This window comes from Glaesserella australis (assembly GCF_003260095.1).
Taxonomy (GTDB): domain Bacteria; phylum Pseudomonadota; class Gammaproteobacteria; order Enterobacterales; family Pasteurellaceae; genus Glaesserella; species Glaesserella australis.
Map to the genome: position 1 here is coordinate 1 of NZ_PTPX01000022.1, position 44333 is coordinate 44333.

Below are 44333 nucleotides of genomic sequence, written 5' to 3' on the forward strand. Positions count from 1 at the left end.
ATTTCAAAAAGTAGGCTTAAAGCCTTGTACTATAAGGCTTTAAGCTACTTTTTAGCAACAATTTTGTCTATTATGCCATTCTTTAACTAACAAATGTAGAAGGATACTGCCTTCTACATTTTTAGTTTATTAGGCAACCCCATACTGTTCACGATAGGCTTTCATCTTCGGTAAATACGGAGCGTATTGGGCTGATTTTTCGATAAACTGTAATAAGTCATCAAAATCAACTATCGAAAAAACTTGGCAACCATAATCACGCTCTACTTCTTGAATCGCTGAAAGTTCGCCTTTGCCTTTTTCTTTGCGGTTTAGGGCGATCATCACCCCTACGAGCGTTGCATTATTGGCATTGATAAGTTCCATTGATTCACGAATTGCCGTACCTGCAGTAATCACATCATCGACTAACAAAATTTTACCCTTCAATGGGCTACCAATAAGATTTCCGCCCTCACCGTGATCTTTCGCTTCTTTACGGTTAAAACAGCAAGGTTTATCAAGATCAAATTGGTTTGCCAATGCCACAGCTACGGTTGTGGCAATCGGGATCCCTTTGTAAGCGGGCCCGAAAAGGACATCATACTCAATTTGGCTTGCCTGAATTGCTTTAGCGTAATATTCACCTAATTTGGCTAAATCTTTCCCCGTGTTAAACAAGCCTGCGTTAAAGAAATAAGGGCTTTGTCGCCCTGATTTTAGGGTAAATTCGCCGAACTTCAGCACATTTCGGCTTAACGCAAATTCAATAAAGTCGTGTTTGTATTGTTGCATTTTATCTTCCTCTTATTCAGGTGTAATCCACTCCACCGTCCAACTGCCCGTTCCTTCTGGTACAAGCACATCGGTTAAATACGGCAGAATTTTTTTCATTTGGCTTTCCAACTGCCATGGCGGATTAATCACAATCATACCGCTTGCAGTCATTCCTCGTTGGTCACTGTCAGGGCGAACCGCCAATTCAATTTGTAAAATTTTACGAATCCCTGTTTCCACCAACCCACGCACAATGCGTTTGGTATGTTGGCGAAGCACGACAGGATACCAAATCGCATACACGCCTGTGGCAAAACGTTTATAGCCCTCTTCAATGGCTTTTACCACTAGCTCATAATCTTCTTTCAGCTCATAAGGCGGGTCGATCAGCACTAATCCCCGTTTCTCTTTTGGCGGTAACGCTGCTTTAAGTTGTTGAAAGCCGTTTTCTCGTTTGGTAACGACATTCGGCGTTTTAGCAAATTCATTGCGTAACAACGGAAAGTCGTTCGGATGCAGTTCTGTCAACAAGGCTCTATCTTGTGGACGTAACTGTTGCACCGCAAGCAATGGCGAACCAGCATAAAAACGCAATTTGCCTTTGTTGATTTTTTTGATTTCATCTAAATACAAGGCAACTTCTTCAGGTAAATCTTCTCGCTCCCAAAGGCGAGCTACGCCTTCAAGATATTCCCCTGTTTTTTCCGCTTCACTACTTTGTAAACTATAACGCCCAACGCCCGAATGGGTATCAAGGTAGAAAAAACCTTTCTCCTTCTGCTTTAAGGCGTGCAAAATTAAGGTTAAAACGATATGTTTTAAAACATCGGCGTGGTTGCCGGCGTGAAAACTGTGACGATAACTCAGCATTTTTGTTCTCTTTCTTGTAAAATGGCATCATTTTAGCTTATTTGAGCTGTTTAAACTATGCAGAAAAACTTAAAGATCGAAAAAGGTTGGCTGGTCGATACCAAAAAAGTAGTATCACCCCACTTTAGCCCTCGCCCAAATGAAGATGATATTTCACTGTTAGTGATTCATTACATCAGTCTTCCGCCCGAAGAGTTCGGCGGTGATTTCATTGACCGCTTTTTTGAAGGCACGCTTGATCCAACGCTTCACCCCTATTTTGACGAAATCAAAGATCTACGGGTTTCGGCACACTGCCTTATCAACCGACAAGGACAAATCACTCAATATGTGAATTTTAATGATATGGCGTGGCACGCTGGAGTATCGTGTTTTGCTGGTCGAGAAAAATGCAATGAATTTTCGATAGGTATTGAGCTAGAAGGCAGCAATAATCAGCCTTTTACCGACGCACAATACCAAACCCTTGCAACGCTCACTCAAACGATTATGCAACACTACCCTCAAATCACCCCAGAGCGTATTGCAGGACATAACCAAATTGCTCCCGAGCGAAAAATTGACCCGGGGCAGTATTTTGATTGGGCGTATTATCGTTCTTTACTCTAATTTCAAACCACAAGCGGTCAGATCCAACGAGAAATTTACAAAATATTCCGCTGATCTCACCGCTTGCCTTTTAGAGTAGCCCTAACACTTTACGCCCATTGATACTGGCAATATTCGCCATTTCTTCAAGATTGGTAAAGCGACAACCTGCCGAGAGCAAACTCAATTCCTGCCACATATCGCCTTCGCAAAGGGGAACCATGTAGTCACAAATATTATCCGTACCAATGGCAACCGTAATGCCTTCAGGGATCATCTCATCGGCTGGCGTTAACGCATTATGGAATGGCAACACTTCATCTTTACGTGGACTATCAATCCATGCCATTGGACAAGCGATCATCATCATTTCCACCGATTTCATCTTTTTGTAGAGCATCTGGCGATACTCTCTTGGGTGTGCGCCAATCGAAATACCGTGAATTGCCACCACTCTCCCCTGCATACCATGTTCAAGGGTTTTGTCGCATAACTGCTCGGTTTCTTTCTCTTTTTGGCTGTTGAATTGGTCAACGTGAACGTGCAGCATTTTTCCTTGTGATTTTGCCGTACTCATCAAAATATCCATCGCCTCCAAGCCTTTGCCATAATCTAATTCGTCACGGTATGGCAAGCCACCAATCATATCCACCATTTCTGAACCAATATCAAACCATTTACGTGCATTCGGCTCAATCACACCTTTTAACGTTTGGTTAGCGAATTTCAAAATAATATCGTTTTTGTACACTTCACGGGCTTTATGTGCCGCCAAAATCGCTCTATCTTCACACACTTGGTCAATATCAACGAAAGTCCCAAATGCTGTTACCCCTTGTGAAATCATCAATTCAATCGCTTGGCTAAAACGACGGTAGTAATCTTCAACGGTCGAATTACGCTTTACTTCATCTACTAAGTCCCATTTTTGTTGCAAATTAGCATTTTGATAAATTTTGATTTTTTCTGGTGTCATTGTAAATGCACGGTCAGCGTGGGCATGAGAATTGACCCAACCACCTTTTTTAATCACTTCATCACGAATATGGCTTTTTAATGTACGAATTAACTGGCTCATTGCTTATCCTCTTTACTCAAATTTTGGGCAAAAAAAAAGATCTCTATAAAAAGAGATCTTTTTTTGAAAATAAAAAAATAGCTAAACCTCGTTTAACAGAAAGGTTTAGCTTAAAAAAAAATGTGTTGGATAATGTTTGGTATGTTTGCATTTCTAGTTCCTTTTTGGCACTAGGTGTGTAGTATAGATTTTTCTCACACAAAATGCAAACGTTTGCCCTGTTCAAGCGGTCGGATTTTTCAATAATTTTTCAATAACACGACTCACTGCAAAAAAGCCAAAGGTCGCCGTTACCATGGTTACCGCACCAAAACCATTGGCACAATTCATGGTTGCCGAGACTTCACAGCTCTCACTCATTTTAGGGAAAATCAGTGGCTGAGTAGAAAACACACAATCAATCCCGAATTTACGCTTCGGATTTTGGCTGAAGTTATACTCTTTACGCAATAAACTTCTCACCTTTGAAGCCAGCGGATCTTGAATAGTCTTGCTTAAATCCGTAATCTGAATTTGAGTTGGATCCGTCTGCCCTCCTGCACCACCTGTGGTGATTATTTTGATTTTATGACGTTTACAAAAAGCGATTAACGCCGCTTTAACTTTCACACTGTCAATCGCATCAATCACATAATCATAATCTCGTAGCAAATAGTCACTCAAATTATCTTGAGTGAGAAAATCATCGATGATCGTGACTTCACATTCAGGATTGATTTTGGCGATACGCTCTTGCATCACTTCCGTTTTCAGTTTGCCAATTTCCCCTGACATCGCATGAATTTGACGGTTGATATTAGTGACACAAATATCGTCCATATCAATCAACGTTAATTTCCCAATCCCCGAACGAGCCAAGGCTTCCACTGCCCAAGATCCAACACCGCCAATGCCAATCACACAAATATGTGACTGACGCAATTTGGCTAATCCTTCAGGCGTATAAAGGCGACCAATCCCACCAAAACGTTGCTCGTAGTTGTCTGTTCTTGTCATGTTTTATTTTAGTAACCTATTTAATTTGTTTTATTCACCTTTAATCAGCCTATCAAAGTCACTTTCAAAAGTTCGATCTTGAATAACCTACCGCAATAATTGCCGATAAGTTATAGTGCTTCGTATTGTAATTTTTACCGTCATCGGCAGTTATCCAAAAATTTTGGATAACTGAATTTTCGTTTAATTCGCTATCATTAAAGACTTTTTTAAGATGATAGCTAATTGTTCTGACATCAATATCATACAACTGAGCCATCATTTTTTGGCTTAGCCACACATTTTCATCAGCATAAATTGCATTAACCTGACTTTCACCTGTCGCCGTCATAAAGGTCAGATATTCTGCTACAGAAGAAATAATTTCTGATTTTGTCATTGCACCCTCATTTATGTTTGCAAAATTTTCAGCAAATCTAACCGCTTGTATGAAAGCTGTTGAGTTGATCACCACAGTTTTTCGACGAGTGTCACAAAAATAGCGTTAACTCAATCCATTTTTGATATTCTCAAGCGCTTCCCAACGCTCAAACGCCTGCTCCAATGCCACTTCTGTCTCTGCGAGTTTTTGTAGCTGTGCTTGCGTGTAGCTTGGGTCTTTGCTGAAAAAGTCGGCACTATTCACTTCCGTTTGCAACGCTTCAATGTCCGCTTCAAGCTGTTCCATTTTTTCAGGTAGGGCTTCGAGTTCTCTTTGGTCTTTATAAGAAAGTTTTGTTTTTTTCGTCGGCTCTGATTTTGTTACAAGCGGTGCTTTATCTGCTTCTTTTTGCAAATTTTTAACAGGTTCAGACCGCTTGTTTGCTTCGAGTGTTGCAAAATAATTCGCCTGTTGCTGTTTGGCATCATGGTAGCCTCCGATGTATTTATTCACCACGCCTTCACCCTCAAAGATGTAACATTCGGTGGCGGTATTGTCGATAAATTGGCGATCGTGGCTGACGATAATCAATGTGCCTTGATAATCGGTGAGCATTTCTTCAAGTAGCTCAAGGGTTTCAACATCAAGGTCGTTGGTCGGTTCGTCTAGAATCAGCAAATTGTTCGGTTTGAGCAACAATTTTGCCAGCAATAGACGATTGCGTTCCCCGCCCGACAAGGCTTTAACGGGGGTCATCGCCCGTTTGGGTGGGAACAAGAAATCTTGCAAATAGCCGAGAACGTGGCGTTTCACGCCATTGACTTCAATATCTTGCTTGCCGTCCGCCACGTTATCCATTACCGTTTTTTCAGGATCGAGTTCTGCACGATATTGGTCGAAGTACGCCACTTCCAGCTTCGTACCGCAACGCACCGAGCCTGCAGTCGGCTGAATTTCGCCGAGTAACAACTTAATTAAGGTCGTTTTGCCGATCCCGTTTGCTCCAATAAAGGCAATTTTATCGCCACGCAAAATGGTGGTACTGAAATTTTTCAGTAAGGTTTTGCCTGCCACTTCGTAGCTTGCGTTTTCCACTTCAAACACAATTTTGCCCGAACGAGCGGTCTGATCGAGCTGAATTTTTACCGTACCTTGCACTTCTCGGCGAGCTTTTCGCTCTTCTCGCAACGCTTTTAACGCCCGAACACGCCCCTCATTTCGCGTACGGCGAGCCTTGATCCCTTGTCGTATCCAAACTTCTTCTTGAGCCAGTTTTTTGTCGAACAGCTCATTTTGCAAGGCTTCGACACGCAGATCTTCCGCTTTGGTTTCCAAATAAACGTCATAGTTACTTGGGTAAGAAACCAGTTTACCTCGATCCAAATCGACAATGCGAGTTGCCATTTTGCGAATAAAGGCACGGTCGTGGGAGATAAAAATAATGCTGCCTTTGAAATCGAGCAACAAATTTTCCAGCCACGCAATTGTATCCACGTCCAAATGGTTGGTCGGTTCGTCCAACAGCAACACATCAGGATCTGCCACCAACGCTCGAGCCAACGCCGCACGGCGAACCCAACCGCCCGACAGTTCACACAGCCGTTTTTCAGGGTCAAGTTCCAACAATTTAAGCGTATCTTGAATGCGATTTTCAAACTGCCAGCCGTTAGCGTGTTCCAATTGAGCCTGAACCTGAGCCAGTTGCGACATTAACGTTTCGCTGTAATCGGTCAGCATTTGTTGCGAAATGTGGTGATATTGCTTTAAAAGATCGGCTAAATGGGCGATTCCTTCTGCCACATAATCGAACACCGTATCTTCAATATGACGTGGTGGATCTTGCTCCAAACGGGTCACGACAATATCTTTTTCAAAGATCAGCTTGCCATCGTCAAGTTGCACTTCACCAGCCAGCACTTTCATCAAGGTGGATTTGCCCGCCCCGTTGCGACCGACTAAGCAGACACGTTCGCCCTGTTCGATATGTAATTCTGTGTGATCAAGTAATGGATGATCGCCAAAGCCTAAATAGGCGTTAGAAAGGTTGATTAAAGCCATAAGTTATTTATTGAAATGAAAATTTTGCAAATTTTAGCAGTTTTCTGACCGCTTGTAAGCGGTTAGATTTGAGCAAATATTTTCAAAAAAGCAAAACAGCATAAGCCTACGCCTATGCTGTAGAAATTAACAGAACGTCACCATCTGGTGATCTGAAAATAATGAATAAAGCGCTGATAAAGGTTTCCCATTGGGTAAAATCAGCTCGGGGCTGATTTCATATAATGGCACAATCACAAATTCACGGTTGTGCATATCATAATGGGGAACGGTTAGGCGTTCTGTTTGGATCTGTTCGTTAGCATAGAGAAGAATATCAAGGTCAAGGGTGCGTTCGCCCCAACGGCGCAAGCGAACTCGCCCCTGTTCGTTCTCAATCTGTTGGAGCTTATCTAGCAAGTCGATAGCGGTCAGATCCGTCTCGAATTTTGCAACGGCATTGACATAATCAGGCTGATCTTGCGGCCCAAGCGGTTTACTGCCATAGAAAGAACTCACTTGCAGATTTTTTGCAAAAGTTTGTAAGGAAGCGACCGCTTGTTTGAGCTGAGCAAGGGGATTATCAAGGTTTGAACCTAATGCTACATAAACCGTTACCATTACTCTTCCCCTTTAACGACTTTCTTTTTACGGTTGAATTTACGACGTGGGCGGCGTTTTTTCTTCGGCTCTTCGTCACGAAATGTCGGTAAACTTTTCACGTTTTTGAGCATTGTTTCACGCTGGGCTTCATTGCTGAATTGATATTCGTGCCACCACGCACTTAACTCAACCAAATCTCCGCCCTCAATTTCAGCACGCATTACTAACAAGTCAAAACCTGCTCTAAATTTAATATGCTCAAGGGTTTGTTGCGGACGCTTGCCCGTGCGTTTTGGAAACTGAAATTGCAACGCCCAAATATCTCGAATTACGGTGGTATAACGGCGATGTAATGCGACCGCTTTGACGCTATCCGCCAAAATTTCGTTTGCCGCCAACATCATTGCATCGTGGCTATTTAAGCCGCCTTCATTTTTCAGCTCGTCAATTTTTTCTCGCAACGGATACCAAAATAGTGCCGCAAATAAAAAGGCAGGATTGACACGCAGATCATCTCGAATACGTTCATCGGTCGAGTTCAAGGCTTTGGCGATCATTCGTTCAGTATTCGAGTCGCCGAACTCCGTAAAGAACGGGCTTAACACAGGGAAAAGCTGTTCAAACAAGCCATATTTACGCAACAACTCGTACGTTTTGTAGCCGTAGCCTGATTGCAACAGTTTGAGCGACTCGTCAAATAGACGTGCTGCAGGAATATGTTTAAGCAACGGAGCCATTTTGCGAATAGGTTCATCGCTGGCTTTATCCAAAAACATATCCAATTTTGCCATAAAGCGAATGGCTCGCAACATTCGTACAGGATCTTCTTGATAGCGTGTGGTCGGATCGCCGATCAACGCCAATTTGCCCGATTTCAGATCATCAATACCATTAAAGAAATCATAAATAAGGTTGTGGCTTACATCATAGTAAAAGGCATTGACGCTAAAATCACGGCGTTCTGCATCTTCCCTTAGCGTGCCATAAACGTTATCTCGCAATAACATTCCAGCATCGCTGGTTTTCGACATTTTCTCAGTCGCATTGCTATGATGATCTGCTCGGAATGTGGCAACTTCGTAAATTTCACGACCAAAGATGATATGAGCCAAACGGAAACGGCGACCGATTAAACGACATTGACGACCAAATACTTTTTGAATTTCTTCAGGGCGAGCGTTGGTGGCAATATCAAAATCTTTGGCTTTCTGCCCCAACAATAAATCACGAATGCAACCGCCGACCATATAGGCTTCGTAGCCATTTTTTTGCAGTTTATTGATGATCGCAATCGCATTGCTCGGGAAATCTTTCGGCGAAATGCCATAATGCCCTGCAGGTTGGGTAAATTTTTTATGCAGAATATGAGACGGCACGGCTTGCTGTTTAGGATTGCTTTTTTTCTTAGCGGTGCGAGTAGGTTCTGCCAATACAGGCTCTGACCGTTTTGTATAAACGGCTCTTGACGCTTGTTCTGTATCTACAAGCGGTAGGTTGTTATCCTTTTTTTTACGACCAAAAAAAGATTTGATGTACTTTAAAATAAATCACCTCAATGCTGATTAAACATTGTGGACACACGCAGTGTGTCCCTACCATTTATGTTGCTCTTGTAGGGACATACTGCGTGTGTCCGTCTATATAGAAACACAAATGCTGTGGTTAAAATCAACCGCCCATTTGCTTTTCACGTAACTCTGCAAGGGTTTTGCAATCTACGCAAAGTTCTGCCGTTGGGCGTGCTTCTAAACGTTTTAAACCGATTTCGATGCCACAAGTATCACAATAGCCATAATCGCCCTCATCTAATTTGATTAAGGTTTGCTCAATACGTTTAAGCAATTTACGCTCACGATCACGGTTGCGAAGCTCAAGGCTGAACTCTTCTTCTTGCGTTGCACGGTCAGCAGGATCAGCGAAGTTCGTCACTTCATCTTGCATTTGGCTTTTAGTACGCTCCGCTTCTTCCATAATTTGAGCGTGCCACGCTTTTAAAATTTTACGAAAATGCTCTATTTGAGCTTCATTCATATATTCTTCATCTTTACCTAGCTGGTAAGGAGAAACGCCCGCAAGGGCTAATAAACTTAAAGAAGTGGATTTTGCCACTGTCATATTTCACTCCTGTTTTGGAATTTTTCTTCCCTAGTTTTACCGCACTACTTAGGGGTCATTTTAAAAGGGCGTATAAATAGCAGAACTCTTCACATTTAGCAAATTAATTTTGCAAAATTTTTTATATCTTTTCTAAGAAGAGAAAATTTTTGTTCCTTTACCAAGAAATTTTTCTACAACCATTTACGCAAACGTTTGCTTTAATGTTATACTTGAACTAATTTTTTCGTTTAAGGGGTTTCACCGTGACAACACAACTTAGTTATAAAGACGCTGGCGTTGATATTCACGCAGGTAATGAATTAGTTGAACGCATTAAAGGCGATGTTAAACGCACTCGCCGTCCTGAAGTGATTGGTGGATTGGGGGGCTTTGGGGCGTTGTGTGCTTTGCCAACCAAATATAAAGAGCCGATTTTGGTGTCAGGAACAGACGGCGTTGGCACAAAATTGCGTTTGGCGATCGACTTAAATCAGCACGATACGATTGGGATCGATTTAGTGGCAATGTGCGTGAACGATTTGGTGGTACAAGGGGCGGAGCCGTTATTCTTTTTGGATTACTATGCAACAGGCAAGCTTGATGTTGATGTGGCAAGCTCAGTGATCAAAGGCATTGCTAACGGTTGTGAGCAGTCTGGCTGTGCGTTGGTCGGTGGTGAAACTGCGGAAATGCCGGGAATGTATCACGCAGGCGATTACGATTTAGCAGGTTTCTGCGTTGGTGTAGTGGAAAAATCAGAGATTATTGACGGCTCAAAAGTGCAAGTGGGCGATACGTTGATTGCCTTAGGTTCAAGCGGTCCGCACTCAAACGGTTATTCATTAATCCGTAAAGTGTTGGAAGTAAGTGGAGCTAAGCCAAGCGATGAATTGGCAGGCAAGCCTTTAAGTGAACATTTCCTTGCCCCAACAAAAATCTATGTGAAATCAGTGTTGGAGCTTATCAAACACGCTGATGTTCACGCCATTGCTCACCTAACGGGCGGCGGTTTCTGGGAAAATATCCCACGTGTGTTGCCTGCCGATGTGAAAGCGGTGATTAACGAAGCAAGTTGGGAATGGTTACCGTCATTTAAATGGTTACAAGAAAAAGGCAATATCAGCCGTTATGAAATGTATCGCACCTTTAACTGCGGTGTGGGAATGGTGATTGCTTTACCTGAAAGCGATGTGGAAACGGCATTGAACGTATTGCGTAATGCAGGGGAAAATGCTTGGGTGATCGGCAAAATTGAAGCACTAGGCAATGGTACTGAACAGGTTGAGATTGTGTAGTGCTGTAGGGGCGAACCGATGTGTTCGCCCATTAACATTAACGTGGTAAAGATCAATGAAAAACATCATTGTGATGATTTCGGGCAATGGCTCAAATTTACAGGCAATTATTGACGCCGTTGAAGCTGGGAAAATCAACGGCAGAATTTGTGCGGTGATTTCCAACAAAGCGACCGCTTACGGTTTGGAACGAGCCAAACAAGCGGGGATTTCCACCTTTGTTTTTACTAAAAAATCCTTTGACAGCAATCTTGCGATGGACAATGCCATTGCCGAACAGATTGAGCAATTAAACGCAGATTTGATTGTGCTTGCCGGCTATATGAAAATCCTTACCCCTGAATTTACTGCTCGTTTTGCGGGGAAAATTTTAAATATCCATCCATCATTATTGCCAAAATACGCAGGCTTAAATCCACATCAACGAGCAATAGTGGCAGGCGATACCGAACACGGCACGACCATTCATTTTGTTAATGAAGAAGTCGATGGCGGGGCGATTGTGTTGCAAGCGAAAGTGCCGATTTATCCTGATGATGAATTAGATGATATAGTTGAACGGGTGTATGAACAAGAACATCGTTACTATCCCCTTGTGGTGCAATGGTTCTGTGCTGATCGACTAAAACTGATTGATGGAAAAGCCTATTTAGATCGTCAATTATTGTCACCACAAGGTTATGCGATTGAATGAGTGCAAAATTTGATCAATTGAAACAACTTTTCATTTCTTAAGAAATTTTTAAGATTTCTATGTTTTAATGCATTCATTGAAAATCAATAACGCCTAAATTAACAGACAATCACTCGGAGAACCTATGAAAAAATTAATGGCTGTGGCGGCATTACTCACTCTTTCTACTTCTGCATTTGCAGGCTATCAAAATAACAACACACAAGGCGGTTATACTGGCGGTAATGTAAAATCTGTGACCACTGTCGCTCAAGCTAAAAAAGCTTACGATAATACCCCAGCGTCAATTTCGGGCTATATTATCAAACAAGTTGATGAAGATACTTTCATTTTCAAAGATAGCACGGGTCAAATTCAAATTGATGTGGACGATGATGCGTGGGCAGGTTTAAATGTGAATGCAAAAACCAAAGTACGTATTCACGGTGAAGTCGATAAAGATGATGGCAGAACCCAAATTGATGTACGCCGTATCAGTAAATAGGAGAATAAATAAATGAAAAAATACCTTGTGTTATCAACCCTTTTAGCTTCTGTTGCTTTAGTTGGTTGTGGTAATAATCAAACAAATAATCAACAAGTTTTCGGTGCAAATGTCCCTGCAACTACAATCACTGTAAAACAAGCTCTTTCAGCTCGTGATAATAGCTATGTGACAGTTGAGGGCAACATTGTTAGCCAAGTGGATGAAGATGAATATATCCTTGCAGATGCAAGCGGTCAGATCCGTGTCGAAATTGACAACCATATTTGGCAAGGACAAAACGTTAGTAAAAATGACAAAGTGCGTATTTATGGCGAAATTGATAGTGAGTGGAACAAAACTGAACTACAAGCTAGAGAATTAACTATTATCAAATAATATCCGTTGAAAAGTCTCGTTAACACGAGACTTTTATCATTAAAAAAACTAATCCGAAATGGAAATTTATATCGCCCTTCCTCTCTTTGAAAATATGATCTAAATCACATTTTTTCCCTTGTACTCTCGGTATGATCTCGCTGCCAATTCAATTAATTACCAAATAATAAGGAGAAGATGATGAGTAACACCCGTATTGAAGTTGATTTATTAGGCGAACGTGAAGTATCAAATGATGTTTACTGGGGAATCCACACCTTACGCGCCATTGAAAATTTTAATATCTCTAAAAATACCATTTCTGATGTGCCTGAATTTGTGCGTGGTATGGTAATGGTAAAAAAAGCCACTGCCCTTGCTAACGGCGAATTAGGGGCAATCCCGAAAAAAGTGGCGAAAGCGATTGTGCAAGCCTGCGATGAAATTTTGGTCAATGGTCGCTGTATGGATCAGTTCCCGTCCGATGTGTATCAAGGGGGAGCGGGTACTTCCGTCAATATGAATACGAATGAAGTGGTGGCAAACCTTGCCCTTGAATTGCTTGGGCATAAAAAAGGCGAATACCACATCATCAACCCAATGGATCACGTTAATGCTAGCCAATCCACCAATGACGCTTACCCAACGGGCTTCCGTATCGCCGTTTACAACAGCATTATGCAACTTATTAGCAAGGTGCTTTACTTGCAACACGGTTTTGAGAACAAAGCGAACGAATTTGCCAACATCTTAAAAATGGGGCGTACTCAGTTGCAAGATGCAGTGCCGATGACTGTCGGACAAGAGTTCAAAGCGTTCTCTGTGCTGTTAGATGAAGAAGTCAGAAACCTAAAACGTACCGCCGAGTTATTGCTTGAAGTAAACTTAGGGGCAACGGCGATTGGTACAGGGTTGAATACGCCAGAGGGTTATGCACCGCTTGCAGTGAAATATCTCTCAGAAGTCACCCAACTACCGTGCGTCTTGTCTGAACACTTAATCGAAGCGACATCCGACTGCGGCGCTTATGTAATGGTTCACGGAGCGTTAAAACGTACTGCAGTGAAACTCTCAAAAATCTGTAACGACTTACGCTTGCTTTCATCAGGCCCAAGAGCCGGTTTGAATGAAATCAATTTGCCAGAATTACAAGCAGGCTCGTCCATTATGCCAGCGAAAGTGAATCCTGTTGTGCCAGAAGTGGTGAACCAAGTTTGCTTTAAAGTGATCGGCAACGATACTTGTATCACCTTTGCCGCTGAAGCAGGTCAGTTACAGTTAAACGTAATGGAGCCAGTGATTGGTCAGGCAATGTTTGAAAGTATTGAAATTCTTGCCAATGCGTGTGTGAACCTGCGTGATAAATGTATTGACGGCATTACTGTCAATAAAGAAATCTGCGAGAGTTATGTGTTCAATTCTATCGGTATCGTCACCTATCTCAATCCATTTATCGGACACCACGAGGGCGACATTGTCGGTAAAATTTGTGCAACCACAGGCAGAAGTGTACGTGAAGTGGTGCTAGAACGTGGCTTGCTGACGGAAGAACAGTTAGACGATATTTTATCCGTTGAAAACTTGATGAACCCAAAATATAAAGCAAAACGTTTCACGGATGATGAATAATCCCCTTGAAATTTGATGATAACGCCCTATTTAGTAGGGCGTTATTTTTTATTTTTGAAAATCCCCATACTGCTTTTTAATGTAGGGACACACGTAGTGTGTCCCTACGTTAAGTTAAGGGGGATTTAGATTTCAACACATCAAAAGGAACCCTATGAGTACAAACCAAGAAACTCGTGGCTTTCAGTCGGAAGTCAAACAACTACTGCAATTAATGATCCACTCACTCTATTCCAACAAAGAGATCTTCCTGCGTGAGTTAATTTCCAATGCGTCAGACGCTGCCGACAAATTGCGTTTCAAAGCCTTATCTCAGCCTGATCTGTATGAGGGAGACGGCGAATTGCGTGTGCGTATTAGCGTGGACGAAACTTTAGGCACAATTACGATCAGCGATAACGGTATCGGTATGAGCCGTGAGCAAGTGATCGATCATCTCGGCACCATTGCCAAATCAGGTACCAAAGAGTTTTTAAGCTCGCTCGGTTCAGACCAAGCGAAAGACAGCCAGCTTATCGGACAGTTCGGCGTGGGCTTCTATTCATCTTTTATCGTTGCCGATAAAGTCACTGTTCGCACCCGTGCCGCAGGCTTAGACGCAACACAAGGCGTATTGTGGGAGTCCGCAGGCGAGGGCGATTACACCGTTGCCGATATTGAAAAAGCAGGACGAGGCACGGACATCGTTTTACATCTGCGTGATGATGAAAAAGAATTTTTAAACGAATGGCGTTTGCGTGAGATTATCAGCAAATACTCTGACCATATCGGCTTAAGCGTTGAAATTCAAACCAAAGAGTACGATGATGAGGGCAAAGAAAGCGGTACGAAATGGGAAAAAATTAACAAAGCCCAAGCCCTTTGGACACGCTCTAAAAATGAGATTTCCGATGACGAATACAAAGAGTTCTACAAACACATCAGCCACGACTTCACAGATCCACTGATTTGGTCTCACAACAAAGTTGAGGGCAAACAGGAATACACTAGCCTACTTTATGTACCAAGCAAAGCCCCTTGGGACTTGTTCAACCGTGAGCAAAAACACGGCTTGAAGCTCTATGTACAACGAGTTTTCATTATGGACGATGCCGAAGTCTTTATGCCAAACTATCTCCGCTTTATGCGTGGATTATTGGACACCAACGACTTGCCACTGAACGTTAGCCGTGAAATTTTACAAGAGAACAAAGTGACCCAATCACTCCGCTCTGCTCTTACCAAACGTGCGTTACAAATGCTCGAAAAACTGGCGAAAGAGAATGTGGAACAGTATCAACAGTTCTGGAAAGCGTTCGGATTAGTGCTAAAAGAGGGTGTGGGCGAAGATTTTGCTAACAAAAACCAAGTGGCAGGCTTATTGCGTTTTGCGTCCACCCACAGCGACAGCAGCGAACAAGCGGTCAGTTTGGCGGATTATATTGCAAGAATGAAAGAAGGACAGAAAGCGATCTATTTCGTGACTGCCGACAGCTATCAAGCGGCGAAAAACAGCCCACACTTAGAGCTGTTCAACAAAAAAGGCATTGAAGTGTTGCTCCTTTCAGACCGTATTGATGAATGGCTTATCAGCCACTTGACCGAATTTGACGGCAAACAATTACAAAGCATCACCAAATCCGACTTAGATTTGGGCGACCTTGCCGACAAAGCGGAAGAAGAAACCCAAAAAGCTCAAGAAGCCGAATTTGCCAGCTTCTTAGAACGAGCTAAAGGTTATTTAGGCGAACGTGTCAAAAAAGTGGTCTTAACCCACCGCTTGACCGACACCCCAGCGGTTGTTTCAACAGATAGCGATGAAATGAGTACCCAAATGGCAAAACTGTTCGCCGCAATGGGTCAGCAAGCCCCTGAAGTGAAATACACCTTTGAGCTCAACCCTGATCACCCAATGATCAAACGTGTCGCCGATATCGCCGATGAAACGGAATTTAACGACTGGATCGAATTATTGCTTGAACAAGCGTTACTCGCTGAACGTGGCACACTCGAAAACCCAACGGCGTTTATCAAACGAATGAATAAGTTGTTGGCTAATTAATTACCATCAATAAAAAATGCCTTTGTTATGAATAAGCAAAGGCATTTTTGTTTCATATTAACTTATATGTATAAGAAAATTATTTTTATTTGGTTGCAGTCGCACCAACCGCCCCCTTCCAATTATTTTCTTGCTTGGTTGAATCTTCATGTTTTGCTTCACCTAAAAGAATCTCACCATTTTTTCCATACAAACCACCATCAAATTGCCCTGCTTTAACAAGTTTTCCATTCTCTCTAGTATATAACTGAGTAAAAATTGAACCGTTTTCACCAACTGACTGTGGTGTATTTGTGGTTAAATGCCAACCTGAACGATCTGATTGCCCTGCAATCTCAATCGAAATAGATTTACTTGCATTTCTATAATTCGCTGAAACATCTGCTTCAAGAGCTTGTTGCGGTGCTGAATCAAGAGCATAGTACATTTTACCACGGTAAGTCATGTCTACATTTGGAACACTTCTGGCTTCTTCTCTCGCTTCTCGCAATGCCATATATTTATATTCAGCAACATTCTCTTCAGGGTGATATTGGCTTGGTTTTGTTTTGCTTAATGCAGCATAACCATAATATCCCACTAACTGCCCATCAGAATCTCTCAGAGTGTGTATCTGTTGAGCATTTAAATGAGCGTCGCTAAGCCCTGCAAGTTTTAATTCCGTTCCATCAAGGTTAATACTCATCCAAGCATTTGCATCATAATGTCCGCCATTTTTCGAGAAACGACCAAAAATTTCGCTGTCACTTAGTTTTTGAGAAACAGGCTCTGCCGTTTTATCCGGATTTGATAAAAGATGCTTAGCTTGTTTATCTTCTGTTAGCTTTTTCTCTGATTTAGCTTGTTCTGCTTCAGATTTTTTATACACTTCGGTAGGTTGTGTTTTAATTGAGCGATTATTACCCGCTTGTGGTTGAAGCGTTTCAGACTTTTTAGTTTCTGTCTTTACTTCAGTTTTCGTACTTGTCTGATGATGAGTCCCCTTCGATCCACCACCACATGCAACTAAAACTAAACTTGACAGTAGCGTTAAGCTCAATTTTTTTACTTTGTTCATTTTGTCTCCTTATAAAAGTTAGTTAGCCCGCAACATCTAAATCAGGTGACACATCACCTAAATTATAGGCTTCTAATTTAATTGGACTATTCGGTTCAAAATTAAAAATTGTCACCGTGCCTTGTGTCGCAGATAATAAATGGCTTTATGAAAATAAAACGAAACTATAATAAACAGCCTTCATAGCATTACGATGAACAGCAGCTAAAATAGTTTCGTCCTTTTCTCGCCTATTTTGTGAGCGTTTTCCTTTGGCAAAAAATGTTCAATTCTTCACCAATCTTGAGAAAACCAGCCCTACCTGCCCAAGCGTAATAAAGTTCTGGATGTTCGTCAATCAATTCCTGGCTTTTTTGGTCTGACCACTTTCCCATATTGAGTGATTTCCTTTTTATCTTTAAGTGGATCTTAGGGATTAACAATTTCAAAGAGTTATACTAAGCTATCTAAAACTAGGACTACTTTTCATGCTATCAAGCAAAAATACGGTATTCCGAATGCACCTAAGTATTGTGATCATTTCAATATTTGTAAATTTTTATGTTAAAGTAACCGCTTGATAAATTTTAGTTAGACACACTATGCAACTTGCTACTCACTCATTTACTGAAAAAGAACTGCTCGCCAAAGCACAGTGGCTAGCAGGCTTTACTCTTGGGGAAATCGCTGAACAGCTCCATATCTCTGTTCCGCCCGATTTACGCCGAGATAAAGGCTGGGTTGGAATGTTGATTGAAACGGCGTTGGGGGCAAAAGCAGGTAGCAAAGCGGAGCAGGATTTCGCTCACTTGGGGATTGAGCTAAAAACCATTCCCGTTAGTGAACAAGGCTTACCGTTGGAAACCACGTTTGTCAGTCTCGCCCCTTTAACCGATAATCACGGCATTGTGTGGCAAACATCCCATGTTAAGCATAAATTGCAACGGGTGCTTTGGATTCCTGTTGAAGGTAAGCGCTCAATTCCACTTGAAAAAAGACATATTGGACAACCAATTTTATGGTCACCCTCTATTAAACAAGAGCAGCAACTACAACAAGACTGGGAAGAATTAATGGAATTGATTGTACTCGGGCGGTTAAATGAAATTAATGCCAGTTTAGGCGAAGCACTTCATCTGCGCCCTAAAGGGCGAAATAATCGCTCGTTGGCAGGAGCAATTAATCAATATGGAGAAAAAATTCAGTCTCTTCCCCTTGGATTTTACTTACGTAAACAATTTACTGCCGAGATTTTACAAAATTTTTTACATTCTCCCCTTTAATTTTTTCATTGCTCTCTATATGATGTGCAACTTTTAATTCGGCAAATTTTGTCATTTTTTCGTCTTATTTATCAAGGAATATGTCTATGTTTGAGTGGATTGCTAGCCCCGAAGCGTGGGTTGCTCTCTTTACCTTAGCAGCATTAGAAATCGTGCTAGGTATTGATAACATTATCTTCATTAGTATTTTAGTTTCTCGCTTACCTGAAAAACAGCGTCAATCGGCTCGTTTAATCGGTTTAGCTCTCGCTATGGGAACACGTATTCTTCTCTTGCTTTCTTTAGCATGGATGATGCGTTTGGTCGATCCACTCTTTTCAATTATGGATAAACCAATTTCAGGGCGTGATTTAATTCTTTTCTTCGGGGGCTTGTTCCTTGTAGTGAAAAGCTCAATGGAATTAATCGAAGCAGTAAAAGGTGAACCACACGATACAGAAAGCTCATCAGGTAAAAAAGCTAACTATTTCATGATCTTAATTCAAATTGCCGTATTAGATATTGTCTTCTCTCTCGACTCAGTAATTACAGCGGTGGGTATGGCTGATGATATTCCTGTGATGGTGATTGCAATTATGATCGCAGTTGGTGTGATGATGTTTGCTGCAAAACCAATCGGCGATTTCGTGGATCATAACCCAACCATTAAGAACTTAGCGCTTGCCTTCTTAATTCTTATCGGTATTGCATTAATGGGCGAAGGTTTCAACATTCATATTCCAAAATCAGCGATTTATACCGCAATGGGCTTCTCCGTCATTGTTGAATTTATCAACATTAAAATGCGGAAAAACCAAGCAAAACATCAAATTAAATCGCAAGAATAATGTAAAATAAGCCCTCACATTGAGGGCTTTTTAATTTAAGGATACTTATGTTACTTATCGATCTCGCCGGCAACGAACTGACTCAAGAAGAGCAAGAATTGCTTGAACACCCGTTGGTTTCAGGGCTAATTTTGTTTAGCCGTAATTTTCACGACAAATCCCAACTGCACGCCTTGATAAAATCCATTCGCCAACGAGTGAAAAAGCCGTTGCTTATTACGGTCGACCAAGAGGGCGGTCGTGTGCAACGTTTCCGAGACGGTTTTACCAAACTGCCTGCAATGCAATCTTTTTTGCAATTAGACCGCTTGTCACTGGCGAAAGAAGCTGGTTGGCTAATGGCTGCGGAAATGTTTGCGTTGGATATTGATTTAAGTTTTGCTCCCGTGTTGGATTTAGGGCATTGTAGCAAAGCGATTGGCGACCGTTCATTTGGTGAGAAAGTAGAAACCATGTTGCCAGTCGCAGAAGCCTTTATTGACGGAATGAAAGAAGTCGGAATGGCAACTACAGGCAAGCATTTTCCTGGTCACGGGCAAGTGATCGCCGACTCTCACCTTGAAACGCCTTTTGATGATCGCCCCAAAGAGCAAATTTTCAACCACGATATTCAGCCGTTTAAGCAGTTGATTGCCAAAGGAAAATTGTCTGCGATTATGCCTGCTCACGTTATCTACACTCAATGTGACAGCCAACCTGCCAGCGGTTCAAGCTACTGGCTGAAAACCATTTTACGCCAACAGTTGCAATTTAACGGCGTGATTTTTTCGGACGATTTAGGCATGAAAGGCGCAGGTTTTATGGGCAACTATGTGGAACGTAGCGAAAAAGCGTTGCAAGCAGGTTGTGATTTGTTGCTCCTTTGCAATGAACCTAACGGCGTAGTGCAAGTGTTAGATAATCTCAAATATCAGCCGACACAAGCTCAAAAAGAACGCCATTTGAGCCTGATGAAACGCCGTACGATCAGTTGGTCAGAACTGGAAGCCAGCCCACGTTGGCAACAGGCTCACCAACAGCTTGCTAGCCTACAAGATCAATGGTTGGAATGGAAAGCTCAAAATGCCTAAACTCACTTGCCACCATTTTGAGCAACAACGTTGCACATCTTGCCAATGGCTAAATAAAAGCTACGCTGAACAGCTTGTGGAAAAAACAGAAGATCTCAAGCGGTTAGTTTCGCCCTATTTTTTGCAAACGACAGAATTTCTGCCAGCGGTAACATCGCCTTTGGCACAGTTTCGCAATAAAGCCAAAATGGTAGTAACGGGAAGCGTTGAGCGTCCGATTTTAGGCATTTTAAACGATGACGGCACAGGCACGGATTTGAGCGACTGTCCACTCTATCCCAACACTTTTTCGGCACTGTTCCCAATACTCAAAACCTTTATCGGACGAGCTGGGCTTGTACCTTACAACGTGGCGAAAAAACGGGGTGAGCTGAAATACATTCTGATTACCCAAAGCCAATACAACCAATCGCTGATGATCCGCTTTGTGCTAAAAAGTGAAGCGAAACGACCGCTTGTAGAACGTGAATTGCCAGCGTTACTGGCTCAACTGCCTGAAAAATCGGTGGTCAGTCTCAACATTCAGCCCCAACATTCCGCCATTTTAGAGGGAGAACAAGAGATCTTTTTAACGGAACAGCAGGTGTTGGAAGAGCATTTCAACGGCATTCCGCTGTTTATCCGCCCGCAAGGTTTTTTCCAAACCAATCCGCTTGTGGCAAGCAAATTGTACCAAACGGCACAACAATGGATTGCGGATCTACCGATTGATCACCTTTGGGATCTGTTCTGTGGTGTGGGCGGATTTGGTTTGCATTGTGCAACAGCCTTAAGATCTCAGCGTCCAAATGTGGCTCTGACAGGTATCGAAATTTCCGCATCTGCTATTGCCAGTGCGACTAAATCAGCCCAGCATCTCGGCTTAACTAATGTTAAATTTGCTTCCCTTGACTCTGCTCAATTTGCCCTAAATGAACAAGGGCAAACGCCTGATTTCGTGATCGTCAATCCACCAAGACGAGGCATTGGCAAACCTTTAGCCGACTTTATCAACCAGCTAGGTTCGTCCTATCTGATTTATTCCAGCTGTAACGCTGAAACAATGGCAAAAGATTTTGCTAGTTTGACGAATTATCAATTAGTGAAAGTCCAACTTTTCGATATGTTTCCACATACAACACATTACGAAACGCTGACTTTTTTATCTAAGAAGTAATATAAAGAAAAAACCCTATAAGCCACGCTCATAGGGTTTCTTTTAAATATCTATATCACTATGGATTAGCCCATACCGTATTTTTTTAATTTTTTACGTAATGTACCGCGGTTAATACCAAGCATTGTTGCTGCACGTGTTTGATTACCGCGAGTATATTGCATTACCATATCTAACATTGGATGCTCAATTTCTGAAAGAACCAACTCATATAATTCTGTTGGATCTTCGCCACCTAATTGATGTAAGTAATTTCTTACTGCTTGTTTCACGTTGTCACGAAGTGGCTTCGTCACTTGTTGAGATTGTGCATTCAACATTGATACTGTTAATGGGTTTTGTGTAGCTTGTTGTTCTAACATTGTATTTTTATCCAACTTATTAGGATTCTAAATGAATCAATTTTACAAAATCTTCTAATGCATTTAATTGCTCTTTCGTTGAATCAAAGGCATTAAAAGTGCGTCTAAAATTTGAATTTGGCTTTAATTGTTCGACATACCAGCCAACATGTTTACGAGCAATACGATAACCCTTTTCTTCACCATAAAAATGATGAAGGTTTTCAATATGTTCTAACATAAATTGGCATTTTTGATTTAATGATAATGTCGAAACGAGCTCTCCTTTCTCGAAAAACTTTCCGATTTCCGAAAATAGCCATGGGCGCCCCAAACTGCCTCGACCAATCATCACAGCATCTGCTTGTGTGTAATCAAGAACTTGTTTTGCTTTTTCAGCAGAGACTATATCACCATTGGCAATAATAGGAATCGAAACAACCTCTTTTACTGCTTTAATACTGTCATATTCGGCATCACCATCAAATAAGCAACTTCGAGTACGACCATGTATTGTTAACGCTGAAATGCCTGCCTGTTCGGCAATTTGGGCAATTTCTAGGCAATTTCGATTCTCAGGATCCCAACCCGTTCTAATTTTTAAAGTCACAGGCACATCTACAGCATTCACAACAGCATCTAAAATGCGAGCAACTAAATCAGGTTCACGCAAAAGTGCAGAGCCTGCCATTTTTTTGTTTACTTTTTTAGCTGGGCAACCCATATTAATATCAATAATATCTGCCCCATACTCTACATTTATCTTTGCTGCAATTGCCATTTCTGTGGGATCAGATCCCGCAATTTGCACAGCATTTATACCAATATCATCATGATGCGCTAAGCGTAAACGTGATTTTTCGGTATGCCATACATCAGGATTTGTGGACATCATCTCCGAAAAAGTTAAACCCGCACCTAACTGACTACATAATCGTCGAAAAGGCTGATCTGTAATACCAGCCATCGGTGCAAGGAAAATACGATTTTTAATTTCATATTGACCTATCCGCATCGATTTATCCTTTGATTATATTTAGAGCAAATTTAACAAGAGTGAATCCCAAACAAAAAGTACGGTATAAACCGTACTTTTATCCTATACTAAAAGAGTAGGCTCTCTCAGTAAGGGGGCGTATCATACGCATTTTTTCACAATTTTGGAAGCCTAATTATTCGACAAAAATCAAAATTTACTCAACTTGTCAAAATTTATAGCATTGACGAACGATTCTTGTGAAGTAATTTTACCACCGTATTCTCAAAACTTGTCTCAATTTGTTCTCCAACACGTTGAGAAAGCTTTTTCTTTTGGCGATATTTTACTTCAATCACATTTTTTTCTTTCACCGCATTCAAAATCAAATCATCACTGGTAGATAGCTCATCCACTAAATTAAGCTCAATTGCTTGCTGACCAAACCAGTGCTCACCTGTTGATACTTTATCTATATCAAGGCCAGGACGATGAGTAGCAACAAACTGTTTGAACAGTTGATGTGTCTCTTCCAACTCCTGTTTGAATTTTTCTTTCCCTTTTTCTGTATTCTCACCAACTAATGTTACCGTACGTTTGTACTCACCTGCTGTCATTACATCTACATCAATATCGTGTTTTTTCAGCAAACGATGAATATTAGGCACTTGAGCAACCACGCCAATAGAGCCAATCACCGCAAAAGGTGCAGAGACAATCTTATTCGCCACACAAGCCATCATATAACCACCACTTGCAGCGACCTTGTCTACCGCTACAGTTAATGGAATTTTTCGATCTTTTAAACGTTGAAGCTGAGAAGCGGCTAAACCATAACCATGTACAACACCACCAGGACTTTCTAGCTTAACTAAAACTTCATCTTGCTCAGGATTAGCGAGAGAGATAATTGCGTCAATCTCTTTACGTAAACTAGAGACATTGCTAGCTTGGATATCACCATGAAAATTTACTACGAACAGACGTGATTTTTTACCTTCATCGGTTGGTTCTCCACCTTCTTTTAAGCGCTTTTTCTCCGCTTTAGCCTTCTCTTTTAGCGTTTTTTTCTCTCGTTTTTCTTGGTGTTTCTGCTCTTCTTCACTTAAAAAGAAAATATTCAGTTCTTTTTGCTGATCTTGATATTTCTCCGACAAATTAGTGATCGTAATTGCCCCATTTTCTGTCTGTTTTCGAGCATCTAAAATCAACATAACCACCACTGCTACAATGCCAAATACGGTAAGTAATTCCAATAAAAAAATACCATAATTAAGTAGTACTTCTTTCCACATAACTTTTCCTTATTTCTAATAAGCTGTTTCAACAGGCAACCCAGCTTTTACCCAGCCTTCAAAGCCACCTTTTACACTATAAACTCGCTCAAATCCCTGTTCAACTAAAAACTGAGCGGTATTACGACTACTTACGCCGTGATAACAACTCACAATCACAGGTTCATCAAAATCATATTCATCTAAAAACTTACCATAACTTTGATTCGTCAAATGAAATGCGCCTTGTGGTCGACTATAACTGAAGCGCATCATATCTCGAATATCAACTAACACAGCCCCTTCATTTTGCATCATTTCCCACGCTTGTTGTGGAGTGATCTCTATAAATGTTTCTTCCATTTAATTTATTACCTCTGTTAAAGAATTGAATGAATATAGTCATTAAATACTTGAATGTAAAGCTATCACTTAAATCAGCAGTATTGAAAAAAATCGAATTTTCTATATAATTAAGAACTATTATCAAATACACTTAATTGTTTTTTATTTCTAAAACTATATAAGGCAAATCCATGGAACAACTTTTCCAATTTTTACAAAGTTATATTGACTACATCATTCTCGGATTACTCGGTTTAATGAGCATTATTCTATTTTCAAAAATTATTGAACGTATACTTTTTTATCGTAAGGTTGATGTAAACCAATATGAAACGATTCAAGAGCTTGAGATCGATCTCACATCTAATCTCACCACGATCTCAACAATCGGCTCTAATGCTCCGTACATTGGGCTACTCGGTACTGTTATCGGTATTTTGTTAACCTTCTATGAACTAGGACATTCTGGTGGCGATATTGATGCAGCATCTATTATGGTTCATTTATCACTCGCATTAAAAGCAACAGCTGTCGGTATTTTAGTTGCAATTCCTGCGATGATGTTCTACAACGGTTTTGGACGTAAAGTAGAAGAAAACAAATTGAAATGGCAAGCTCTGCAAGCACGTAAAGAGAAAGTGTAAGCGGTCACTTTAATCCTAAAATTTGCAAATGAGGTTGCGATGAAAAAATTCGACGAAATTAATATTATCCCTTTTATTGATATTATGTTGGTGCTTTTAGCTATCGTGTTAGTTACAGCATCATTTATTTCTCAAGGAAAAATTCAGGTAAATGTACCTAAAGCATCTACGACACAATCAATGAAAGCAGATGAATTAGCAAAATTACTCACCATCACTGAAAATAATGAATTTTTCTACAATGACAAGCCTATTACAAAAGAGATGCTGAATACTGAAATTGCGACTTGGGATAAAAGCCAAAAAGTGACATTAAAGGTTGATGCATCTGTTGCTTTTGAAAAGTTTGTAGAATTAACCGATCTCCTTGCTGCAAATGAAATTAAGAATGTCGCTATTGTGACGAAAAAAGAGAATACGAAATAGGATGTATATGAAAAAACGTCATTCTCGGATTGGATTAATCAGTTCACTGGCGATACACAGTTCTGTTTTTGCAGGTATTTTTGCTGTCATGCAGATGCCAAAACCGCTTCCACCTACTGAAGAAGTCAGTAGCATCTCTATAGAAATGCTTGCTGCACGTTTAGAACAAGAACAAGTGGCAGTGACCACAGAAGAAATTGTTAAAGAAGAAATAAAAGATATGCCTGAGCCTGAGCCTGAGCCTGAGCCTATAGTAAAGCCTAAAATAGAACCACCAAAACCAAAAGAAAAACCGAAAGAGAAGCCAAAAGATAAACCGAAAGAGAAAGAAAAACCGAAAGAAAAATTAAAAGAGAAACAAAAGGAAAAGCCTAAAGAGAAACCAAAAGTTGAAAAACCGCCAGTTAAAGCCTTAGAAAAAGGGCCTGAAGTCAAACAAGGTATCGTCGCGAAAGCAATTCCGAATGCGACTCAAGGTATGCAAAACCAGCAAGGTATTGCAAATGGCTCACCGAAAGGTAGCGGTACAGTAAATAGTGGCTCGGCAAGTAGTGGAGAAATTAATGCTTATAAAGCGCAGCTACAGCGAACCTTACAACAACGCGCGAATAACGCTTACCCACAAAGAGAAAAAATGATGAGAAAGACAGGAACAGTGACACTTTCCTTCCAATTATCATCAACAGGACAAGTAACAAACGTTCAAGTCATTAACTCATCAGGGAATAGCAATTTAGATGCGGCTGCAGTTAAAGCAGCACAAAGTACGAAAATGAGTTCGCCACCACCAGCTGGTTTCCCGACATCCTTGACTGTTCCTGTCAAATTTTCTATCCAATAGCAAAAAGCCCTTAGTTTTCACTAAGGGCTTACTTATTTAAATCGCCTGTCTTGGCACTGCATTTTGATAGCCAAACTGCCGCCACGCTTCGTACACGACCACCGCAACGGAGTTAGACAAATTCATACTTCGACTGTCTTTGCACATTGGAATGCGGATTTTTTGCGACATTGGTAAGCTATCTAAAATCACTTTGGGAATGCCACGACTTTCAGGGCCGAACATCAGAAAATCGCCCAGTTCGTACTGCACATCACTGTGGTTCGGTTCGCCTTTAGTGGTAAGGGCAAACAGCCGTTTTGGTTTGGCTCGTTCGAGAAAGTCGTCAAAATTTTTGTATTTTTGAATATCAACAAATTCGTGATAATCCAGCCCTGAACGGCGTAATTTTTTGTCGTCCCACGCAAATCCGAGCGGTTCGATCATATGTAAGCGAAAGCCACAGTTAGCACAAAGACGAATGATGTTCCCACTATTTTGTGGGATTTCAGGTTCATATAACACAATATCTAGCATATATTTTAATCAAGTTGGTTAAATAGTGGGGCAAGACCCACCCTACAAACATTATTCAGCGTGTTTCACAATCCAGCAGTTGTGGATATGCGGATTGCGTTCAAAATCAAGGGGTAAGGTTTTGTACGAGATGTTTTCCGCTGTCAGCCCTAGCTCTGCCAAGCCGTCAAAATCCATTTTAAAACCCCGTTTATTGTTGGAGAACACGATAGTGCCGTTGGCGGTTAAAATGCGTTTGAGCTGTTTCATCAAAGTAATATGATCTCGTTGCACGTCCCAGCTGTTTTCCATTCGTTTTGAATTGGAAAAAGTCGGCGGATCAACGAAAATCAGCTCAAACCGCTCACGGCAATCGGCAAGCCATTGCAAGCAGTCCGCTTGGTGCAAGCGGTGATTTCGCAGGGAAATTTGGTTAAGCTCTAAATTCTGCTCCGCCCAATTGAGATAGGTGTTTGACATATCGACAGTGGTAGTCGATTTCGCCCCATTTAACGCAGCGTGAACTGTTGCCGACCCTGTGTAAGCGAACAAATTCAGGAACGTCTTGCCTTTCGCCATTTCGCCGACCATTTTGCGAGTGAGACGGTGGTCAAGGAACAAGCCCGTGTCGAGATAATCGGTCAAATTGACCCACAATTTCGCCCCATATTCATTGACGAAGAAATAATCACCTTTGTTTGCCAACTTCTCGTATTGGTTCGTGCCTTTTTGACGCTGACGCACTTTCAACACCAGCTTATTCGTTTCCACGCCAGTGACATAAAGGGTTGCTGAAACCGCATCTAACAAGCGTTGGCGAGCCTTGTTTTCATCAATGTTTTTCGGAGCGGCATACTCTTGCACCACAATATGATCGCCGTATCTATCCACCGCCAAATTATATTCAGGCAGATCCGCATCGTATAAACGATAAGCGTCCAGCCCTTGCTGTTTCGCCCATTTTTCGATCTTTTTGATATTTTTGGCTAAACGGTTTGCAAAATCAGGGGCAACTTGGGCATTTTGGCTAAATTGCAAATTTTCAGCCAAATCTGACCGCTTGTCCGCATTTTCGCTAATCAAATAGTTTTTCTGCACACACTCAAGCGGTCCGTTCTTCGCCTTAAATTGACGAGCCGAACGCAAACGCAAACAGTTGAGCAGCTCAGGCTCACCGCTAAAAATGGACGCATTCCAACCGGCAAACTGCTGTTTCAAACGTTGTCCAAAGACCGAATACAACGCAATCAGTGCAGGCGTTGTGCCAAGCCGTTCGCCGTAAGGGGGATTACAAATCACCGTACCGACTTGTTCCGTGATCGGATTTTTCAACGCCGACACATCGCCTTGCTGCCATTGGATCAACTCTGCCACCCCCGCATTTTTGGCATTCTGTTTAGCTTTTTGCAACACACGATGATCAAGGTCAAAACCGAAGAACAACACATCATTCCCCTCCCCCTGCTTGCGGGGGGAGGTGCCGAAGGCGGTGGGGGGGACAGCTTCCGCTTCTTTCGCTTCCTGCCAAACGGCTTTCCACAATTCAACTTGATGCCCTTTCCACGCATCAAATCCCCAGTGAATACGATTAATTTGTGGCGCAATGTTAGCGTACATTTGAGCAGCTTCAATCATCAGCGTCCCCGAACCACACATCGGATCGACCAACGGCGTTCCTTTCTGCCAGCCTGAACGCAACACAATCGCCGCCGCCAAGGTCTCACGCAACGGGGCTTTACCCGTTTCTTCACGGTAGCCACGCATATGCAAGGCTTCGCCGCTCAAATCAAGGGAAATCACCAGCTCTTCACGGTTTAAATAGGCGTGCAAACGAATATCAGGGCGGATTTTATCGACCGTTGGACGAGCAAAACCTTTACGCTCAAAGTAATCGACAATGCCGTCTTTTACTCGCATTGCCCCGAATTGCGTGTTGCGAATTTCACGGTTTGTGCCGTTAAAATCGACAAAAAAGGTATCTCGTGGGTCGAAAATACTCAGCCAATCGTAGCCTATAATTGACGCATACAAATCGCTGTCGCTGAAAATTTTGGTCTCAATTAACGGCAGTAAAATCCGAGAAGCCAAGCGACTGTGTAACAAGGCTTGATACGCCCCTTTAAGATCGGTCGTGAAATGTACGCCACCCTGAGCAATTTTGCACTGTGCGAGGCAAATTTGCTCAAGTTCGGCTTTTAACATCTCTTCAAAGCCACGAGCTGCGGTGGCGAAATAGGTGGTTTGGGTCATTGTTATTTTTGTAAGCTAGAAAAAAATTGGGGGAATTATAGCGGAATAATGGTATAAGCGGTGAGATTTCATTATAAATTTGCAAATGTTTATTATAACCCCACCGCTTGTGGTGTTTATTTGTGTATAGTTAGATTGGCTCGTATAAATTTACTCGGCTTAATTCCGCCATTTTCTCCACATACGCCTTCACTTTCGTAGGGAAATTCAACCCTTTCACACAGGTTAAATTGCGTAGCATTGGGAACAGGATAATATCTTCCAAAGAGAGTTTGCCATTGACAGCGTCAGGCGACACAATCAGGCTCTCTAAAGCGGTCAGATCTTGCTCTAATTTTGCAATATATTCCGCTGAACGTGCGAGATTTTCAGCGAAATCGCCGATACTTTCCGTTTTCTTTGTAATGAAATAGTCAATCGCACTTTGAGTTTGATATTCGCCTAAATCAAGCTGAACAAAGCGTGGCAGTAACAGGCGATTGTAGTAGCCACTCACGGTTTTAATCCAAGCATCAATTTCAGGGCGAATGTCATCAGAGAGCATCTTTTCACCATAATGTCCGTCAATATATTTGACGATGTCCAAACTTTCAGGCATTGCTGTGCCATCTTCTTTAATCAAAATCGGCACCACTTTTTTACCAACCAAGCCAACAGGTGTGGCTTCATCATCATTAAGTAACGTTATCAGCTCCACATCAAGTTGCTTTAAGCCAAAAATCATTCTGGCACGCACACAATAAGGGCAGTGATCGAAAATATAGAGTTTCATTGGTTCTCCTTAGTTTAACTGTTGTGCAAAGTATCAAAAATCGTCTCCGCAAGGGCGGCTGAAATCCCTGGCACCGATTGAATTTCTTCAAGGGTAGCGGCTTTCACCCCTTGCATTCCGCCGAGATATTTGAGCAACGCTTGGCGGCGTTTGGCTCCCACGCCTGCAATAGCTTCTAATCCACTTTCGGTAAAGGCTTTTTGGCGTTTTTTGCGGTGTCCGCTGATGGCATGGTTGTGCGACTCATCACGGATATGTTGAATTAAGTGCAACGCTGGGCTGTCGGGTGGAAGATGAATTTCCTTATCCCATTTGCTGATAAGCAAGGTTTCCAAGCCTGCTTTTCGCTCTACGCCTTTTGCCACGCCGATAAGCAACGGCTTTGATTTATCCCATTCCACCTGTAAATTCGCAAAGGTTTCTAACGCTCGGTTTAACTGCCCTTTTCCGCCGTCAATAAAAATAATGTCGGGGATTTTTTCAGGGGGAAGCGGTTTGTCGTAGCGTTTTAACAACGCTTGTTCCATCGCCGCATAATCATCGCCGCCCGTAATGCCTTCAATGTTGAAACGGCGATAATCGGATTTGAGCGGACCATTTTCATCAAACACCACACAAGAAGCGACCGTCTGCTCGCCCATTGTATGACTGATGTCGAAACACTCCATTCTTGCAATTTTTGGCAAAGAAAGCACCGCTTGTAACGCTTCATAACGGGTTTGAATACGAGCGTCTTGCTTGAGTTGCAAAGTTAGAGCCGCTATTGCGTTGGTTTTAGCAAGGGCAAGATAACGGCTTTTTTCGCCACGCACTTTGTCGGTAATGCTCACTTTATGCCCAGCCTGCTCGCCCAACACTTTTTCCAATGCCTCCGCTTCGCTCACGGGGTGATCGATAATAATTTGGTGCGGAATGGTGCGATGCTGGTTCATCTGCAAATAGAATTGACCGATAAAAGTATCGCTCAACTCCGCTAGTTCCGTATGGTTCGGCACTTTAGGGAAATAACTACGACTGCCCAACACCTTGCCTTGTCGCACAAACAGAATATGCACGCAAGCAATGCCGTGCTGATAAGCGATAGAAATGATGTCGAGATCGTCTAGCCGTTCATTCGAGACAAATTGTTTTTCCGTTACCGCTCGCACCTGTTGGATCTGATCCCGAAAACGTGCCGCTGTTTCAAAATCAAGATCCGCCGCAGCCTTTTCCATTTTGGCGATCAGATGTTCGATCACCTGCTGATCTTTGCCCTGCAAAAACAAACGGACATATTCCACCTGTTGATCGTACTCCGCTTGCGAATACACGCCTTCAACGCAAGGGGCAAGGCAACGCCCGATTTGATATTGCAAACAAGGACGAGAACGGTTTTTGTAATAGCTGTCTTCACACTGGCGGATCGGGAAAATTTTTTGCAACAAATTCAAGGTTTCTCGCACCGCTCCTGCATTGGGATAAGGTCCGAAATACTCCCCTGCGATTTTCTTACTACCCCGAAAGCTCGCTAAACGGGGATGTTGATGTTTGGTAAGCAAAATGTAAGGGTAGGATTTATCATCTCGCAACAGCACATTGTATTTCGGCTGGTTTTCCTTGATGTAGTTATGTTCAAGCAGTAGGGCTTCCGTTTCCGAATGGGTGATGGTGGTGTCGATATGAGCAATTTGCGACACTAAGGCTTCCGTTTTGCGACTGGCAAGATTGCTGCGAAAATAGCTCGACAGCCGTTTTTTCAAATCTTTGGCTTTGCCGACATAAATAATCGTGCCTTTCGCATCGTACATACGATAAACCCCAGGGTTATGGGGCGTATCAGCAAGGAATTGTTTGGAATCAAAATCTGACATAAGTTGTAGGGACACACTGCGTGTGTCCATTGAATATCATTTTTGCGTAAATTAAGATTAGGCGGACACACTCAGTGTGTCCCTACGATTTTCTAGGACTTCAACAAACTTCCCTTAGACGCTTTGAGATACTGCAACATCGACCAAATCGTCAAAATCGCCGCAATATAAAGCAAGGCGAAAGCGGTATATTCCATCCAAGGTGCTTGTCGCCACAGCAAACCGCCAAGGGCTAACATCTGTGCGGTGGTTTTTACCTTACCCCAAATAGAGACTGCCACACTTGCCCGCTCACCCAGTTCTGCCATCCATTCACGCAGAGCAGAAATAATAATTTCACGAGCAATCACAATGCCAGCAGGAATACTAATCCACCAAGTATGGTAATACTCCACCACCGAAACCAACGCTATCGCCACCAATACTTTATCTGCCACAGGATCCAAAAATGCCCCGAGACGTGTTGTTTGGTTTAATTTTCGAGCAAGGAAACCGTCAAACCAATCCGTAATTGACGCAATAAAGAAAATGAGTGTGGTAATTTCCGCGGAATATTGAATAGGTAAGTAAAATGCAATAATAAACAGCGGTATCAGAGCAACACGAAATAAGGTTAAATAGGTTGGAATGTTGAGTTTCATTTTTTTATAGGATAGGTAAGAAAATTGTCGATATTTTAGTAAAAGCAACGGAAAGAAGAAAGAGCAAGCGGTCAGTTCCCGATAATTTTTTGCAAAATTTTATCTTGAACTCACCGCTTGTCGATTTACAGACTATTTTTTCTTACTTTTTTGAGATTCTGATTCCATTTTTTCTACACATAAATGGAGAATTTGATCCGCACCTTCTTGAATATATTTATCGTGACGCACTTTATTCGCCTGAAGATCTAACATCGCATCGTGAATCCCTTGCGTAATACTTGGTGCTTGGACTAAGCCCCAACAAGTTGGGCTTAAGCGGTTAAAGTTACCTTGTAATTCTGCTGCGTATAGCACGCCACTGTAATAAGCGTAAACATTATGATCGAGCATACGATTTAATAAACTTGCACGAATCTGTTCAATCGGTAAGCTCACTTTTTTATTAAACCAATCATCAACACCGTGCATAAATGAATCAATATCATAGCTTGCATTAACACGGTCGGCATAAGTCTGCCCCGTTGCACCATAAGCAATCGCATAGGATTTTTGATCGATCTCTGATTCGGATAAACGTTTCCAACCGCTTGTTTTTGAGCTACAAGCCGCCACAAATACTAAGGTAGAAATCACTAATGCCATTTTGAATAAAGATTTCATAACTTACTCCTTATTTCTCTTTATCTAAAAAGTGCTACAATTCTAGCAAATTATTTACTCAATTACTCTAAACTTTTAAGGTAGCACTATGAAACAATATCTCGATCTTTGCCAACGCATTGTTGAGCAAGGCAAATGGGTGGAAAACGAACGCACGGGCAAGCGTTGTTTAACGGTGATTAATGCGGATTTAACCTACGATGTGGCAAGCGGTGAGTTTCCCCTTGTGACCACTCGCAAAAGTTTTTGGAAAGCGGCGATTGCCGAACTGTTGGGCTATATTCGTGGCTACGATAACGCTGCTGATTTCCGTCAGTTAGGCACAAAATCGTGGGACGCTAATGCGAATGAAAATGCCGCTTGGCTGGCAAATCCACACCGTAAAGGCGAAGATGATATGGGCTTGGTTTATGGTGCGGTAGGGCGTAATTTCCCAAAAGTTGGCGGCGGCAGTGTCGATCTATTACGTCAGATTGTCGATGATCTCAAACGTGGCGTAGATAATCGTGGAGAGATTTACACTTTCTATCATCCCGGTGCATTCCATATGGGCTGTTTGCGTCCTTGCTTACACAGTCACCACTTTTCGCTACTAGACGGCACGCTCTATCTGAACAGTACACAACGCTCCGCCGATGTACCGTTAGGCTTAAACTGGAATATGATCCAATGCTACACTTTTTTAGCTTTAATGGCTCAAATCACAGGACATCAAGCTGGGCTGGCTTTCCACAAAATCGTGAATGCACATATTTACGAAGACCAACTCGACTTAATGCGAGATGTACAACTAAAACGTACTCCATTTAAAGCTCCAACGCTGAAAATCAATCCTGACATTAAATCCCTTGAAGACCTAGAAACATGGGTAACGCTGGCTGATTTTGAAGTCGAAGGCTACGAATTTCACCCGAGTATTCAATATCCTTTCTCTGTTTAACTTATCGGGGCAAATTACCTTTGCCCCTTTCTTTTGCGACAAGCGGTCAAATTTCTCACTTTTTTTGCAAAATTGTTAATATCCCACTATTTTTTTATGGAATTTATGGCACAATACACGCCTTTTTAAAAACCATTTTTATTTAAGGGATATAAAATGAAAAAATTTCTTGCACCATTTCTTGTTGGTGGTGTTGCGGCACTTGCAGTTCACTATTTTCAAGGTGATAAAGCCACAACAACAGAAACCGAAAAGCCAACTGAACCAACAACTCAAGTACAACAAAATGATGAACTCGCCTTGGCGACTGTCGTTGCCCCTTGGGAAATTAACAGCCTTGATCCAAACCAAACAGGCGTGATTTTTCAGCGTATGAATTTGGCGGAAACCTTAGTGGAAGCGAATTTGAACGGGGAATTGGTGGCTGGGCTTGCGACAGAATGGGCAAGCAATGATGACGCAACCCTTTGGACATTCAAACTTCGTCCGGATGTGGTGTTCCATAATGGGCAACCGCTCACCGCACAAGCGGTGGCAAATAGCCTAAACATTGCAATGGCAAAACCGGGCGTGTTGCAAAAAGCCTTTATTAAGCACATTCAAGCAGTGAGCGATAGTGAAATTCAGATCGCTTTGAACAAGCCGTTTGTGCCGTTTCCGTCCTTTTTAACTCACTATACCGCCATTATTCTTGCCCCTGAAAGTTATAACGACAAGGGCGAAGTGACACAGCTGATTGGCACGGGGGCGTTTAAGGCAAGTAAAATTGAGCCGCCACAAAAATTGGAAGCGGTGCGTTTTGAGCAGTATTGGGGCAACAAACCGAAATTGTCTCAAGCGAATTACCTAGCCAGCAGCCGTAGCGAAACCCGTATGTTAATGGCACAAAGCGATAAATCGGCGTTGGTGTTCAACCTTGATACCGCAAGCGTTGAGCGTTTGAAAACCGATCCGAATTTGAACCTGACCAGCGTTTCTATCGCTCGAACCATTCAGCTCAAAATGGACGTGGCGAAACCGTTTTTTAATGATTTAGCGGTGCGAAAAGCCTTGAGCGATGCGATTGATCGTAAAGCGATTGCCGAAAATGTGTTGAAAATTGACGGCGGAATGGCAGATCAAATTTTGCCGAAAGCCTTTGCCGATTGGCGAATTGAAGCGGTAACTTCCCAGCCTGATATTGCAAAAATCAAAGCGGATCTGACCGCTCGTGGCTATGAATTTAACAGCGAAGGCAAGCTCACCAAAGACGGCAAGCCGTTTAGTTTCACCTTACGCACCTTTTCTGATCGCCCTGAATTGCCTGTGATTGCGACCATTTTGCAAGCTCAATGGAAGCAGATCGGCGTTGATGTTAATGTATCGGTCGGCAATTTCAGCGAAATCCCAGCAGGACACAAAGACGGCAGTTTGGAAATGGCGTTGTATGCGTTAAATTATGGTAAAACTTTAGACCCATTTGGCGTGATCGTGCAGGATTATGCAAAGAACGGCAGCGATTGGGGCGTAATGAACTGGCAAAATGCGACATTAGACAACGCATTAACCCAACTTGAAACGGAACGTGATCCGCAAAAAGCCAAAGCCTTGAAACAGACCGTGAGCCAAATTATTCACGATGAACTGCCGATTATCCCTGTGGTTTACTATCAACAAAATGTGGTGGCACATAAAGACGTGAAAAATGTCACGCTAGACCCGTTTGAAAGACGGTTCCTTTTGGAGTTGTTGAATAAATAATCAAAATGTAGGGACACACTGCGTGTGTCCGTCAGCTTTCATTGATATTAAACGGACACACTCAGTGTGTCCCTACTTCATTATAAAAAATTTCAAGGATCCCCGTGCTTTCAATTTTATTCAGACGGCTGTCGCAAATTCTGTTGGTGATTTGGTCGGTCGGGACTTTAACTTTTATTTTAACTCGGCAACTTTCGGGTGATATGGCGTATCGCATTGCGGCAAGCCGTTATGGTTACGACCAAACGGACAGTGCGGCGGCGGAAATGGTGCGTGCTGAACTGGGGTTAGATCAACCTTGGTGGCAAACTTACGGCAACTGGTTGTTGGACTTAGTGCAGTTTAATTTGGGCAAATCGTTGGTGACGGGCGATAGCGTATGGCACGAAATTGAACATCAATTCGGGCATACCTTGAGCCTTGCGGTGTTGGCATTGCTGTTGGCTCTGTTGATTGGTCCAACGTTGGGCGTGTTGGCGGCTCGTAAACCTAACGGCGTATTTGACCGCTTGACGTTGGTGTTCAGTAGCCTGTTCCGCTCCGTGCCTGCCTTTATTATTGCAATCGGGCTGATTACGCTCTTTTCGGTGCAACTCAAATGGCTTCCTGCTGGCGGATATGGCAGCTGGTCGCATTTTGTCTTGCCTGCTTTAACACTGGCGATCGGCTTGAGTGCCGTGTCGGTGCGAGTAACACGGCAAGCGATGGTGCAAGTTATGCAATCCGACTACTATCAATTTGCTCAACTCAAAGGCTTGAGCCGTTGGCAAACCTTTGTGCGACACGGCATTGCCAACATCGCAGTGCCAGTGATTGCTTATCACAGTGTTCAGCTGGTTTATTTGATTGAAGGCGTAGTGATTGTCGAAAGCCTGTTTGCGTGGCCGGGCAGCGGACACGCGTTGGTTCACGCCATTATTGCTCGTGATGTGCCAATGATACAAGGCACGGCGTTGGTAATGGGCGGTCTGTTTGTGTTGCTCAATATGTTGGCGGATTTACTCAATGCGTGGATCGATCCCCGTATTCGAGATGGGGGTGTGAGATGAAATTAACTTTCGGACAACGTTGCGGAGCCTTGTTGCTTACGCTGTTACTGACAACGGCGTTTTTGCAACCTTACTTCTACCCGATGGATATTGGCTTTCAAGACTTGAGCAATATGTTGGCAAGCCCTGACAGTGAAAGCTGGCTCGGCACCGATCATCTCGGGCGAGATATGTTCGCCCGCCTTGCCTCAGCAATCCGTCTCTCGTTTGGCTTGTCTCTGTTTAGTGTTGCCTGTGCTTTGTTGGCAGGCTTGCTGTTCGGCATTTTGGCAGGGCTTTTCGGCGGTTGGCTAGACCGCTTGTTTAGCTTTATCTGTGATTTAGTGATGGCTCTGCCCGGTTTATTGCTGATTTTGCTGTTTGCATCCCTTTCACCTGGCTCGTTTTGGACGCTCTATTTAGGCATTGCATTGGTGATTTGGGTGGAATTTTTCCGTGTAGTACGAGCAATCACCAGCACCCTTGCGTCCAGTGCGGAACGGCAATCTTCTCGCTTAATGGGAATGACGTGGTTCTATTGCATTAAACGCCACTTGCTACCACGCCTACTGCCGATGATCGCCACCCTAACCGCTTTTTCTATCGGCAATGCGATTTTAGCCCTTGCCACACTTGGCTTTGTCAGTGTCGGCTTGCGTCCACCCACAGCGGAATTAGGCTTGATGATGACGGAATTATTCCCCTATTACTACCAAGCCCCGTTGATCTTCCTACAACCTGTAATGGCGGTGTTTTTGCTGGTATTGAGTTTACAGTTGTTGGCGGGTAGGGTGAAGTGAGATAAAAAATTATCTAACATTCCCTTCCCCCGTTTACGGGAGGACAAATGCGACAGCATTTGAACGTTGGCTTTGCCAACGACCCGTAGGGTGAGCGAAGCGAATAATGTGCCGAAGGCGGAAGGGGGGATTACAACTAAATACACGCTTTTATTGCCCCCCTCAGCCTTCGGCAGCGCCCCCCGCAAGCAGGGGGAGCGAACGGTATCAATTACATAAACAGAGAAACAAAAGTGCCACTACTAAAAATCCAAAACCTGTGTATTCATACTTTAGACGGAACCGAACTAGTCGAACCCATTAGCCTTAGCCTTGAGAGCGGAAAGAACATCACCATTTTAGGCGAAACAGGATCGGGAAAAAGCCTGTTAATTCAAGGGATTATGGGAGCCTTACCACAAGGCTTAACCGCAAGCGGTGAGATTTTCGTAGAAAATTGCAAAATTGACGAGCAATCCGACCGCTTGCCGCAACTTTGGGGCAAAACCTTAGTGATGTTGCCCCAAGAGCCACGCCGATCCCTTAATCCGCTAATTCGCATTAGCCGACAGCTGTGGGAAAGTTTTCGCTTTGTGGCTGGGCTTAGCCCGAAAAATGCGGAAAAAGCAGGCGAAATTGCCCTGACCCAACTCGGTTTGGCGGACGCTCAACAACGCTATCCGCACCAGCTTTCAGGCGGTATGGCTCAACGGGCGTCCTTTGCGATAGCGACAGCTTCAGGGGGCAAAATTCTGCTTGCCGATGAGCCAACTAAAGGACTTGACCCGAAAAGCAAGCAGGAAGTGATCAACCTACTCAAACAAGCCTATGAAAAGGGCGGCGGTTTGCTGACGATCACCCACGATATTGATGTCGCAACCCAGCTCGGCGGTTATATTTTTGTAATGCGAAAAGGCAAGTTGGTGGAGCAAGGGGAAGCGGAGCAACTGCTCAAGGCTCCGCAACACACTTACACGCAAGCCTTGATTGGAGCCGATCCGCAACATTGGCAACCGTTGCAAAAAATCGCTAAAAACGAACCGCTTGTGTCTGTGAAAAATTTGAGCGTTGCACGTGGCAATCGCACCTTGTTTCAAGGGCTATCCTTTGATCTGCACAAAGGCGAAATTCTTGGTATTGTCGGGCATAGTGGCATAGGCAAAAGTAGCCTTGCTGACGTGCTGTGTGGCTTGTTAAAACAAAAATCGGGCGATGTGATTTGGCACAGCCAGAGCCATAAAAAACACCAAGTGCTGAAGCTCTACCAAGATCCGCCCGAAGCCTTTGCCCCTAATGTGAGCTTGCAAACCTTGTTGGACGATGTGATTGAACACCATCAGTTAGATCGCAGCCAAATCCCAACGCTATTGCAACAACTCGCCCTTTCCCCTGACATTCTGCAACGCAATGCGGAAAATGTGTCAGGCGGTGAGCTACAACGGGTGGCGATTTTGCGAGCCTTGCTGTTAGAGCCTGTTTTGCTGTTTGCCGATGAAGTGACTTCTCGCTTAGACCCTATTACCCAACAGGAAACGATCGCCCTATTAATCGAGCAGTGCCGAGCAAGAAACTGCGGTTTGATTATCGTCAGCCACGATCCGTTTTTGATTGAGCGGAGTTGTGATAAAGTAATCAACCTTGAAAACTATCTTTAAGTCACGACAATGTTTAAGGAAAAACCGATTATTTCAAATCAACATGGGGCATTAGTAATGGCATTCGTGCCGTGTCTTTATGGTATTTTTGCTAGCCATTGGGTTACGGCGCATTTGTGGCTGGGGTTAAGTTGGTTCTTTGTTTATCTCTTTTCTTATCCTTTTTTAGCGATTTTCAGCAAAAAGAATAATGAAAAATATAAACGTTGGGCGATGATTTATGCATTGATGAGTGCCTTATTTGCCTTTCCGCTACTCTTAAGCCATTTTGCCGTATTGCAATTTTTATTGCCGATCTTACCGCTTGTCTTAGTGCAAATACATTATGCTAAGCAAAAAGATGAACGTAATTTATGGAATGATATTGCGGGTATTCTCACCTTCGGCATAATTGGCATGGCGAGTTTTTACTTAGCGACAGCGCAATATCATGTTGAGATATTGCTTCACCCTACGCTCTTTTTTATTGCAACTACTTTATATGTGAAAAGTGTGGCAAGGGAACGCAAAAATCCCCGTTATCATCAACTGAGTTTAATTGCTCACATTGTGCTTGGGCTAGGCTACTTTGCACTAGGCTCTTATGGGATTTTTATTGCTTACTTGGTAGGACTTCTCAGAGCCATCATCGTGCCGAAAAAGGATTTGAATATTAAACAGGTCGGTATGCTGGAATTTGCTGTGGTGGCTGTTTTTGTCTTGGGGCTTTGTTTTTCAGTATAAGAAGATATTCAGTCAACTCCCCCCTTCCCCGCCGTTGGCGGTACTTCCCCCGTAAACGGGGGAAGCATAAATTAATAATCTAACTCATCTTTATGTAGCTGATAATCTGCTTTTAAAGCATGAATTAATTCAACAAAATCATCAGGTAACGGCGCGTGCCATTCCATTAATTCATTTGTAATAGGGTGATGTAAACGCAACATTGCCGCATGTAGTGCTTGGCGTTTGAAATTACGTAATACATCCAAAAACTCAGGCGTTGCGCCTTTTGGTGGACATGGACGACCGCCGTAAAGTTGATCACCAAGCAGTGGGTGCGCAATATGTGCCATGTGTACACGAATTTGGTGTGTTCGCCCTGTTTCTAAGCGTAAACGCAAACGGGTGTAGTTACGGAAACGCTCCATAATACGATAGTGAGTCACCGCAGGTTTGCCCATTGGGTGAACAGCCATTGCCGTACGTTTAGTTGGATGACGAGCCATCGGCTCATCAACTTTACCACCTTGGGTCATAATTCCACTGGCAACCGCTTCATATTCACGAGTAATCTCCCGTTTTTGTAATGCCGTGACTAAATGGGTTTGGGCGGGAATCGTTTTTGCGATAACCATCAAACCTGTCGTGTCTTTATCCAAGCGATGCACAATGCCCGCACGTGGCACTTCGGCAATTTGTGGATAATGGTGCAATAAGGCATTCAGTACGGTGCCGTCAGGGTTTCCTGCACCGGGGTGAACCACCAAATCTACAGGCTTGTTAATCACCAAAATATCATCATCTTCATAAACGATATTTAACGGAATATCTTGTGGCTCAAAACGAACTTCTTCTTCCACTTCTGCTTGAATCTCAATCAACTCTCCGCCAAAAACTTTTTCACGGGCTTTGTTGACTATCTTGCCATTTACGGAGACTTGCTCATTTTCAATCCACACTTTAATGCGTGAACGTGAATAATCGGGGAATAATTGCGCAAGGGCTTGGTCTAATCTTGCGCCTAATAAATCTGAAGTAACTTCAGTTTGTAGGGTAATTTGTTGAGTCATTAATGATAAAATTCCAAATTATGTTTTCTTCTTGAGTGATGTTCTATAAAATAGTAGCATTTTTCGTATGAACTTTGCGAATAATACTAAGTCATATAGCATTGTACATTAACTTTAAGCTCGCAGACACTTTTTATAGGTAAAATCATTATGCGTAAACTTTCTTCTGTTGCTTCACTTATCCTTGCAGGACTTCTTCTTGTCGGCTGCTCTGGTTCTTCTAAAGAAAATGAATTTGCAGGTATTCCTGCACAAGATCTCTACAGCAAAGGTCAATCCTTCCTTCAAGAAGGCGATTATACTAATGCAATTCGCTATTTAGATGCAGTTGATGTAAAAGCAAATCAAGGAGCTTACGGTGAACAAGTTCAGCTTAGCTTAATTTATTCAAACTATAAATTAGGAGAATATCATAAAGCATTAGACACAGCAGAACGTTTTGTTCGTGCGTATCCGAATAGTGCAAGTATGGACTATGTTTACTATCTTGCGGCTCTTAGCAATGCTCGTCTAAGCGATAATTGGATTCAAGATTTCTTTGGTGTAAACCGTTCTTCTCGTGCGGTGGATAGTGTGCGTAATGCTTATGGTAGCTTCCAAACTATCGTTCAACATTATCCACAAAGCCAATATGTGCAAGATGCACAAAATTGGATGGCTTATTTACTTAATCGCTTAGCAGAGCACGAACTAAAAATCGCCGAATTTTATATGGAACGCGATGCTTATGTTGCTGTCGCTGAACGTGTTGAAGAGATGATGCGTATTTATCCAAATAGCAAGGCAACTTATGAAGCATTACCTTTATTACAACAATCCTTTGAAGCCATGGGGATTCAAGATTCAGCGCAGAAAGTTGCTGCCATGATTGAAGCTAATAAAAATAAAGAATTTCCGAGTGTTAGTAAACCTGAATATGGTGAACAATTTTAATCACTTACTTTCTAGTATTCAGCATTATAGCTAAACACATTTCAAGCGGTCAGTTAATTCTAAAAATTTGTAAATTTTTAAACATAACTGACCGCTTATGCTTTTCAGATTCCCTATCCCCCTAATTTCAAGTAAAATACCTGCCAATTTTTGTCAGAAAAGGAATGTATATGTCCACGCAATTTGTTTATACGATGCACCGAGTAGGTAAGGTTGTCCCGCCGAAACGTCATATTCTTAAAGATATTTCTTTGAGCTTCTTCCCAGGAGCGAAAATCGGGGTACTCGGCTTAAATGGTGCGGGTAAATCGACTTTATTACGCATTATGGCGGGGATCGATAAAGAGATCGAAGGGGAAGCTCGCCCACAACCAGGGATCAAAATCGGCTATCTCCCACAAGAGCCAAAACTCGAACCACAACAAACTGTACGTGAAGCGATTGAAGAAGCCGTTGCTGAAGTTAGCCAAGCCTTAAAACGTTTAGATGAAGTTTATGCTGCTTATGCCGATGAAAATGCGGATTTCGATAAACTTGCCGCAGAACAAGCTCAATTAGAAGCCATTATTCAAGCCCACGATGGTCACAATTTGGATAACCAACTTGAGCGTGCTGCAGATGCATTACGTTTACCTGATTGGGACGCTAAAATCGAACATCTTTCAGGGGGCGAACGCCGTCGTGTGGCACTTTGCCGTCTGTTGCTTGAAAAACCAGATATGTTGTTATTAGACGAACCGACCAACCACTTAGACGCAGAGTCTGTGGCGTGGTTAGAACGTTTCTTACACGACTACGAAGGCACTGTAGTGGCAATCACCCACGACCGTTACTTCTTAGACAACGTTGCAGGTTGGATCTTAGAGCTTGACCGTGGCGAGGGTATTCCTTGGGAAGGTAACTACTCTTCTTGGTTAGAGCAGAAAGAGAAACGCTTAGAGCAAGAGCAAGCAGCGGAAAATGCACGCCAAAAATCGATTGCGAAAGAGTTGGAATGGGTGCGTCAAAATCCGAAAGGTCGCCAAGCGAAAAGCAAGGCGCGTATGGCTCGCTTTGAAGAACTTAACTCTGGCGAATACCAAAAACGTAACGAAACCAACGAACTCTTTATTCCACCTGGTCCACGCTTAGGCGATAAAGTGATTGAAGTAAGCAACTTAACCAAGTCTTACGGCGACCGCACTTTAATTGATAATCTCTCTTTCAGTATTCCGAAAGGGGCGATTGTGGGGATTATCGGGGCGAACGGTGCAGGTAAATCGACCTTATTCCGTATGCTTTCAGGTCAAGAACAAGCAGATAGTGGCTCAATCGTAATGGGCGAAACTGTGGTGTTAGCGTCAGTGGATCAGTTCCGTGATGCAATGGACGATAAGAAAACCGTGTGGGAAGAAGTGTCAAACGGTCAAGATATTTTGACTATCGGCAACTTTGAAATCCCAAGCCGTGCTTATGTTGGACGCTTTAACTTTAAAGGCGTTGATCAACAAAAACGTGTCGGCGAATTATCAGGCGGTGAACGTGGTCGTTTACACTTGGCGAAATTGTTACAAGCGGGTGGAAACGTCTTATTATTAGACGAACCGACCAACGATTTAGACGTAGAAACCTTGCGTGCATTAGAAAATGCGATCTTAGAATTCCCAGGCTGTGCGATGGTGATTTCCCACGACCGTTGGTTCTTAGACCGTATCGCAACGCACATTTTAGACTACGGCGATGAAGGCAAAGTCACCTTCTACGAAGGTAACTTCTCTGACTACGAAGAGTGGAAGAAGAAAACCTTTGGCGCAGAAGCCACTCAGCCACATCGTATGAAATATAAACGTATTGCGAAATAATTTTTAATTAATGAGGTAAAAAATGGAAACGATTGAAAGAATCCAAAAACAAATCAGCGAAAACCCTATTCTTTTATATATGAAAGGTTCACCAAAATTCCCATCTTGCGGTTTCTCTGCTCGTGCAGTGGAAGCAGTGATTAACTGCCAAGTGCCATTTGGTTATGTAGATATTCTATCTAACCCAGATATTCGTGCTGAGTTACCAAAATACGCAAACTGGCCAACTTTCCCACAATTATGGGTGGAAGGTGAATTAATCGGTGGTTGTGATATCGTATTAGAGATGGCACAAAAAGGTGAATTACAAAAGCTATTAAAAGAAGTGGCAGAAAGACATCCTGCATAATAAATAGAGATAAGCTAATACAAGAAATTTTAAACCTCTCGTTTTAGTTACATTGATACCCTTAACCCTTGTGGTTAAGGGTATATTTTTAGACTAAAATTAACTACTTTCAGTTTTAATAATTATTCTTACTTCCTTTCCTACATTGATTAATAATTTTCCAATGTTCTTACTACATAATAAACCAAACAATACATTTGTCTCATTTGAAAAAGGGTTAAATTAATAATTAAGGTTTAAATATTAGTTTTGCGAAGAATTTAAAAGTGGCAGTGGGTAAGCCCCTTAATCAAGACAAGCGGTCAGATATTTTCCATCATTTGTAAAACCTTTCCCCAATCTCCCCGCTTGTCTACCCACCTTCTTGCTTTTCGTCTACTATGTTTCCCCATCCCCAAACGCAAAAAACCGCAAGCTATCTCTAACTTGCGGTTTTCTTTGGTATAAAACCCTGATGGTGCCCTACTCTCACATAGGGAAACCCCACACTACCATCGGCGTTACTGCGTTTCACTTCTGA

At 42.5% G+C, this 44333-nt stretch carries 43 protein-coding genes and 1 pseudogene; 23 read left to right on the forward strand and 21 right to left on the reverse strand.

Features of this window, described 5'->3' with window-relative positions; all coding sequences use genetic code 11:
• Positions 1-129: 129 nt before the first annotated feature.
• A complete protein-coding gene (pyrE, locus tag C5N92_RS10925; protein ID WP_111750872.1) occupies positions 130-774 on the reverse strand; it encodes an orotate phosphoribosyltransferase in 645 nt (214 codons plus the stop codon).
• A gap of 12 nt (positions 775-786) precedes the next feature.
• Positions 787-1626, reverse strand: a complete 840-nt coding sequence (locus tag C5N92_RS10930; protein ID WP_111750873.1) for a 23S rRNA (adenine(2030)-N(6))-methyltransferase RlmJ — start codon at positions 1624-1626, stop codon at positions 787-789.
• 57 nt (positions 1627-1683) lie between these two features.
• Between C5N92_RS10930 and ampD the strand changes: the two genes are divergently transcribed.
• On the forward strand, positions 1684-2235 hold the full coding sequence (gene ampD / locus C5N92_RS10935; protein WP_111750874.1) for a 1,6-anhydro-N-acetylmuramyl-L-alanine amidase AmpD: 552 nt from the start codon (positions 1684-1686) through the stop codon (positions 2233-2235).
• Positions 2236-2305: 70 nt separating this feature from the next.
• Here ampD and C5N92_RS10940 read toward each other — a convergent pair whose 3' ends face one another.
• The 7 genes and pseudogenes from C5N92_RS10940 to dksA form a co-directional block, all read right to left on the reverse strand.
• Positions 2306-3292, reverse strand: coding sequence for an amidohydrolase family protein (locus tag C5N92_RS10940; protein ID WP_111750875.1), 987 nt, complete (start codon positions 3290-3292; stop codon positions 2306-2308).
• Between the two features lie 222 nt (positions 3293-3514).
• Entirely contained in the window at positions 3515-4288 is a 774-nt protein-coding gene (gene tcdA / locus C5N92_RS10945; RefSeq protein ID WP_111750876.1) for a tRNA cyclic N6-threonylcarbamoyladenosine(37) synthase TcdA, read from the reverse strand.
• Between the two features lie 82 nt (positions 4289-4370).
• Positions 4371-4667 (reverse strand): annotated as a pseudogene (locus tag C5N92_RS10950) (virulence RhuM family protein); the annotation flags it as partial.
• 105 nt (positions 4668-4772) lie between these two features.
• Complete coding sequence (locus C5N92_RS10955; RefSeq protein WP_111750877.1) at positions 4773-6707, reverse strand: ABC transporter ATP-binding protein; 1935 nt, start codon at positions 6705-6707, stop codon at positions 4773-4775.
• Positions 6708-6833: 126 nt separating this feature from the next.
• A complete protein-coding gene (gene folK, locus C5N92_RS10960) occupies positions 6834-7307 on the reverse strand; it encodes a 2-amino-4-hydroxy-6-hydroxymethyldihydropteridine diphosphokinase (protein WP_111750878.1) in 474 nt (157 codons plus the stop codon).
• Complete coding sequence (gene pcnB, locus C5N92_RS10965) at positions 7307-8833, reverse strand: polynucleotide adenylyltransferase PcnB (protein ID WP_369828952.1); 1527 nt, start codon at positions 8831-8833, stop codon at positions 7307-7309. Before pcnB ends, folK begins: the two co-directional genes overlap by 1 nt.
• 124 nt (positions 8834-8957) lie before the next feature.
• A complete protein-coding gene (dksA, locus tag C5N92_RS10970) occupies positions 8958-9404 on the reverse strand; it encodes an RNA polymerase-binding protein DksA (RefSeq protein ID WP_111750879.1) in 447 nt (148 codons plus the stop codon).
• 245 nt (positions 9405-9649) lie between these two features.
• On the opposite strand from dksA, the gene purM reads away from it, so the two are divergent.
• From purM to htpG, 6 genes are all read left to right on the forward strand, one after another.
• A complete protein-coding gene (gene purM / locus C5N92_RS10975) occupies positions 9650-10681 on the forward strand; it encodes a phosphoribosylformylglycinamidine cyclo-ligase (protein ID WP_111750880.1) in 1032 nt (343 codons plus the stop codon).
• A gap of 55 nt (positions 10682-10736) precedes the next feature.
• The gene (gene purN, locus C5N92_RS10980) at positions 10737-11375 is read left to right on the forward strand and encodes a phosphoribosylglycinamide formyltransferase (protein ID WP_111750881.1); all 639 of its coding nucleotides are present in this window, start codon (positions 10737-10739) and stop codon (positions 11373-11375) included.
• A 124-nt stretch (positions 11376-11499) separates the two neighbouring features.
• Positions 11500-11859, forward strand: a complete 360-nt coding sequence (locus C5N92_RS10985; RefSeq protein ID WP_111750882.1) for a YgiW/YdeI family stress tolerance OB fold protein — start codon at positions 11500-11502, stop codon at positions 11857-11859.
• Positions 11860-11871: 12 nt separating this feature from the next.
• Positions 11872-12237 carry a YgiW/YdeI family stress tolerance OB fold protein gene (locus tag C5N92_RS10990; RefSeq protein WP_111750883.1) on the forward strand — a complete coding sequence of 122 codons (366 nt, stop codon included), beginning with the start codon at positions 11872-11874 and terminating at the stop codon, positions 12235-12237.
• Between the two features lie 180 nt (positions 12238-12417).
• Entirely contained in the window at positions 12418-13845 is a 1428-nt protein-coding gene (gene aspA, locus C5N92_RS10995; protein WP_111750884.1) for an aspartate ammonia-lyase, read from the forward strand.
• A 154-nt stretch (positions 13846-13999) separates the two neighbouring features.
• On the forward strand, positions 14000-15886 hold the full coding sequence (gene htpG / locus C5N92_RS11000; RefSeq protein ID WP_111750885.1) for a molecular chaperone HtpG: 1887 nt from the start codon (positions 14000-14002) through the stop codon (positions 15884-15886).
• Positions 15887-15971: 85 nt separating this feature from the next.
• On the opposite strand, the gene C5N92_RS11005 is transcribed toward htpG, so the two are convergent.
• Positions 15972-16943, reverse strand: coding sequence for a hypothetical protein (locus C5N92_RS11005; RefSeq protein WP_111750886.1), 972 nt, complete (start codon positions 16941-16943; stop codon positions 15972-15974).
• A 581-nt stretch (positions 16944-17524) separates the two neighbouring features.
• On the opposite strand from C5N92_RS11005, the gene mutH reads away from it, so the two are divergent.
• From mutH to rlmC, 4 genes are all read left to right on the forward strand, one after another.
• Complete coding sequence (mutH, locus tag C5N92_RS11010) at positions 17525-18205, forward strand: DNA mismatch repair endonuclease MutH (RefSeq protein ID WP_111750887.1); 681 nt, start codon at positions 17525-17527, stop codon at positions 18203-18205.
• An 86-nt stretch (positions 18206-18291) separates the two neighbouring features.
• Positions 18292-19032, forward strand: coding sequence for a TerC family protein (locus C5N92_RS11015; RefSeq protein ID WP_111750888.1), 741 nt, complete (start codon positions 18292-18294; stop codon positions 19030-19032).
• 47 nt (positions 19033-19079) lie between these two features.
• Complete coding sequence (nagZ, locus tag C5N92_RS11020) at positions 19080-20102, forward strand: beta-N-acetylhexosaminidase (RefSeq protein WP_111750889.1); 1023 nt, start codon at positions 19080-19082, stop codon at positions 20100-20102.
• Positions 20095-21258 carry a 23S rRNA (uracil(747)-C(5))-methyltransferase RlmC gene (rlmC, locus tag C5N92_RS11025; RefSeq protein ID WP_111750890.1) on the forward strand — a complete coding sequence of 388 codons (1164 nt, stop codon included), beginning with the start codon at positions 20095-20097 and terminating at the stop codon, positions 21256-21258. Before nagZ ends, rlmC begins: the two co-directional genes overlap by 8 nt.
• Before the next feature lie 65 nt (positions 21259-21323).
• Here the strand turns inward: rlmC and fis are convergent, their stop codons facing one another.
• From fis to glpE, 4 genes are all read right to left on the reverse strand, one after another.
• Positions 21324-21620: a DNA-binding transcriptional regulator Fis gene (gene fis / locus C5N92_RS11030; RefSeq protein WP_111750891.1), complete on the reverse strand. Its 297-nt coding sequence runs from the start codon at positions 21618-21620 to the stop codon at positions 21324-21326.
• A gap of 19 nt (positions 21621-21639) precedes the next feature.
• Entirely contained in the window at positions 21640-22614 is a 975-nt protein-coding gene (gene dusB, locus C5N92_RS11035) for a tRNA dihydrouridine synthase DusB (RefSeq protein ID WP_111750892.1), read from the reverse strand.
• A gap of 197 nt (positions 22615-22811) precedes the next feature.
• Positions 22812-23870 carry a protease SohB gene (gene sohB, locus C5N92_RS11040; protein ID WP_111750893.1) on the reverse strand — a complete coding sequence of 353 codons (1059 nt, stop codon included), beginning with the start codon at positions 23868-23870 and terminating at the stop codon, positions 22812-22814.
• Between the two features lie 15 nt (positions 23871-23885).
• A complete protein-coding gene (glpE, locus tag C5N92_RS11045; protein ID WP_111750894.1) occupies positions 23886-24212 on the reverse strand; it encodes a thiosulfate sulfurtransferase GlpE in 327 nt (108 codons plus the stop codon).
• Between the two features lie 173 nt (positions 24213-24385).
• Between glpE and exbB the strand changes: the two genes are divergently transcribed.
• Genes exbB through C5N92_RS11060 form a run of 3 tightly spaced genes read left to right on the forward strand, consistent with a single transcriptional unit; the run spans position 24386 to position 26105 of the window.
• Positions 24386-24838: a TonB-system energizer ExbB gene (gene exbB / locus C5N92_RS11050; RefSeq protein ID WP_111750895.1), complete on the forward strand. Its 453-nt coding sequence runs from the start codon at positions 24386-24388 to the stop codon at positions 24836-24838.
• Between the two features lie 39 nt (positions 24839-24877).
• Entirely contained in the window at positions 24878-25264 is a 387-nt protein-coding gene (gene exbD / locus C5N92_RS11055) for a TonB system transport protein ExbD (protein WP_111750896.1), read from the forward strand.
• A 7-nt stretch (positions 25265-25271) separates the two neighbouring features.
• Positions 25272-26105 carry an energy transducer TonB family protein gene (locus tag C5N92_RS11060; RefSeq protein ID WP_111750897.1) on the forward strand — a complete coding sequence of 278 codons (834 nt, stop codon included), beginning with the start codon at positions 25272-25274 and terminating at the stop codon, positions 26103-26105.
• A gap of 36 nt (positions 26106-26141) precedes the next feature.
• Here the strand turns inward: C5N92_RS11060 and trmL are convergent, their stop codons facing one another.
• The 6 genes from trmL to C5N92_RS11090 form a co-directional block, all read right to left on the reverse strand.
• On the reverse strand, positions 26142-26621 hold the full coding sequence (gene trmL / locus C5N92_RS11065; RefSeq protein ID WP_111750898.1) for a tRNA (uridine(34)/cytosine(34)/5-carboxymethylaminomethyluridine(34)-2'-O)-methyltransferase TrmL: 480 nt from the start codon (positions 26619-26621) through the stop codon (positions 26142-26144).
• 51 nt (positions 26622-26672) lie between these two features.
• A complete protein-coding gene (gene rlmKL, locus C5N92_RS11070) occupies positions 26673-28850 on the reverse strand; it encodes a bifunctional 23S rRNA (guanine(2069)-N(7))-methyltransferase RlmK/23S rRNA (guanine(2445)-N(2))-methyltransferase RlmL (protein WP_111750899.1) in 2178 nt (725 codons plus the stop codon).
• A gap of 130 nt (positions 28851-28980) precedes the next feature.
• On the reverse strand, positions 28981-29622 hold the full coding sequence (gene grxB, locus C5N92_RS11075; RefSeq protein WP_111750900.1) for a glutaredoxin 2: 642 nt from the start codon (positions 29620-29622) through the stop codon (positions 28981-28983).
• 14 nt (positions 29623-29636) lie between these two features.
• A complete protein-coding gene (gene uvrC, locus C5N92_RS11080) occupies positions 29637-31472 on the reverse strand; it encodes an excinuclease ABC subunit UvrC (RefSeq protein ID WP_111750914.1) in 1836 nt (611 codons plus the stop codon).
• A gap of 92 nt (positions 31473-31564) precedes the next feature.
• Entirely contained in the window at positions 31565-32113 is a 549-nt protein-coding gene (pgsA, locus tag C5N92_RS11085) for a CDP-diacylglycerol--glycerol-3-phosphate 3-phosphatidyltransferase (protein ID WP_111750901.1), read from the reverse strand.
• A gap of 132 nt (positions 32114-32245) precedes the next feature.
• Positions 32246-32776: a hypothetical protein gene (locus tag C5N92_RS11090; RefSeq protein ID WP_111750902.1), complete on the reverse strand. Its 531-nt coding sequence runs from the start codon at positions 32774-32776 to the stop codon at positions 32246-32248.
• An 88-nt stretch (positions 32777-32864) separates the two neighbouring features.
• On the opposite strand from C5N92_RS11090, the gene C5N92_RS11095 reads away from it, so the two are divergent.
• The 6 genes from C5N92_RS11095 to C5N92_RS11120 all read left to right on the forward strand — a co-directional run bounded on the left by C5N92_RS11095 (position 32865) and on the right by C5N92_RS11120 (position 39641).
• A complete protein-coding gene (locus tag C5N92_RS11095) occupies positions 32865-33716 on the forward strand; it encodes a thymidylate synthase (RefSeq protein ID WP_111750903.1) in 852 nt (283 codons plus the stop codon).
• Between the two features lie 156 nt (positions 33717-33872).
• Complete coding sequence (locus tag C5N92_RS11100; RefSeq protein WP_111750904.1) at positions 33873-35456, forward strand: ABC transporter substrate-binding protein; 1584 nt, start codon at positions 33873-33875, stop codon at positions 35454-35456.
• Between the two features lie 104 nt (positions 35457-35560).
• Positions 35561-36505, forward strand: a complete 945-nt coding sequence (locus C5N92_RS11105; RefSeq protein ID WP_111750905.1) for an ABC transporter permease — start codon at positions 35561-35563, stop codon at positions 36503-36505.
• Entirely contained in the window at positions 36502-37284 is a 783-nt protein-coding gene (locus C5N92_RS11110) for an ABC transporter permease (protein ID WP_111750906.1), read from the forward strand. Before C5N92_RS11105 ends, C5N92_RS11110 begins: the two co-directional genes overlap by 4 nt.
• A 233-nt stretch (positions 37285-37517) precedes the next feature.
• Entirely contained in the window at positions 37518-38918 is a 1401-nt protein-coding gene (locus C5N92_RS11115) for an ABC transporter ATP-binding protein (RefSeq protein ID WP_111750907.1), read from the forward strand.
• Positions 38919-38927: 9 nt separating this feature from the next.
• Positions 38928-39641: a YwiC-like family protein gene (locus C5N92_RS11120; protein ID WP_111750908.1), complete on the forward strand. Its 714-nt coding sequence runs from the start codon at positions 38928-38930 to the stop codon at positions 39639-39641.
• A 71-nt stretch (positions 39642-39712) separates the two neighbouring features.
• Here the strand turns inward: C5N92_RS11120 and rluD are convergent, their stop codons facing one another.
• Positions 39713-40690 (reverse strand): 23S rRNA pseudouridine(1911/1915/1917) synthase RluD, encoded by a 978-nt coding sequence (gene rluD, locus C5N92_RS11125; RefSeq protein ID WP_111750909.1) that lies wholly within the window; start codon positions 40688-40690, stop codon positions 39713-39715.
• A gap of 150 nt (positions 40691-40840) precedes the next feature.
• Between rluD and C5N92_RS11130 the strand changes: the two genes are divergently transcribed.
• The 3 genes from C5N92_RS11130 to grxD all read left to right on the forward strand — a co-directional run bounded on the left by C5N92_RS11130 (position 40841) and on the right by grxD (position 43813).
• Positions 40841-41623, forward strand: coding sequence for an outer membrane protein assembly factor BamD (locus C5N92_RS11130; RefSeq protein ID WP_111750910.1), 783 nt, complete (start codon positions 40841-40843; stop codon positions 41621-41623).
• Between the two features lie 170 nt (positions 41624-41793).
• Complete coding sequence (gene ettA, locus C5N92_RS11135) at positions 41794-43464, forward strand: energy-dependent translational throttle protein EttA (RefSeq protein ID WP_111750911.1); 1671 nt, start codon at positions 41794-41796, stop codon at positions 43462-43464.
• Between the two features lie 22 nt (positions 43465-43486).
• Complete coding sequence (gene grxD, locus C5N92_RS11140; protein WP_111750912.1) at positions 43487-43813, forward strand: Grx4 family monothiol glutaredoxin; 327 nt, start codon at positions 43487-43489, stop codon at positions 43811-43813.
• Positions 43814-44333: the final 520 nt, after the last annotated feature.

Bases quoted from the DNA above. Each gene is read 5' to 3' on its own strand.
- pyrE (WP_111750872.1), bottom strand. From the start codon at position 774: ATGCAACAATACAAACACGACTTTATTGAATTTGCGTTAAGCCGAAAT.
- C5N92_RS10930 (WP_111750873.1), bottom strand. From the start codon at position 1,626: ATGCTGAGTTATCGTCACAGTTTTCACGCCGGCAACCACGCCGATGTT.
- ampD (WP_111750874.1), top strand. From the start codon at position 1,684: ATGCAGAAAAACTTAAAGATCGAAAAAGGTTGGCTGGTCGATACCAAA.
- C5N92_RS10940 (WP_111750875.1), bottom strand. From the start codon at position 3,292: ATGAGCCAGTTAATTCGTACATTAAAAAGCCATATTCGTGATGAAGTG.
- tcdA (WP_111750876.1), bottom strand. From the start codon at position 4,288: ATGACAAGAACAGACAACTACGAGCAACGTTTTGGTGGGATTGGTCGC.
- C5N92_RS10955 (WP_111750877.1), bottom strand. From the start codon at position 6,707: ATGGCTTTAATCAACCTTTCTAACGCCTATTTAGGCTTTGGCGATCAT.
- folK (WP_111750878.1), bottom strand. From the start codon at position 7,307: ATGGTAACGGTTTATGTAGCATTAGGTTCAAACCTTGATAATCCCCTT.
- dksA (WP_111750879.1), bottom strand. From the start codon at position 9,404: ATGACAGTGGCAAAATCCACTTCTTTAAGTTTATTAGCCCTTGCGGGC.
- purN (WP_111750881.1), top strand. From the start codon at position 10,737: ATGAAAAACATCATTGTGATGATTTCGGGCAATGGCTCAAATTTACAG.
- C5N92_RS10985 (WP_111750882.1), top strand. From the start codon at position 11,500: ATGAAAAAATTAATGGCTGTGGCGGCATTACTCACTCTTTCTACTTCT.
- C5N92_RS10990 (WP_111750883.1), top strand. From the start codon at position 11,872: ATGAAAAAATACCTTGTGTTATCAACCCTTTTAGCTTCTGTTGCTTTA.
- aspA (WP_111750884.1), top strand. From the start codon at position 12,418: ATGAGTAACACCCGTATTGAAGTTGATTTATTAGGCGAACGTGAAGTA.
- htpG (WP_111750885.1), top strand. From the start codon at position 14,000: ATGAGTACAAACCAAGAAACTCGTGGCTTTCAGTCGGAAGTCAAACAA.
- C5N92_RS11005 (WP_111750886.1), bottom strand. From the start codon at position 16,943: ATGAACAAAGTAAAAAAATTGAGCTTAACGCTACTGTCAAGTTTAGTT.
- mutH (WP_111750887.1), top strand. From the start codon at position 17,525: ATGCAACTTGCTACTCACTCATTTACTGAAAAAGAACTGCTCGCCAAA.
- C5N92_RS11015 (WP_111750888.1), top strand. From the start codon at position 18,292: ATGTTTGAGTGGATTGCTAGCCCCGAAGCGTGGGTTGCTCTCTTTACC.
- nagZ (WP_111750889.1), top strand. From the start codon at position 19,080: ATGTTACTTATCGATCTCGCCGGCAACGAACTGACTCAAGAAGAGCAA.
- rlmC (WP_111750890.1), top strand. From the start codon at position 20,095: ATGCCTAAACTCACTTGCCACCATTTTGAGCAACAACGTTGCACATCT.
- fis (WP_111750891.1), bottom strand. From the start codon at position 21,620: ATGTTAGAACAACAAGCTACACAAAACCCATTAACAGTATCAATGTTG.
- dusB (WP_111750892.1), bottom strand. From the start codon at position 22,614: ATGCGGATAGGTCAATATGAAATTAAAAATCGTATTTTCCTTGCACCG.
- sohB (WP_111750893.1), bottom strand. From the start codon at position 23,870: ATGTGGAAAGAAGTACTACTTAATTATGGTATTTTTTTATTGGAATTA.
- glpE (WP_111750894.1), bottom strand. From the start codon at position 24,212: ATGGAAGAAACATTTATAGAGATCACTCCACAACAAGCGTGGGAAATG.
- exbB (WP_111750895.1), top strand. From the start codon at position 24,386: ATGGAACAACTTTTCCAATTTTTACAAAGTTATATTGACTACATCATT.
- exbD (WP_111750896.1), top strand. From the start codon at position 24,878: ATGAAAAAATTCGACGAAATTAATATTATCCCTTTTATTGATATTATG.
- C5N92_RS11060 (WP_111750897.1), top strand. From the start codon at position 25,272: ATGAAAAAACGTCATTCTCGGATTGGATTAATCAGTTCACTGGCGATA.
- trmL (WP_111750898.1), bottom strand. From the start codon at position 26,621: ATGCTAGATATTGTGTTATATGAACCTGAAATCCCACAAAATAGTGGG.
- rlmKL (WP_111750899.1), bottom strand. From the start codon at position 28,850: ATGACCCAAACCACCTATTTCGCCACCGCAGCTCGTGGCTTTGAAGAG.
- grxB (WP_111750900.1), bottom strand. From the start codon at position 29,622: ATGAAACTCTATATTTTCGATCACTGCCCTTATTGTGTGCGTGCCAGA.
- uvrC (WP_111750914.1), bottom strand. From the start codon at position 31,472: ATGTCAGATTTTGATTCCAAACAATTCCTTGCTGATACGCCCCATAAC.
- pgsA (WP_111750901.1), bottom strand. From the start codon at position 32,113: ATGAAACTCAACATTCCAACCTATTTAACCTTATTTCGTGTTGCTCTG.
- C5N92_RS11090 (WP_111750902.1), bottom strand. From the start codon at position 32,776: ATGAAATCTTTATTCAAAATGGCATTAGTGATTTCTACCTTAGTATTT.
- C5N92_RS11095 (WP_111750903.1), top strand. From the start codon at position 32,865: ATGAAACAATATCTCGATCTTTGCCAACGCATTGTTGAGCAAGGCAAA.
- C5N92_RS11100 (WP_111750904.1), top strand. From the start codon at position 33,873: ATGAAAAAATTTCTTGCACCATTTCTTGTTGGTGGTGTTGCGGCACTT.
- C5N92_RS11110 (WP_111750906.1), top strand. From the start codon at position 36,502: ATGAAATTAACTTTCGGACAACGTTGCGGAGCCTTGTTGCTTACGCTG.
- C5N92_RS11120 (WP_111750908.1), top strand. From the start codon at position 38,928: ATGTTTAAGGAAAAACCGATTATTTCAAATCAACATGGGGCATTAGTA.
- rluD (WP_111750909.1), bottom strand. From the start codon at position 40,690: ATGACTCAACAAATTACCCTACAAACTGAAGTTACTTCAGATTTATTA.
- C5N92_RS11130 (WP_111750910.1), top strand. From the start codon at position 40,841: ATGCGTAAACTTTCTTCTGTTGCTTCACTTATCCTTGCAGGACTTCTT.
- ettA (WP_111750911.1), top strand. From the start codon at position 41,794: ATGTCCACGCAATTTGTTTATACGATGCACCGAGTAGGTAAGGTTGTC.
- grxD (WP_111750912.1), top strand. From the start codon at position 43,487: ATGGAAACGATTGAAAGAATCCAAAAACAAATCAGCGAAAACCCTATT.